Here is a 57,671-nt window from a genome sequence, read left to right as displayed (position 1 = left end):
TGATCCTGTAACTTCGGCAAGTTTTAAAGTGCAGGCGACCATTGAAAATGGGTGCAAACTCAGCAATGTCGAACAGTTACTTGATTTTGGTCGTCATCCTGTTGTGGCGCAGGGGCAGTTAAAAGGATCCGTCATCAATACTGCGCAAAGCTGGAATATCCAATGTACTGCACGGCTACCGGTAAAGGTGATGTTGAATGGTGGTGATCACTTTTCAAATAACTTTCGACGGATGAAACATGCCCAGCAGAATGAGTTTGTACCTTATCAGCTTTATCAGGACAGTAGTTTGCAAGGTGAATATGCCAGTGGCAGTACTTACTCACTGACACCAACCACTACTTTGAATACCGTATTGGGTTTTGCAGTTTACGGTGTTGCAGACTTGAATAATAACAATCAACCACGATCAGCAGGCCTTTATAAAGATACGGTCGCAATAACGATTACATGGTGATTCTATGAGCTTAAATAAAATGAAAATATGGTCGGGCAGGACTTTCTCTGCGGCCGCGATATTGATGGTCACTTCACCGGTATTCGCACAGGCCACTTTTTTAATCTGGCCAATCTATCCAAAAATTGAAGAAAACGAAAAAGCCACTGCGGTATGGCTACAAAATACTGGTAACTCTGATGCCATGGTGCAGATTCGGGTATTTAAATGGGATCAGAATAATCAGCAAGATGCTTATGTTGAACAAACCGAGGTTATTCCAAGTCCACCCGTGGCGAAGATCAAGGCAGGTGAAAAGCATATGTTGCGTTTGACCCGCTCGGCTGCTGTACCTGATGCCAAAGAACTTGCCTATCGAATTATTGTCGATGAATTACCCATCAAGGTGAATCCAGAAAATGAAAAAGAAACGTCGACAGTCAGTTTTCAAATGCGTTATTCCATTCCCTTATTTGCCTATGGCAAAGGGCTTGGCAGTGGTTTAACTGAAGTTTCACAAAAAACCAATACGAAAAACCCTTTGGCGAAGCCGATATTAAGTTGGTGGGTCAAGAATAATGAACAGGGCAAACCTGAACTTTATATTAAAAATACTGGTTCAAAATTTTCACGACTTTCGGGAATTAAATTAACCCCGACTTCAGAGCAAATGGCTTTTGGCAAAACTGCCTTTGGTTATGTGTTGGCAAACAGCACAATGAAGTTTGATCTAGACAACAAGTTACTCAACAGCCTAAGTGGTCAAACCAGTTTGTATGGGGTTGACAGTTCAGGGGTGAAACAGGAATTGGTTGAGATTAAGAAAGAAGGAGGGGGGTAAATGGGTTATTTATCAGGGTTACATACCCCTTCTTTTCTATGCAAAAGCCTGACATTGATATTAGTTGCGAATATCCCATTGCTGAGCTGTAACGTGTATGCAAATGGTTTACCCCCGCCACCACGAGATGTTTCAGAAGTGAATAGCTTATTTAAGCTTTATCTGGACTTGGTGATCAATCAATATTCGACACGACAGGTGATCCCCGTCATTGTCAAAGGAGATCATTATTTTATCCAGCAATCAAAACTGGATGAGTTACAGATTAAGCTGCCTGCGGATGCACTGCAGCAACAGTCAGAAAAAAACCTGACTGATCTGGATGTATTTACTTTAGGCTTTTCGGGCAAAGCTTTGGATTGGGTCAGCCTCAATCAGATTCCCGAATTGAAGTATGAGTACAATTCAGCGCAACAGTATTTTAGTCTAGATCTTCCTGCCAGCTGGATGCCAGTGCAGATACGCGGCTTGGATTCTTGGTATCAACCTGAAACAGCGCAGTCGGGTATCGGTTTATTAAATAACTATGACTTTTATACTTACCGCCCAGAGAATGGTGGCTATAGCAGTACACTCTTTACAGAACAACGCTTTTTCTCCCCTTATGGCGTACTGAGAAATTCAGGGGTTTATAGCAAGACTGATTTTAAATCTGAGGGGATTGCAAACGACTCAAATCAAGATAATGATGGCTACCGTCGCTATGACACCACTTGGCAATATGATGACCCAGTCAGGGTACTTTCATTTTTAGCGGGTGATGTAATTACGGGAAGTAAAAACGCATGGGGAAGTTCAGTGCGTTTAGGTGGATTACAGTTGCAACGTAATTTTGGTACCCGTCCAGATTTGATTACCTATCCTTTACCTCAGTTTAAAGGACAAGCGGCTTTACCGAGTACTGTAGATTTGTTGATTAATGGGCAGAAAGCCAATTCAACTGATGTGCAATCTGGTCCTTTTATTCTAAATAATGTTCCGTTTATCAATGGTAAAGGCGAGGCGGTGATTGTCACCACAGACAGTGTTGGTCGTCAGGTGGCAACCTCAGTGCCGTTTTATATTTCGAATACTTTGCTTAAACCGGGGTTATTGGATTATTCCGTGTCTATGGGACAAATCCGTGAAGACTATGGGATTAAGAACTTTGAATATGGCAAATTTGCCAGTTCAGCGGATGCGCGTTACGGGATTAACGATTGGCTCACGGCTGAAGGACGGGTTGAACTCTCCGATTCAATTCAGTTGGCTGGACTAGGTTCAGTGCTTAAGCTGAATCGGTTTGGGGTATTAAGTGGTTCGGCAACCCAAAGCTGGGCCGATGGAGAGCTTAATCAGTTAAATAATAACTTGAACGGAAATAAAAACCTCAAGGGAAATCAATACACGCTAGGTTATAGCTATAACCAACAACGCTTTGGATTTAGTCTCAATCATACCCAACGCGATCAGGATTATTATGATCTTTCGCGCTTGCAATATACAGATTTGATTTCAGCCAACAGTCATAAAAGTTTGGTTGCCAATACTTATTTTGCCACAGAAAAGTCGGGTACTTTTGGGGTGGCCTATATCCGAACCAAGAGCCGAGACATTGAAAATAAACTGATGAACCTGTCTTGGGCACCGGTATTACCGTCCTATCTGCGTGGTGCGACAGTGTCGTTAAGTGCCAATCGGGATTTTGTAGAAAAAGAGTGGAGTGCTGCATTTCAGTTATCGGTTCCATTTTCCAAGAGCAGATCCACAGCCAATCTAGGTTATAGCCAACAATCCAGTGGTGATTATGGTTATATCAACTATAACCGTAGTGTGCCATTGGACGGTGGCGTTGGTGTTGATTTAACTCGACGCTTTAATGAAAACAGCGATGATTTTAATCAAGCGCGCGTGAGCTACCGTAACCAATATTTTAATACCGATGTCGGCATGTCGGGTAGCCATGATTACAACTATTGGTTTGGACTTTCCGGCTCAGTGGTGTTGATGTCAGGCAATGTCTTTGCTGCCAATCGATTGGGCGAGTCGTTTGCTTTGATTGATACCAACAAAGTTGCAGATGTACCCGTACATTATGAAAACAGTTTGGTAGGGCGGAGTAACGCCAAGGGCTATGTTTTTGTACCATCGGTGACCCCGTATTACGCGGCTAAATACAGTATTAACCCGATCGATTTACCTTCCAACTTTAATGCAACCCAAGTTGAAAATCGGATTGCGGCAAAACGAGGTTCAGGTGTGGTGATTGGCTTCCCAATCAAACAGTCTTATGCGGCGAATGTGTATTTAGTGCAAAGCAATGGGCAAGCGATTCCTGTGGGTGCTGTGGTACATCGTGCGGATCAAGAATCGAGTTATGTAGGGATGGACGGGATTGCTTATCTTGAAGATCTGAGTGCAGAAAATACCATTCGGGTGCAACTGCCAGATCAAAGCATATGTGAAGCAAACTTTTCGTTGGATTTAAAACAAGCGCAACAACAGATTGCTGTGATTAAGTCAGTTGTTTGTCGTGAGGTGGCTAAACCATGATTACTTTAAAAAAAATAATACCCGCAGGTCTATTATTCTCTGGATTAATATTGATTACTGCTCAGAGCTATGCGGATTGTAGTGTTAACTCAAGTGGCAATGTGTCCATTGGTAAGGTTCCTTCCATTACTCTGGCAGAAAATGGAGTTCAATCTTCACAATTCAGTGCAGGTTTATCCTGCGGTGGATTTAGTTTGGCTTTAGCGAATATGACTTATTTGAAATATCGAGTCGATCAGATGCCGGCAAACTATATCAATAGTGTCACTGGTGAACGTCTTACTGTGAATTATTTGGATACCAATAGTAATCCAATTAATGTGGGGCAAGAAAGGGATTTGAGTAGCTTTACAATTATCAATTTCTTTACAGGACCTAATGGTTCATTACCATTTTATGCCAAAATTAATCCTGGACAAACGGTATCACCTGGGATCTACCGATCTGAAACACCATTTAAAGTCAAATGGTATTATTCTGTACCTGCAATTGCTGTGATTGGGATTGGATTCTTTTTTGAAAGTCCAGGTTTTAAACGTCCGGGGATATTTTCAGATCTCAATTGGGGCAGTGGTAGTGACGCTTCATTAAATTTAAGTATTGAAGTTTTACCCGATTGCCGGATTGCGACCAATGATGTGAATTTTGGAACAGCTGCTTTTGCATCGGAATTTCAACCAGTGAAAACCTCGATGGGAATACGTTGTTCTGTTAAGACACCTTATAAAGTGAGCTTGAATGATGGTCTCTACCCACAAAATGGCAATCAACGTGCAATGAAGTCAGAAACAGGTAATAACTATATGAGTTATGAAATTTATAAAAACTCAACCACAGAACGCTGGGGAAGAAATAACGAGCAGTGGTTGAGTGATGTTGCGACTACAAATCCTGGTATTTATGATGGCAATACTCAGCAGGGTTATGCCTTCACAACAAAAATTCTGGATACAAATTCACTGAGTCTGCCTGCTGGTAAATATAGTGATACTGTAACTGTACAGGTCGAATTTTAAGAGATACTCACAATAACATCATGATTTTTTATCATGATGTTAATTATAAAAAAGAATACATATAATTAAATTATTAATTTACACTATTAAAAATACCTAAGCTATATTCTTTTATTTATTTAAGTGGTTTTTTATATTAAATTCCAGTGAAGTAAATAATTATTTTTTTGAAAAAATTTCTTACATCATATTATTTATTTTGTCGCTAATTTCTTGTATTTGTTTGTTAAATAATTTTTTTGTATTTCGTGTGCTTAAATTAATCATGCTATTTTTTTATAATGATTCTGATTTTATGTTTTTAAATCATTAATAGTGTTTAAAACACTAATATAATTTTCAACAGATGTTTTTTTTATTAGTATAAGATTATAATAATTGTTTTAATTATAAGAGGGTTATTTGTTGTGCGAGTCTATGCATATTTTAGAGTGGATGATTTGTCTATAAAAGACAGTAATTATGTCTCCTATATTTCAAACGCTGGTTATGAAATACCAAATAAGCGTGTGATTTTTGAAGAGGTTGAAGCAGGTATATCATTAAAATATAGAAATAAATTTATTAATTTAGTGAATTATGCGATGGAAAGTGGTGATTTATTGTTAATCAATGGCATTGATTCATTAGGTGGTAACTTTAACGAAGTAGCTTCAAGTGTAAACTTGATTTTTAAAAAAAAAATTCGATTAATCTGTTTAGATTTTTCTAAAAATGAAATTGTGGGAGATCTTAAAAAATTATTTATGCATTTTTTAAAGTTATGTTCTGATTTTGAAGAGAAATCCAGTTTTTCTAAAAAGAGCATTATGAATAAAGCAAAAAAGCGTGTTGGTCGTCCCGAGATTTTAACTGATAAGCAAAAGAAAGAAGCTTTGGATAAGTTTAAAAAAGGCCATACTGTTTATTCAATTGCTAAGCATTACTCAGTTACTCGAACAGTCATTCAACGCTTAATTTTAAAATCTTCTGACGTCATCAATAGTGATGAAAAGTAAATGAGGAGTATAAAACTTCAAAAAAATCATATAAATAGATTTGCGATTGCGCAGAAAAGATCTGATTTCAACAAAACAATTATTGTCCAATTGGTTTATGTGTTGCGACAAGTAAATCCCAAAAAAGCAAAAAATTTGATGAGTCATTATAGTATTGAAATAAAGTCGATAAATGGTTTGATCAACTATAGGATTCAAGGGATTAAACATGAGGGAAAAACGATTATCTTTTTATATGGTTCTGATTTATATTTTTTGGATCTAAATAAGTCATTATTTGAACGTGAATATTGATTTATTTGTAGTGCGATAAAGTATATGGTTATAGTTGATTTGTTTGTTGCCTAAAAATAAAATTTAAGATGTTTTTTTGATATCATATTTGTTTGTTTATTATTAATGTGTTTTAAATTTTATTTTAAATAAATCAATTTTTAATTATTTTTTATAATGTGAGGGTTTGATTTTATAAATATTTAAATATTTAAATATTATTGTTGAGTTGTTGTATGTTTTGTTTTTTAAAATTAAATATTTCTTATTTAATGGTGCATAGGAGGAGGGTGGGTTATTTGTATTTTGAATTTGATGAATTGTATTTAAAGGATTGAAATATTTATTGGATTTAAAATATTTTTATTAAAATAATATTTGTATGTGATTTAGAAAGTTACAAACTCAATTTAAAATTTAAATGTCAAAACATTTGGGAAGTATCCAAAATAGGGTTGAATACTTCCCAACATAGTCAGCCGTTTTATCAATAAACAGTCTAAATTTGAACCATCTTAATTTGAATAGTCCTAATTTAAAGTTGGCATTGAAAATTGTTTGTTTTCTCGGATGTTGGCAGAAGGCCAGCGTTGAGTAATGGTTTTTCGACGTGTATAAAAACGTACACCATCTGGACCATACGCATACAAATCACCAAAGAGTGAACGTTTCCAACCACCAAAACTATGATAAGCGACAGGTACAGGCAAAGGAACATTGATACCCACCATACCTACTTTAATATGATCAGAAAAATAACGTGCTGCTTCTCCATCACGGGTATAGATGCATGTTCCATTACCATACTCGTGGTTATCAATCAGATCCATGGCTTGTTGCATGGTCTCTACCCGCATAATTTGTAAGACTGGGCCAAAAATTTCCTGTTGGTAGCTGTGCATATTCGGGGTAACTTGATCAATTAAAGTGGGTCCCACAAAAAAGCCATTTTGAAAATCGTCAACGCTTGCTTGTCTGCCATCCACAACGATTTTTGCACCTTGTTGCTCTGCACTGTCAATAAAACCAATCACTTTGGCTTTATGTTCAGCCGTAATCACAGGCCCAAAATCATTATTTTTATCGGCAAAATGTCCGAATTTTAATTTACTGATTTCATTTTGAAGTTTAGCAATGACGGTATCCGCAATTTCGTCACCGACTGCAACCGCAACCGAAAGCGCCATACACCGTTCACCTGAGGAACCAAAAGCAGCACCAAGGAGGGAATTCACTACATTATCAACATCTGCATCGGGCATGATAATAGCGTGATTTTTTGCCCCACCTAAAGCTTGACAACGTTTGCCCGCAGCTGTTGCCGTTTTATAAATATATTCAGCAATTGGGGTTGAGCCTACAAAACTAACCGCTTGGATGCGTTGATCATTTAAAAGTGTATCTACTGCAACTTTATCGCCATTCACCAGATTAAAGACACCATCGGGAAGTCCAGCTTCTTTAAGTAATTGAGCAATATATAATGTTGAAGATGGATCACGCTCAGAAGGTTTTAGAATAAAGCAGTTGCCACAGACAATTGCCATTGGGAACATCCAAAGTGGCACCATCACAGGGAAGTTAAATGGGGTAATCCCTGCAACGACACCTAAAGGTTGAAATTCACTCCAAGAGTCAATATTCGGCCCAACATTTTTGGAGAATTCACCTTTTAAAAATTCAGGTGCACCGCAAGCATATTCAACATTTTCAATCCCGCGCTGTAATTCCCCAGCTGCATCATGGCAAATCTTGCCATGCTCTAAACCAATCAGCTCACAGATTTTATCGGCATTTTTTTCAAGCAACTCTTTAAACTTAAACATGACTCGCGCACGTTTGATCACTGGGGTATCACGCCATGCAGGAAAGGCATTTTCTGCTGCTGCTATTGCATCAAGTACGGTTTTTTTGCTGGCAATAGCCACTGCAGAATTTGATTCACCTGTTGCTGGATTAAATACTTTTTGGCTACGACTTGCTTCCGTTGAAAGCTGTCCATTAATAAAATGTCCGATTGTATTCATTGAGATCTCCTGATTTATTTTGGTTAAAAAATTAACACCATAATTGCTGATAAAGTTTTACGATTTCTTCTTTGGTTGGAAGACGAGGGTTATTACTTGGTGAGCCTGAAGCAAGTGCTTGTTCTGCCATAGTATTTACAACTTCGTCAAAATATTGCTTATCTGCTCCAAAAGCTTCTAAAGTTGGCACTTGAAGGGATGTATTAATGTCTTTTAATGCTTCAATTAACTTGGCATTGGCAGATTCAATAGAATCATTTTGCTGCGCTGCCCCCATGGCCTTGGCACAGTTCGCATATTTTTCAGGTTCAGCTGGAATTGAATATTCAATAATCATGGGCAATAACATGGCATTCGATAAACCATGCGGGACATGGAAAAACGCGCCAATAGGCCGACTCATGCCATGAACTAAGGCAACAGATGCATTATTAAAAGCCACACCAGCCAATGTTGAACCCAGCATCAATGCTTCTCGGGCAGCTTCATCATTTGGATCAAAATAGACTTTTTTAAGGTTTGGGCCAATTAAGCGCATGGCTTCCAATGCTTGAGTATCGCTATATAGATTGGCTTTTTTGCTGGTATAGGCTTCAATCGCATGGGTTAAAGCATCTATACCCGTATCTGCTGTGGTACGGGCAGGTAAACTCAACGTTAGTTCATAATCCACAATCGCAGCAATGGGCATAAAGCCAGCACCGACACAGAGCATTTTTTCATTACTTTCATCATCAGTAATGATCGTGAATTTGGTTGCTTCAGAACCTGTGCCTGCTGTTGTTGGAACGGCAATAATTGGTAAGCCCTGTTCATTGACTTGTCTAGGGAACTTATAATCTCGGATTTTTCCACCATAGCGACCTAAGATGCCAATGGCTTTTGCACTGTCAATTGGACTGCCACCACCCACAGCGATAATTGAATCATATCGATGTGCTTGAATAAACTGAACCCCAGCTTCAATAGAACTTGAGGTGGGTTCTGGAATGGTTTGGTCAAAAAAGTCTGCTTCAATATTTTCATGTTTAAGAATCTTTTGAATATCGGCGATATAGCCTAACTTGACCATCATTTGATCAGTGATGATCAGTGGTTTATTACAGCCTAAGCTTTTTAAAATGTGCGGAATTTTCTGTCGGGCATTTTTTCCGACTTCAAGAAATCTGGGCAACAAAATCGTATGTGACATAAGCGAACTCCATTTTAGTTTCATTCCATTTACATGCATTTTGTATTTAAAAAAAGACCAAGTTGCATGCTGTAAATTAGCTTTATAATATTTGTATATTGATATGTATCGTATCAATATAAAATTATATGTAAACAGGTTTTTTATGAATTTTATTTAAATAAAATTATTTAGTGATAAATAACAGTATTTTAGTCTATTTTTCAAAGTGAAAAAGAATTTTGTCTAGATTCATCATTAAAAATTAGCTATACATATATAACGATACATTATGTATCAATATAATTAAATAAATGGAGTTTAGAATGATAGGACTATTTGGAATAGTAGTGTCCTTGGTATTGCTCATGTATTTAGCTTACAAAGGTTTTAGTGTCATTATTTTGGCGCCTGTACTCGCATTGTTTGCGGTCATTTGGAGTGGAATGACGCATGAATTATTAGGATTTTATTCGCAAGTATTTATGAGTGGTCTGGGTGGGTACATCATTAAATATTTTCCACTTTTTCTTTTAGGCGCTGTCTTTGGCAAACTCATGGATGACAGTGGATCAGCTCGAACAATCGCAATTTTTTTTGTTGAACGCTTAGGGCATCATCGCGCGATGTTATCGATTGTGATTTCCTGTGCAATCTTAACCTATGGTGGTGTTTCGCTTTTTGTGGTGGGCTTTGCTGTATTTCCAATTGCTTCGGCATTATTTAAAGAACTGGGTATTCCTAAACGACTCATTCCTGCGGCAATCATGCTGGGTGCATTAACCTTTACAATGACCGCATTGCCTGGTACGCCTGCGATTCAAAACGCAATTCCAATGCCATATTTTAAAACAGACCTATATGCTGCGCCTGTGCTTGGCATCATTGCCTCGATTTTTATGTTAATCACGGGGATGTGGTGGCTGAATAGAAGAGTTGAACATTCGATAAAACAAGGTGAAGGTTATGGCAATCATATTGAACATCATAAAGAAATTTTAACCCACTCAGATCCTAGTTTACTGATTGCAATGATCCCGATTGTATTGGTGATTTTATCGAATTTAATATTATCTAAAGTGATTTTTCCAAATATGGATACTTCATATTTGGCCACGGCTCAATTTGGTCACACCAGTCTAAATTCTGTGATTGGTTTATGGTCGATCATTACAGCATTGGTGATCGCATGTATTGCCATTATTGTGCTCAATTGGAAACGGATTAACGATATTCGAGACAGTATTCAAAATGGTGTTTCTTCTTCATTTTTACCTATTTTTAATACTGCCTCAGAAGTCGGATATGGGTCAGTTATTGCATCTTTAGCTGGTTTTGTTATTTTAAAAGATTTTTTAGTTGGCTTAGCGCCGAGTAATCCGCTAGTTTCAGAAGCAATTTTGGTTAATGTACTGGCTGGGATTACAGGTTCTGCGTCTGGAGGTTTGAGTATTGCATTGAATACGATGGGTGAAACCTATATGAATCTAGCACATGAATTTGGCATTTCACCTGAATTAATGCACAGAGTAGCCTCTATGGCTTCAGGTTCTTTAGATTCTCTTCCACATAACGGCGCTGTAATTACCATTATTGCACTTTGTGGTCTCACGCATAAACAGTCTTATTACGATATGTTTGTGGTTGCAGTTATTTTTCCACTACTTGCGTTGATTGGAGTGATTACACTTGGAACATATTTTGGATCATTTTAAGACTTGAGTTTTTAAAGCTAGAGACTTGGGTATTCTAAGTCGCTAGCTTTTATTATTTAATCGATTGAATTTTTTATATAGATGTTTAAATCATTGGCTGCATCTCTTAATGCATCTTGATAGCTGATTAAGTCATCTAAGGATTTTCGAATACTTGGCGCATGGGTATATAAGCAGGCAATGATTTCACCATTGGGGTGGAGTATAGGCACTGAACAGGCCACCATCCCTGCGATAAACTCTTCATTATCGGTGCCTAAATTTGTCACGCCAATACGCTGAATTTCAGATTCCAGCAAATTAAGATCTGTAATGGTGTTTTTGGTGTACTGGGTGATTGGAATATTTTTTAGAATATTTTTCCTTTTTTCTGCGGATAAATGGCTTAAAAAAAGTTTGCCACTTGATGTACACCAGACAGGCACTGTTGAACCGACGGGTAAATATACCTGTAATGGCCAGTTCGTCTGTATACGATCCACATACAGCATATGATTATCTTGTAGGATTGCTATACCACAGGTTTCGCCAATCTTATTTGACAGTTTTTCTAAAATAGAAAACCGTTCAATTCTAAATTTTTCATTTTCCCAAACATTAAATAGTAATTGTTTGACTCTTCCACCCACCAACAAGCCACCATGTAAATCTACTTTGACATAACCTTCTTTTTCTAATAGTTGGATGAGTCGATGAATACTGGGTTTTGGGATATCAAGTGCTAAAGAGAGATCAAGTGGGGAAGGGGGATGTTTTGCTTCACCAATGGCTTCTAAAATTTCAAGTACTCGTGTGATTGATGAACCTTTATTTCGTTTTGTATCTTGTGTCATAAAATTTTCCAAAAGACCCTGCTTCATTCATACCCACTTGAGCTTATGGATATTATCATTTGAATGTTATAGATATGAAATTTTTATCTGCCATACTTTACCCTAATCATGGTTTTATCAGTATGCGAAATTTTATACCTATCATGAATGAGAAGAGAACAATCAGCAATAATCAACTATCTATCGAGCTAAAAAATTGTGGTATTAAAGGCTTATTTGATTCAATAAGCCTTTAAAATACTAACGTGATTTATTCCAACTCAAAATTTTAAATAATCCAAACATCACAATAATCCAGATTGGAATCAAAATGACCGATTCTTTAAAGTTTTGCACCCACATGATATATAGGATCATACTGATAAAAACTAAAACAATATAATTACTTACGGGTGAAAACAATGAGGGGAATTTTACCCTTGTCCCTTCCAGCTTTTTAGCACGTTTAAATTTTAAATGGGTAAAACTAATCAGTGCCCAGTTTAAAACCAAAGCAGCAACGGCCAAATACATCAGATGACTTAGAGCTTCTTCAGGCACAAAATAATTCAGTAACACGCATCCAAAAATCAGGATAGAAGAGAAGATCACCGCAGTGATTGGTACACCTTGTTTGCTGACTTTTGCAAACATCTTCGGTGCATTGCCTTGTACTGCAAGCCCATACAGCATACGACTATTGGCATACATACCACTGTTATATACCGAAAGTGCGGCAGTTAGAATAATAAAATTGAGTAAATGTGCTGCCCAACCTAAGCCCAGTTGGCTGAAAATCATTACAAAGGGACTTTTATCTAAACCGCCAAGATCAAGTTGATTCCATGGAATTAAGGACATGATGATGGCAAGAGAAGCCACATAAAAAACCAAAATACGGAAAATCACGCGATTGACTGCTTGTGGTATGCTTTTTTCAGGGTTTTCTGCTTCGGCAGCCGTCATCCCAATCAATTCAATGCCGCCAAATGCAAACATTAAAAAGGCCAGCATATAAAATAACCCTGAAAAACCATGTGGGAAAAATCCGCCATGTTGCCAGAGGTTTGCTACAGTTGCAGTTGAATCAGCACCTGCTGTGAGTAAAAGATATAAACCAAATACAATCATCGAAATCACAGCAACAACTTTGATAATGGCTAACCAAAATTCTGATTCACCATAAAACTTAACATTGCCCAGATTAAAACCAGTCACGATGACAAAGAAAAATAAAGCGGAGACCCAAGCGGGGATATGCGGCCACCAATAATGCACATATTTAGCCACCGCTGTAAGTTCAGTCATGGCGACTAAAATATACATTACCCAGTAATTCCAGCCTGATAAAAAACCAGGAAATTTTCCCCAATATTTTTGTGAAAAATAACTGAATGAACCTGCAACAGGTTCTTCTACAATCATTTCACCCATTTGGCGCATGATTAAAAAGGCAATCAAACCGACAATGGCATAGCCTAAAATAATCGAAGGGCCAGCAGATTGGATGACTTGTGCAGAACCTAAAAATAATCCTGTACCCACAGCGCCACCCATAGCGATCAATTGGATATGACGATTTTTAAGTCCACGTTTTAATTGGGAAGATGAGCGATTCAAAATATGCTGTGCTGAATAAAAGAAGCCATTGTAATAGATTGGCTATAGATAACCTAGTTTGAAAACGATGTTGTTGAGGCAATTTTATAAGATATTGAACACTGGAATATTAGAACGCTTCCATCTATTAAAATATGGTCATGTTGAGTGAATCATATTGTTATTGAAAGAGCCTTCTCCCAGTGGGAGAAGGGACTTTCAATAGCAAAATGATTCACGCCATATAATCATATTTTGCTTTATGAAAGATCTATTGATTTTATGGAATGTGATGTGATGAGCATATAGTTTGATGATGAGTCGCTATACTCAACAACCTTATTAAGACATTACAAGAGTGAGACATTCGACTTCTTTCTTCAGTCCTTTTTAAGATTATAAATCAACATAAAAGCCCCTCATCCTAACCTTCTCCCAGCGGGAGAAGGGACTTTCAATACCCATATGATTTACGCCATATAATCATATTTTGCTTTATGAAAGGTCTATTGATTTTATGGAATATGATGAGCATATAGTTTGATGATGAATCGCTATACTCAACAACCTTATTAAGACATTACAAGAGTGAGGCATTCGGCTTCTTTCATCAATCCTTTTTAAGACTATAAATCAACATAAAAGCCCCTCATCCTAGCCTTCTCCCAGCGAGAGAAGGGACTTTCAATAGCAAAATGATTTACGCCACATCATCATTTTTTGATTTATGGAAGATCTATTGTTTACGCAAATTAAATTTAAACTTTTCACTGTAATAAGTGGCTGTGCAAACTCCTATTATCAGATGAAGTAACTTATCTGCAATAGAATTACTTAAGCTGATCTAAATTGATTAAAGCATTGCCAAAATAATTAAATGCATCCAGTGCACCTTGAATAACCTCATCTTTCTGGCTAGGGCTGAGTTCGGCTTGATCTAAAGCTTGCACAAATCGTTTCCAAACCTTTGCTCGACCTTCAGGGTAAGCTGCCAAATTGCGCGCACCATTTTCAGCGCTTAAGCCTAAGCGTTGCTGCGCTTGTTTAAATAAAAATGCCGCGCCTAAAGTTGATCCTTCTGAAACGTAAATCCAGCCTAAAGCAGCAGGGAACGTTACATTTAAACTTTCTAAGGTTTGACCTTGAGGTTGAATGCCTAAATCTTGTAGATCTAACAGTGCCTGTGCAGAACGACCACGGATATCAAGGTCAGTAATATGTAAAGCCACTTGATCCTGTTGAAATAAATGTTCGATTTCGAGTTGAAAATAATACTGTGACAGGGCGAATAAGGCATATTTTTCTACACTAGAAAATACGTCTGCCTTTGCCATCAGTGTATGCATTCTTTCATGCTCATCTGCGGTCTGTAATTTGAGACGCATGGCTAAACTAAGTTCTTGTTGCGCATTGGCATTGGGTTCAGTGATCAGTGCTTGATTCATGTAATTCTCTGATTAAAAAAGTCTATGAAAAAATGGGTTATATGAGAGATGACGAATGAACTGGATAAAAACCGCAACAGCACCTACAAAAAAGTTCTTTAGGAATAGCATTTACAAATCACAAAATGTAAACGATAATTATTATTGTTTAGAAATTTTAATTTAATTCTATGATCCCAATTCTCCCCACACCATCGCGGCAACAAATACTGCAAGAGATGTATTTGGATCACCATGATTGGCTGAAACAATGGCTCAACTCGCGTGTTAGATATCCTTTTACTGCCGCAGATCTGGTTCAAGACACTTTTGTTAAATTGCTGCAAACTAAACAGCTTTTTTCAATTCAGGAACCGCGTGCATATCTGGTTAATGTCGCAAAACATGTGCTGATTGATAAGCATCGTCGCTATATTTTAGAGCAGAATTATTTAGAAACACTCAAACAGCATGCAGATGATCAAGATCTTTTAATCACTTCAAATCAAATTGAAGAGGCTGTAGTTATTTTAGATTTTCTCACCATCGCTTTACAGGATACAACAGCACTGACTCGAAAAGCATTTATCATGTATTACTTTGAAGGCTATAGTCAGAGTGAAATTGCCACTGAGATTGGTAAATCATTACGCACGACTCAGCTCTATTTAGCTGAATGTTTACAGTTATGTTATGAGGCGAAAAACAATTTGCTTGAGCTAGGGCTAGATGGACGCTAAACAGTTACAGAAAGAGATGGCTTTATGGATTGTTCGTTTAAATACCGATGATTTGCATGAGCGTCAACAAGCGCAAATTGAGTTTGAAGCGTGGCGAAGCAAGTATCCTGAACATCATGATCAACTCGATCAAATGCTTAATTTTTCTGAAACAATGCAGCAGTTTTCGACAACGCATGGCATATCCAGCCAAAACGTTCGCAACTCAATGAAAGTCAGCCAGCAAAGTAAAAAACATATTTTACAACTGTTTAGCAAAGTCTTGCTGTTTTGTGTGAGTATCGGCGGTGTTGTTTATTTCGCTGCGAATTCAACAATGATGTCTTACTACACGGCTGATTATAAAACTGAGATTGGGCAAATGCATTCGATCACCTTGGAAGATGGTTCCAAAGTGACTTTAGCTGCAAAATCTGCCATTAAACTTGATTTTACTGCTGAAAAAAGACAAATCAATTTAGTCCAAGGGGATATTTATATTGATGTTGCCAAAGACCCACAACGACCTCTGATCGTTCATACAGCCCAAGCGGATTTTAAAGCGCTCGGTACACGATTTATAGTTTATCAATACGCCAATAGCAGTGTGTTGAATATGTTGCATTCAAAGGTTGAAACCCGTTCATTGGCTCAAAATTCTCAAGTAAAAGTAGTCAAGCAAGGCGAAAAAATTAGCGCTGATTCACTTGGTTTAAGTCCGATTTCTGAGTTAGATATTGCATCGACCGAGTTTGCTTGGGATAAACATCAGATCTTGGCAGATCAACTTCCTTTAGCTGATTTACTGACCAACTTAGGGCGTTATCATCATCAATATTTAATATTTAATCATTCGACCTTAAAAGATTATAAAGTCAGTGGTGTGATTAATGCCAAGCAGGATTTAGATCAAACGCTACGATTGTTGGTCACTCAATATCCAATTAAAATAACCAAGCTTGGCGATCATGTGATTTATATTACTTCAAAATAACAAAAATGTTATTTTGGTTGAGTTTAATATCTTATTAAATGTAGTTTATTTATGTTTGGTCACATTTTTATATGCTGAAAATACTGTTTAAAACTAAAATAATGACTTAAAATTTACCATTTGATTAATTTATGATATTGAATTTTAATAATAAAAATTATGCATGATTTTATGTAATGTACTTGTATGATAAAAAGTCAACTTAGAAACTATTGTGGTGTAGATGTATTTTTGTCAGCATAAGGTTTTATTTTAAATTAACTGAAATTTAAAATAAATAGTGAGTGGTTAAATTTTTAAATCAGCATAGGCTTAAAATAAGCAGAAACATAGTTTAACTATATTTAATTGCGTTTATTTATATTGAGATTTTCGTCCCTATAATGTGAATAAGATTATATTTATCGCATGTTTTGATTCAAACTTTATAAAGGGGTAATTCAATGCAGAAACTGAGTTTAGCGACATTGAGTACTTTGGCTTTCACTTTGGCAAGCACAAATGTATTTGCAGTAGATGGAACCATTACGGTTAATGGTGTGGTAACGGATCAAACATGTACCTTACAAGCTAGTGGTAATGGTAGTGAATATGCAACGGGCTTGAAGGATATAACAGTTGACATGGGCGCTTGGCCTAAATCATGGTTTACGCCTACAAATCAAAGTTCATGGTGGTTTATCATTAATTTGTACATAAAAAATGCTGACGGTACTGCTAACTGTGATGCAGCAACAATTGGAGCCCTTAAAGGGATACATCTCAGTGCGATTTCGCCAGATCACTTGGATACAGCCGATAAAACTTTATTAGTGAATCAAGCCAGTGGTGCCTCTAGTACAAATCCTATTTTTATTCGATTTCGAACGATGGCTTATGAACACGTGGATTTTTCTGAACCTTGGGGGAGGCAGGCGAAAAGTGGAAGAGTTTTTATGGTTGGAACTGATGCAATGTATCTAGAATACTATGTAGCATTTGTTTCCAAAACTGGAGTTGTCGATGCTCAAAATGTAAATGCGAAGATCAATTATACGATCCACTATAATTAATTTTTTGTGTTGGTTTTAGTAGAGAAACATAGGTTAGCTGATGATTGAGCAATTGAAAAATAATTAAAACTTTATGAAAGGGTAATTCAATGAAGAAACTGACTTTAGCAACATTGAGTACTTTGGCTTTAACTGTAGCGTCTACCAACGTATTTGCTGTAGATGGAACTATTACAGTGAAGGGCGCTGTGACGGATCAAACCTGTACATTACAAGGTGATGGTCGTTTTGGAAGTAGTGGCTTGAAAGATATAACAATTAATATTCGTGCTCTGCCTAAATCTTGGTTTCTTTCAAATCAAGGGCAATGGATCCAAGTCTTTAATCTGTTTTTAAAAAATGCTGAGGGTACAGCTAACTGTGATGCTGCAACAGGTAAAGCCTTTAAAGGGATTCATCTCAGTGTAACTTCACCAGCAACTAATCTAGATGCAACCGATAAAACTTTATTGGTGAATCAAGCCGAAGGTGCTTCTGCAACAAATCCTATTTTTATTCAACTTTTAACTGTATCTAGTAGTGGTTTTGTGCCAGTAGATCTTTCTGCACCTTGGGGGGACCAGGCGACGAGTCCAATCCTTGGTGATGGTACGGATGAGAATATTATATACGTATATTATCAGGCAAAGATGTTTTCTAAGACTGGAATTGTCGATGCTCAAACTGTGCAGGCAACTGTCAATTATACCATGCACTATAATTAATTTTTTGTGTTGGTTTTAGTAGAGAAACATAGCTTAGCTGATGATTCAGCAAGTTAAAAATAATTAAAACTTTATGGGTGTAATCCAATGAAGAAACTGACTTTAGCAACATTGAGTACTTTGGCTTTCACTTTGCCATGCACAAATGTATTTGCTGTAGATGGAACCCTTACGGTTAATGGTGTGGTGACGGATCAGACCTGTGTATTGTTAGCAAAAGGTTTTGGGGGTGGTCAGGCCAGTGGTGTTAAAGATATAACAATTAATTTTCCTGCTATGCCTAAATCTTGGTTTGTTATTCCAAATCAATGGCAAGGGATCGAAAACTTTAAGCTGTATTTAAGAAATGCTACGGATACAGGTCCTTGTGATGCTGCAACAACTAAAGCCTTTAAAGGGATCCATCTCAGTGTAACCTCACCAGATCACTTGGATGCAACCGATAAAACTTTATTGGTGAATCAAGCCGAAGGTGCTTCTGCGACAAATCCTGTTTTTATGCAAATTATAGCTGTACCTGGTGGTACTATAGTGCCAGTAGATTTTTCTGCACCTTGGGGGGGGCAGGCAAAAAGTTCCATCGTTGATGAGGGTGGTAATAATATATCCCTACACTATTTTGCAACGGTTCTTACTAAGACTGGGGTTGTAGATGCTCAGAATTACACTGCAAAGATAAATTATACCATCCACTATAATTAAATTTTTGTGTTGGTTTTAGTAGAGAAACATAGGTTAGCTGATAATTCCGCAACTGAAAAATAATTAAAACTTTATGGAGTTAATCCAATGAAGAAACTGACTTTAGCAACATTGAGTACTTTGGCTTTCACTTTGGCGTCTACCAACGTATTTGCTGTAGATGGAACCATTACCGTTAATGGTGTGGTGACGGATCAAACCTGTACATTACAAAGTGATGGTCGTTTTGAAAGTAGTGGCTTGAAAGATATAACGGTTAATTTACGTGCTTTGCCTAAATCGATCTTTAAGCCTGAAGTTACAATGACTTGGGGCGTGGATTTATACTTAAAAAATGCTACGGGTACAGGTCCTTGTGATGCTGCAACAACTCAAGCCTTTAAAGGGATCCATCTCAGTGTAACCTCACCAGATCACTTGGATGCAACCGATAAAACCATATTGGTGAATCAAGCCACTGGCGCAGGTGGTGCTTCTGCAGCAAATCCTGTTTTTATGCGATTTATAACTGATGATTTTAGGCCTGTAGATTTTTCTGCATCTTGGGAATCTCAGGCGAAAAGTTTACCTCGTAATAATGGTGGTAATATATTCGTACAATATTTGGCAGCGGTTTTCTCCAAGACTGGGGTTGTAGATGCTCAAAATTACACGGCAAAGATAAATTATACCATCCACTATAATTAAATTTTTGTGTTGGTTTTAGTAGAGAAACATAGGTTAGCTGATAATTCCGCAACTGAAAAATAATTAAAACTTTATGGGTGTAATCCAATGAAGAAACTGACTTTAGCAACATTGAGTACTTTGGCTTTCACTTTGCCATGCACAAATGTATTTGCTGTAGATGGAACCCTTACGGTTAATGGTGTGGTGACGGATCAAACATGTACCTTACGAGCAGAAGAAAATAGCATTCTAAGTGGTTTAAAAAATCTAACCGTTAGCTTACCCACGCTACCTAAATCAACCTTTACACCGTCAAATCGAGAGCCATTTATTATGGGCTTTAATATCTATTTAAGAGATGCGACGGGTTCAGACTTCTGCGACATAGCAACAAGAAGAGCATTTAGAGGTATACATCTTAGTGCGATTTCGCCAGATCACTTGGATGCAGAGGATAAAACTTTATTGGTCAACACCTCGGGCGCTTCTGTTGCAAATCCTGTTTTTATTCAATTTTATACGGTGGATTCAGTGCCTGTGGATTTTTCTGCGTCTTGGGCAGATCAGGCAAAAAGTACAGTTCAGCATCTTAGTAATCATACATTTGTATATTACCGTGTACAATATGCTTCCAAAACAGGAATTGTAGATGCTCAAAATGTAAATGCGAAGATCAATTATACATTGCACTATAATTAAATTTTTTGGTGTTGGTTTTAGTTGTGAAGCATAGGATAAGTTTACTGATGCTTCAGTAATGTAAAAATAATTAAAACTTTATAAAAGGTATATTCAATGCAGAAACTGACTTTAGCAACATTGAGTATTTTGGCTTTAGCTTTGGCATGTACAAACGCATTTGCGCTAGATGGAACCATTACGGTTAATGGTGTTATCACTGATGGGACATGTACATTAGGTGGTTTTGCAACTGGCGTAAAAGATATCACAGTAAACTTGGGTGCTATAAGTCAATCGGAGTTTACGCCTACACATCCAAAGCCAGAGAGGTATATCGGCGTTACTTTATCTTTAGTGAATGCTACGGGTACTGCTGACTGTGATGCAGTAACAAGTAAAGCGTTTAAAGGGATCCATCTCAGTGCGATTTCGCCAGATCACTTGGATACAGCCGATAAGACTTTATTAGTGAATCAAGCCAGTGGTGCTTCTGCGAAAAATCCTGTTTTTACTCAAATGTTCGCTGTTAATTTTGATGGTACTAACATAGTGGATTTTTCTGCCCCTTGGGGAACTCAAGCGAAAAGCCAAATTTATACTCAGGGTCCCGTCGGAGCATCCATAGCTTATGATGTGAAGTACGCTTCAAAGACTGGAATTGTCGATGCTCAGAATTACACTGCAAAGATCAATTATACATTGCACTATAATTAACTTTGGGTATGTAGATTTTAGCTGTTAAGCATAGGTTTGTTGAAGTGCTCTTTTTATATTTTACTGAGATTTAAATGAATAATTCTTTCAAGCGGTCGAGTATTTCCGTTATTAAACTCAATACAAGCATTTGCCATAGAATCAGGACTTATTGTGTTCCAGTCTATTTTGTAGCCGAGGTGATGCAATAAATTATGGATAAAAACCCTTTGAGTTCTCCCATTACCTTCACGGAAAGGGTGAATATTGTTTAACTGACCAAGTATAAAGCCAATATAAACTGCCAAATTAGAATCAGACATAGAACTCAGTGATTCATATTGAGTATTTAGTTCAGTGAACAGGTCTTGGAGCTGATCATAAATGTCGTCATGGTGACAAAATTGAGTTTGTCCCTTACAGATGTCAACTTTACGAACTTCACCAGCCCATGGATAAATTTCACTGAAAATACAACGATGGATAGAGGTATAGTAAGTTAGGTCCACAGGGAAAACAAAATAAGCATCATCAATGAGTTTTTTAATGGTTATGACAGTGAATTTATTTTCAATTAAATTTAGTTCCGACGTCGATTGAATACCATATGAATTTATGAGAACCCCATTTTCATATACATATGGATCACAACTGGCATCATAACCTACGGCATAATAATGATCGTCTAGTTTACTGCGATCACTCATTTATACTTACTTTCGAAGACCGATTTTGTATCGCAAATGCTAGTTGAGAGACTTCTTGAATAGCTTGTTCATATGAAATTAAGCCAGACTCTATACGCTGTAATCTATTTAGATCATCGCTATCAACATGAAGATTATCGACAGCCATAATTCCAATCACACTTTGACTATTGTTACTAAGAGCAACGACTTGGGAATGTTCTACACACTGATCAGCGACATCAGTGGATGTTGCGCTACGTGAATCTTGATTACGCACAAATGACATAATTGGCATTCTCAAAGCTCTCCGTCCAAATGTTGTATAAAATATATGCAGCATTATATCACGCACTGTATTTTTCGGTCAATTATTTAGAAATGCAAGGATTTTATAACTTTTTGTTTTTTATTGAGTATTTTGGGTTTTTTACTATTTAAAGTCAGGAGGTGTATGTTGAATATAAAAGGTATTGTTATATTGTATATCAAATATACTATCATATTTAGCATATAGTATGAGGTCTTAGATATGAGTGTACTCACTTTTATTCATGGTGCGACTGTTTCTGCGACCGATGTTCGTAAGTCATGGAGCAAAATTGTTCAAAGTGTCAAAGAAAACCATAAACCTGTTTTCGTTTGCACGAACAATAAGCCCGAAGCCGTTGTACTGAGTTTTGAAGAATTTCAAAACATGCAGGAAATCGTTGAAGCAGCTCGACGTGAAATGCTTGGACAACAGATGGTTGGTGATCTTTTGGATATTGCTGAGCTAACAGGTCGTCCTATCAAACATATGCGTTTAAATGCAAGCGGTGTGTTTGAGGAAGCAGAAGGGCAATAAACATGGCTGTTGGTGATATCTATCGGATTTTCGCTAGATTTGACTTAGATTCGCTTGAAGGGAAAGAACGATATACGGTTGAAATTGGTAAAACTCATTTCACTGTTGTAGTTTTGGATTCGATTACACGTCAGTACGAGGGCAAATCAGATTTTATTAAGTTGCACTACTATCCGATTCGAGATTGGAGACAGGCGGGTTTAAAAAAGGCATCTTATATTGATATTAGTAGCACAATCAGCTTTGATCTTCGGGAAATATTAAAAAGTGGAAAATATACGGGTCAGTTAAGTTTCACTGATATTGAAGAGTTGGCTAAGTTCATTCAAACCTACAAAAAACGCTTGGAAGCGTATAATAAAGCTAACGCTAAAGAAAACCCTTAGCAATAAAAAGCGTACTATTACGGTTTTTTTGTTTTGTCACTTGGCTTGTTGTATAAGTCTTTTTTAAAAGCATAGATCAATATAAAAATCCCTTTCATCTTCACTTTCTTGCAAATAGAGATAGCACTTTGAATAGCAATATGATTTTCGCCACACGATCATTTTTTGATTGATGAAAGAAATCGATTGAATATCATTTTATAAAAATCATAAGTGCTTTAATGAATATTCAGTCAATGATGTTGATGGGTAACACTTTGGATGGGTATAGAAGATCTTAATAAGGAAGCTGGATGATGAGGTCATTTATATGATTGCAAAATCATAAAACATATTATTTCAGTCAGGTTAAATCTATAATGAGAAAAATGCTTTTATTGATGTTTAGTCATATTTTGATATGTTGTAAATGGTGTTTAAAATTCAAATAAAAATAAATTTTTGATCATTTGTTTTATTTATGGTTATGAATTATAAAAATAAAATTTATACATGATTTTTTGTAATGAATTTGCATGATAAAAAGTAAACTTAAAAATATTGTGATATGGGGATATTTTTGTCAGCATGAAGTTTTATTTTAAATTGTTGGAAATTTAAAATAAAAATAAATATTAAAATAAGCTCTGGTTTGAAATAAGCGGAGTTTTAAAGTGAACAGCAACAGCGTTTATATATTTAGATCTATCTATTTTCGTTGAAATTACCATGTCTCCTAATGTGAATCACAGCAGCGTTAAATTATCGCATTTATTAAAGCTTTATAAGGCTGATTCAATGAATAAACTGACTTTACCTACATTCAGCACTTTGCTTTTAACGTTGGTATGTACAAACGTATTTGCTGTAGATGGCACCATTAGAGTCAATGGTGTTATCACTGATGGAACATGTATATTACAAGGTAGTAGCGGTGTAAGTGGTAATAAAGATCTAACGGTTACTTTGCCCACTGTACCTAAATCAAAGTTTAATACAATGTCAGTGTACTTTATGATGGAATTAAGAAATGCTGATGATACTGGTGTCTGTGATGCCGCAACAAGTTATGCCTTAAAAGGGATACATCTGAGTGCAATTTCACCAACTGACTTGGATGTAGATGATAAGACTTTATTGGTCAATAAAGCTGCAGATGTATCCATTAAAAATCCTATTTTTATTCAAATAAATACCGATACTGGTGTTGGTTCTGCTAGACAGGTAGATTTTTCTGCACCTTGGGGAACACAGGCAAAAAGCATTGTTTTTCATTTTGGTCTTCGTACATCCGTTACTTACTATGTAAATTACGCTGCTAAGAATTGGATTGTCGATGCTCAAAATGTGCAAGCAAAGATAAATTATACATTGCACTATAATTAAATTTGCTTCTGTTGTTTTTAGCTGAGAAGCATGCGTTTACTGAAGATTGAGCAATTTTAAATGATTAAAGCATTATAAAAGGGGGGATTCAATGAAGAAACTGACTTTACCCACATTCAGCACTTTGATTTTAACTTTGGCATGTACAAAGGTACTTGCTGTAGATGGCACCATTACAGTCAATGGTGTTATCACTGATGGAACATGCACTTTACAAGCTGGTAGTGGTGGAGTAAGTGGCGTAAAAGATCTAACGGTTAATATGCCAACGATCCCTAAATCAAGGTTTACTCCTTTATATCCAACATCAGTGGGTATCAAATTTAGTATGCAATTAACAAATGCTACAGGTAACGATGCTTGTGATGCAGCAACAACGAATGCCTTTAAAGGGATACACCTCAGCGCAATTTCACCAACTGACTTGAATGAAACCTATCAGAACTTATTGGTCAATAAAGCCATGGGTGCAGGTGGTGCTTCTGCTAAAAATCCTATTTTTATTGGAATAACCACAGAAAACTTTGAATATGTAAATTTTTCTGCACCCTGGGGGAGGCAGGCGAAAAGTGTAGTTTCTAGTGATGGGCGTGTAACGTACTATGTAGTACTTATTTCCGAGACTGGAGTTGTCGATGCTCAAAATGTGCAAGCAAAGATAAATTATACATTGCACTATAATTAAATTTGCCTCTGTTGTTTTGGGTTGGGAAGCACTTTTACTGAAGATTGAGCAATTTAAAATGATTAAAAATTTATAAAGGGGGATTCAATGAAGGAACTGATTTTACCCACATTGAGTACTTTGGCTTTAAGTTTGACATGTAGTAGCGTGTTTGCTGTAGATGGAACAATTACCGTCAATGGTGTTATCACGGATCAAACTTGTACATTGCAAGGTGATGGTGGTTATGCAACTGGTTCGAAAGATATCGTTCTTCCATTAGGTATTGTACCTAAATCGTGGTTTACGCCTACACTTCCAGTGCCAATGCGTTATGGATTTACGCTACAGTTAACCAATGCAGCAGGTACAGGTCACTGTGATGTGGCAACAAGCAAAGCCTTTAAAGGGATACATCTGAGTACAATTTCACCAGATGATTTGGATACAGAGGATAAAACTTTATTGGTGAATCAAGCCACAGGTGCAGGTGGTGTTTCTAAGGCACATCCTATTTTTCTTAAAATGCTGACTGAAAACAGTAGACCTGTAGATTTTTCTGCGGCTTGGGGAACTCAGGAGAAAAGCTTAGTGCGTATCAGTGCTGATGGTGAAACATTTGTACATTACATAGTCGCGGTTGCTTCCAAAACGGGGATTGTCGATGCACAAAATTTCACGGCAAAGATAAATTATACATTGCACTATAATTAAATTTTGTGTGTTGGCTTAAGCGAGGGGAAGTTTAGGTTTGTTGATGATTGAGAAAATTAAAACTTATTCAAATCTTATGAGATTTATTCAATGCAGAAACTGACTTTAGCTACATTGAGTGCTTTAGCTTTAGGTTTGACATGTAGTCGCGTGTTTGCTGTAGATGGAACTATTACAGTCAATGGTGTCGTGACTGACGGAACATGTATATTACATAGTGCTGGCGGTGATGCAAGCGGTACTAAAGATCTAACGCTTAACTTGCCCACTGTACCTAAATCAGGGTTTTATCCAAATGTACCGTTAAGTAAAAAACTCATTTATATGGAGTTACTAAATGCTACAGGTACGGGTGTTTGTGATGTAGCAACATCTAGAGCCTTTAAAGGGATTCATTTGAGTGTAAGTTCACCACCTACTGACTTGGATACAGAGGATAAAACTTTATTGGTCAACAAAGCCTTAGATGCTTCCACTAAAAATCCTATTTTTTTTCAAATTACGACTAGAGATGGGATAGCTGTAGATATTTCGGAACCTTGGGGAACTCAGGCGAAAAGTCCTGTTTTTGAGGGGGCTTATGCAGTGGCATATTTAAGTTATTATGTAGCATATATTTCTAAGACAGCAATTGTCGATGCTCAAAATGTGCATGCGGTCGTCAACTATACAATGCACTATAATTAAATTTTGTATGTTGATTTTATTGGAGAAGTTTAGGTTTATTGAAGATTGAGTAACTTAAAAATAATTAAAACTTCAAGAGGTAATTCAATGAAGAAACTGACTTTAGCCACATTGAGTACTTTGGCTTTAAGCTTGCTATGTACCAGCGTATTTGCTGTAGATGGAAAAATAACAGTCAATGGTGTGGTGACGGATCAAACTTGTACATTACAAGGCTATCAAGGTCCAGTAACTGGTGTTAAAGATCTAACAGTTAGCATGCCTGCTGTGCTTAAATCAGAGTTTAATTCTTCAATTCTAACAGCAAAGCCCAAATACATTCAGATGAGGATAACAAATGCTACGGGTACAGGGTGGTGTAATGCAGCAACAACTGCAGCTTTTAAAGGGATTCATTTGAGTGTAAGTTCACCACCTAATGACTTGGATACAACGGATAAGAGCTTATTGGTCAATAAAGCCGAAGGTGCACCCACTATAAATCCTGTTTTTATTCAAATACGTACTGGGAAGAATAGAATTATCGATTTTTCTGCGCCTTGGGGGACTCAAGCGGCAAGTGAAATTTTAATCAGTACTTTTTTTTCAGTCGTAGACTACTATGTAATGTATGCATCTAAGACTGGAATTGTCGCTCCTCAAAATGTGCATGCTGTTGTCAACTATACAATGCACTATAATTAATTTTTGTGTGTTGGTTTAGTGAGGAAGCTTAGGTTAGTTGATGATTGAACAACTTAAAAAATAATTAAAACTTCAAGAGGTAATTCAATGAAGAAACTGACTTTAGCTACATTGAGTACTTTGGCTTTAACTTTGACTTGTAGCAGCGTATTTGCTGTAGATGGAACAATAACAGTGAATGGTGTGGTGATTGATGGAACATGTGTATTAAAAGGTAGTGATTATAGCCAAATAACTGGCTTGAAGAATTTAACGCTTAAGATGCCTACTATACCTAAATCAAAATTTAAGCCTACAGATCCACCAGCTGAGGCCTTTACTGTGTTTTTAGCAAATGCGATAGGCGGAGCTTGTGACCTGGTAACAAGTAACGCCTTGAAAGGTATACATTTGAGCGCAATTTCACCAACTGATTTGGATGAGACAGATAAGACTTTATTGGTCAACAAAGCCATAGGTGCTTCTACTAAAAATCCTGTTTTTATTCGAATTTTAACTGCTTATAGTGCTGAAATTGTAGATCTTTCGGCACCTTGGGGAGTTCAAGCTAAAAGCCCAGTTTCTTATAATATTGGCTATGCTATATATTATCGTGCTCAGTATGTTTCCAAAACGGGAATCGTTGATCCTCAAACTGTGCAAGCAAAGATAAATTATACCTTGCACTATAATTAATTTTTGTCTGTTGGCTAAGTAGATAATCATGCATTTGCTGATGCTTTAGAAAATTAAAACTTAAAAAAACTGCAATTGATTGCGGTTTTTTCGTTTCTGCTTCGTCATATAACTTAGAACACATGAAAACACAGATTATTTTAACTGAGTGAAGTTAATGATTATCATTTAACCTTGGGTGGGTAGAGAATGTCTCAATCTTTATATCAGAATGCAATAAAGCCAGTTGCAATGGCTGTTGCAATCGCACTGTCTATGAGTGCAATCAGTATACAAACACATGCAAATAACGCTTCGCCTGTTGGCTTTTATCAAGTGCAAAGCGGTTCATTGACTAAAGCTTTAAACAGCTTGGCACAGCAAGCCAATGTATCGTTGTTACTCGATCCAGCAAAAACCAATCGTTATCGGGTAAAGACGATGAAGGGTAAATATACCCTAGATCAGGCTTTTGCATTATTGGTGCAGAATACCCCATTCCAGATTCAAAAAACTTCAGCAGGTTATCTACTTATTGAAAAGCCTACCGCGGCACAAACGTCTGTAGTCAATACAGCGAACATTGCAACAGGAAAAGCAGCAACAGGAAAAACAGCAACTTCAACCACAAATGCTGAAAACCAAATTTATCAGATGACTCCGATTGTGGTCGAGGCGGTAAAAAAAGACACCATACAATTTGGTCAGAGCGTGCTCAATCAAAAAGCGATTGATCGTTATCAGGCCAATAATGTTGCACAATTACTTGATCATATGCCCAGTGTTGGTTCAGCAGGATCGCCACGTCCGGGAGGGCAAACGATTAATATCTTGGGTATGGGCGGTGTAGCTGATGTACCCATTACCTTGGATGATTCTGTTAAAACCTTTGATAAATATCGACAAGGTTCAGTCTTTATTGAACCTGAGATTTTAAAGAAAATTACCGTGGATAAAGGACCACATAACGTTGAAGTCGGAAATGGTGGTTTTGGTGGTAAGGTTACACTGGAAACTAAAGATGCCACTGACTTACTGGATGATGGTAAAAATATTGGCGCATTTTTAAAATATTCTCGTTTTTCCAATAACAGCCAAAATACCTATACTGGCGCTGTATATGGTAAAGCCGACAATGGGCTGGTCGATGGTTTGTTTTACTATACCAACCGAGACAGCGGCAATGTAAAGCGACCTGATGGAACTGAGTTTTTATATTCTGGGCAAGAGCAAGAAACCTATTTAGCCAAACTGAATTTTTATCCTGCCGATGGTCACAAGATTTCTTTAAATGCCATGCGCAGTGGGCATGAAGGTTGGGAACCTTTTGCTGCCATGCGTGATCAAGATGCCGTACCAACTGAGGCAGATATCGCTAAATATGGTTATGATGAGGCTTGGAAACGTCGTTTGGTCGACCGTGATCAGGAAGATACCAGCTATTCTGCAAGTTATGAATTCAATCCAGATGCTAACCCATATCTAAATTTAAAAGCTGTCGCATCCTACTCCAAAACCTATCAGCATGATCTACGCTTGCCAAGTGTAACGGGTTCAGCGGCACTGTTAGGCAATGAAAGCTGGGTAACCTATACCAATACAGCATTAAAAATGAGTAATATCAGTGATATTGAAACAAAACTGGGCACGCATAAATTAAAGGTTGGCGCGCAATACCAGAAAATGGAACAAAACTCGCTGATTTATGATAAAAACAATGCCAAAAAGCCAGATTATAATTTTGGTTATTATGAACCGAATTATATGCCTGCTGGCGATCAGCAAATGCTGAGTGCATTTATTGAAGATCAATATCAGATTAACAATTTCGTGATTACCCCATCACTCCGTTATGATCATATTGAAAATAACGGCAAGCCAAATCGTGCATCACGATTTAATGATCCAGCAGCAGGGCATGATTATTCCAGTAAAACCTATACGGGCTGGTCGCCACGTTTGGCAATGTCTTGGAAACAGGCCGACTATATGACATGGTTTGCGAATGTGAGTAAAACATGGCGTGCGCCTCGCGTTGATGAACAATATTATGTGCAATCCGCAGCAACCACTGTTCCATCCACCAGTCGTTATTTAGTTCCTGAAAAAATGTTGGCGATTCGTGTCGGCAATGAGATGAATTTTGATGATGTGTTTAGTGATGAAGATCATCTGCAAGTGCGTTTAACCTATCATCATAATCGCGGGGGCGATGAGATATTCCGCAATCGCTCAACATTTTGTCAAGCACAGGCAGAAAATAATGCAAACACAGGAAAAGGTAGCGTAGCAGACTGTAAAGGCAATTATGATCATGGTTTTTATCGTAATGTGACCGATTACACCATCAAAGCCTATGAAGCCGAAGCTTTCTATAATCAGCCGACTTGGTTTGCTGGTTTAACCTATTCCTATATTCGCGGGCAACGTGATAATTCTCCTGTAAATCCATGGTTTGATCAAAAAACATGGATGACCAATATCCCACCGAAAAAAGCCACTGCGACTTTAGGGGTGAATGTGCCTGAACATCACTTAACTATGGGGTGGAGAGGGATCTTTGTTGCTGCACAAGACCGAAGCCTTTCAGATAATGATAAGTCGATCGCGGCATCTTCATTTTCATTACCTAAAACCAAGGGTTATTCACTACATAGCGTTTATGCCGATTGGCAGCCAATTGGTGCAAAAGGCCCGACGCTGAATTTCTCGATTGATAATTTATTTAATCGTGATTACAAAATGTATTTGGGTGAGTATATGACAGGTACAGGTCGAGATTATAAGGTGAGTATTTCGCAGAAATTCTAATGCGTTTATATTCAAAATTTGACATAGCGAGAAGTAAATTTGATTTAAGGATTAAATTTTACTTCTCGCTTTTTTATAGATTAGTTTTCTTATAAAAGTATATTTTTTAGATGATTTCTAAATGAGGTGAAGTCTTATAAATCATGAAATTCATAGCATTTGATAAAAGATAATTCATAAGACTGAAGAATTTGCACTGCCACATCTTATATTCAAAATTTAAATAGGTTTGTGTAGGCGATGCCTAACTTTTCGTAGGGGATGCAAAACCTTGCGCTGCAAACAAAGCAGTGCTTTGTTTTTGCTCATGGGCGAGGGGTACGTCCTGTACCCCCGCATTCCCGGACATAAGGGGCGACATCCATGTCGCCACACGGTAGGACAACTATCTAGGATTCAAGAATACAAAAACTTATTCATAGACAATAACTTCTAAAAGTTTATAAAAAAATAAGCTTCATTTCTGATCAATGACTTAATAGAAGTCGCTTGTATGAATAATTAGGTGGTTTGACTATAGATGATTTTTAAATGAGGTGAAGTCTTATAAATCATGGAATTTATAGCATTTTATAAAAGATAATTCATAAGACTGAGGAATTTGCACTGCCACATCTTATATTTAAAATTCAAATAGATTTGTGTAGGCGATGCCACACGATAGAACCACTATGTATGATTTAACAATGCAAAAACGCAGGTTAATTTATATAGTAGTCATGACATGGATTGATATTCACTGCTCATTTTTTCATTAACGCAAGGTTTAACAAATCACCATACATTCAAGTGACTAAAATAATAATTTTTTATCAGTAGACTTCTTTCATAAGTCCTTTTTAAATCAATAAATCAACATAAAAGTACCCTCATCCTAGCCTTCCCATAGGGAGAAGGAACTTTTAATACCAATATAATTCACTCCACATGATCATTTTTTGATTGATGAAAGATCTTTAGTGATTTACCGATCTCGATGCAATATATATCTATTCGGTTATGAATTCTCATTGAAAGATGATTGGACTTTGACCTCTATTCATTCAAAAAATACCTTCAGGCTAAACAGATAAATCACTGTTTATAAATGATCACCAGAGGATTGGTGTATTAGGATCTGTATAAAAGGGACGATGATGAATACAAATAAAAATAGTTCACAGAACGTAAATCAGGCTGGATCCACCATCGCACAAGCTGTTGAGGATCATGCATTGGTCAGTGTGCCCATGGCAGAGCGTCAGAGTGGGTTTAAACTGGCGATGAGTCCAATGGGCGTTGCAACAGCGCTGGTCATTTTTGCCGTTGGTGGATTTACAGTATTACTTTCAGGCTTTTGGATTGGGCTACTGGCAGGATTTATCGCAACCATTGTTGGTTATAGCATGGGTTATTACCTTGGAAAAATGACTTTTCAGACAGGTATGTCGAGTACGGTCACATCGCGGTTTTTCGGATTTGGTGTCAAAGGCTCATCACTGGGCGCAGCTATTTTTGCCTTTATGATTCTTGGTTTTCTGGCATTGGAAAGCGCCTTGCTGTATGAAGGAACGCTGTTGATGTTTAACTTGCAGGACACCATACTGGTCAAAATATCCCTGTATGGTGTACTGACCCTTGCATGGATTTTATTGGCGATATTTGGTCTGCAACTTGCGTTAAGAGTTTCAAAATACATGATCGTGATTACACTGGTGGTCACATTCTATATGATTTATCACCTTTATGCTGTGCGTGGTATGGACCCAATGCTGGTTTTTAATTCTACGGGTTCAGTTGCTGGTGGGTTCTGGCCAAAACTCAGTACGGCACTGGTTTTAATGGGGGCAACTGCGGGCACAATTGCACTGGTCACAATCGATTTTGCTAGATATTGCCGCAATACTCAGGATGTTAAAGTTCTGGCGATGGCTGGGCCGATTATGCAAAACCTGATCATGATTGTATTGGGTGGACTGGTGGTGATTGGTGGCATACCCGAAGTGGCTGAATATCTGATGCATCGTCAAGCGGGTCTGTCACCACAACAGGCGTCTGAAGCCGCTGCTGGTTTTGCCATGACCAATACCGGGGCATTTTTTGTGGTGCTTGCAGGCTGGGTTGGATTTGTCACCATTTATGCTGCACAGGCCAAAGCACAAGCGATTAATGCTTATTCTGGTTCACTTGCATTGGTTAATTTGTTGGATGCGCTGACTGGAAAAAAACCGGGGCGCGCCTTTATGGTGGTGCTTGGTAATATTTTTGCTTTGATGATGATCGGGGCAGGGATTCTAGGTCAGTTTGTCGCTTGGCTCTCCTATTTGGGTTGTATGACCATGGGCTTGTGTGGCGTGATGCTTATTGACTATTACTATGTGAGGAAAGGGCAGTTTTCATTGCAGACGGCAAAGGTTGAAAGCTGTAATTGGGCAGGCGTGATTACTTTGATTATTGCTTCGGGTATTGGGATCGCGTTGATCGCAAGCAAAATGTTTGAACTGGGTTTCTTTGTGACATTGGGCTTAACTTTCTTGATGTATCCTATACTCAGAAAATTGATGCCAGAAGGAACTGCAACTCATTTTGTCGAGGCTGATGTTGCACTGGATGCAGCGGATTGACACTCAAATTTTGTGCTTTTGAATTCTAGATGGTTATCCTATCGTGGGGCGACAGGGATGTCGCCCCTTATGTGTGGGAGTGCGGGGGTATAGGACGTACCCCTCGCCAAACGAAAGATTTTTGTAACTTTTCATCTCTGAAAAGTTAGGCATCGCCTACGCAAAGGTATTTAAACTTTCAAAGTAAAATGTGGCAATGAAAGCTTTAACAAAGCTCATCCTGATTCATTTTGGATTTTTAAATCCTTCCATTGCTTACATTCATTGTATTTCAAGTCGCTCAGCTACTTTCTCAAAGTAAGTGATCTATAGTTGTCGTGGTGTAAGTGGAGATTTTCGAATATTGAGCCAAAAATTTTATTCAACTAACGGGTATTCGCACTCAAAAGCCATGTTGTTATGAACGTGGCTTTTTTAATGCTTAAGCAATTTTTATTCATAATAAAAAGGTTATATATGAAGACTAAATACATGATTGGACGCATATAAACAACCTTGTTAACCTCATTTTATGCTTAAAGATTAAGCAATTATAAATAAAGTGAATATAAGGATATGGGACATGAATAGTAAATTAGATACTGAAAGTGTTGCAGTGAACAAGGACTATATTCCATTTACAGGACAGGAGTATTTAGACAGTCTCAATGATGGGCGTGAAGTATGGATTTATGGTGAGCGGGTAGAAAATATTACCGAGCATCCCGCATTTCGTAATTCAGCACGGATGATTGCCAGAATGTATGATGCCTTACATGCACCTGAAACCAAGGATATTTTAACCACACCGACAGAATGGGGTGGTTTTACTCATCGTTTTTTTCGTGTTGCCCATAATGTTGAAGAGCAAGTGGCTGCACGTGATGCGATCGCGGCATGGCAACGTATTTCATGGGGATGGATGGGGAGGTCGCCTGATTATAAAGGCTGTTTTATTGGAACACTGGGGGTAAATGCAGATTTTTATAAAGGTTTTGAAGAAAATGCACGCCGTTGGTATCGAAAAGCACAAGAAAAAACTTGGTTTATTAACCATGCATTGATGAACCCACCTGTTGACCGTGGTCTTGGCGCAGACGCTGGTAAAGATATCTTTATTCGTGTCGTTAAGGAAGATGAGCAAGGCATTTATGTGTCTGGCGCTAAAGTTGTTGCCACAGGCTCGGCTTTAACCCATTTCACATTTATTGCACATGTCGGGCAAGTGATGTTTCAAGATCCAGCATTCGCCCCAGTATTTATCGTACCGACCAATGCACCCGGAGTGAAATTACTTTGCCGCACCTCAAATGAGTATCGTGCAGCAGTGCTTGGCAGTCCATTTGATTACCCACTATCAAGCCGTCTTGATGAAAATGATGCCATTTTGGTATTGGATAATGTCTTTATCCCATGGGAAGACGTTTTTATTTATAACAATTTACAACAAGCAAATGCTTATAACACTGAAGCTGGTTATTTAGAGCGAGCCTCTTTACATGGCTGTACACGCTTTGCGGTCAAACTTGATTTTTTAGTCGGTACTTTAGCAAAAGCACTCGAAATTACAGGCGCAGACAAATTTCATGGTGTGATGTCTCAGATGGGCGAAGTGATTGCATGGCGCAATACCTTTTGGGCACTGTCAGATGCAATGGCGAAAAGTGCTGAAGCTTGGAATGGCATGATTCGTCCAGATCCACATCATGCAGGTGCTTACAGAGTCATCAGCCAATTGGCGATGCCAAAAATCAAAAATATCATTGAACAGATCGTGGCAAGCGGCTTGATCTATCTCAATTCCCATGCCGATGATTTTAAAAATCCCCACATTCAAGGTTATCTCGCCACCTATCTTCGTGGATCAAATGGTAAAGATGCGATTGAGCGTGTCAAAGTCATGAAAATGCTCTGGGATGCGATTGGTACTGAATTTGGCGCTCGGCATGAGTTATATGAAATTAACTATCTTGGCAGTAATGATGTGACCCGCCAGACCAATCTGTTTGCGGCACAGTCTAGAGGGATGCTCGATTATTGTAAGGACTTTGCTCAAAAAGCCATGGATGAATATGACATTTATGGCTGGACAGTTCCCGACCTGATCAACCCTGATGATGTGAGTATTTTAAATAAAAATTAATTCAGCAGCATGCGTCAATAGAAGGACCAAGAAAATGACAGTTGCGAACTTACAGCGAACAACACTGGGTGAAATGGTGAAGATCATGCAAGCAAACCAGACCGATGTGGATTTTACACCACTTGAATTTCGCAAGGCGATGGGGAAATTTGCAACAGGTGTGGTGGTGATTTCTTCTTGTCATGATGGACAAACCCATGCCATGACAGCAAATGCCTTTATGTCAGGTTCATTGGAACCCGCCATGGTGCTGGTTTCAGTTGGCAATAGCGCAGCATCACATGAAAAAATCAGTTTGGGTGAGTATTTTGGTATCAGCATTTTGCATGAAGATCAGATACAGGTCAGTAACCATTTTGCTGGAAAGCACGCTGAACATTTTAAGCCCGAATTTGAATATATCGCGGATTTTCCTGTGATCAAAAATGCTGCTGTTCAGGTGGTGACCAAACTACAGTTTAGCTATCCATGCGGTGATCATACCTTATTTGTTGGACTGGTCACGCATTTACAGCAACAAGACGGGGTAAAACCACTGGTGTTTCACAGTGGGAAATACGCTCAGATTGCAGGCTAACAGGAAAAGGAATTGAAATATGGTGAAACCCATTGAAATTGCTCAGGTGACGTATGCCGCGCCAGATTTGGCGGTCATGGAAAAGTTTATGACGGATTTTGGTCTGAGCTGTGTCAATAAAACTGATGAGGTGTTGTATATGCGGGGCAGTGGCGAACAACACCATATACATGTGACCTATCGTGCGGAAAAGCAGCATTTTATTGGTGCTTCAATCGAGGTGTCTTGTCTGCAAGATCTGACTGAACTGGCCAAACTTGAGGGGTCTTCAGCGGTACAGCTTTCATCTGAACTAGGCGGTGGCTATGAAGTGGTCATGCACATGCCAGACGGTTTTGAAATCAAAGCCATTTGGGGACGAGACAAACATGTTGATATCACAGAGCGTAAGGCTTTTGACTTAAACAATGCCACCTGTAAACCACGCTTGAATGAATCTATACGGGTAACGTGCAAACCTTGTCAGGCGATCAAACTTGGGCATTTTGTACTGCATGTCAGTCATCATGATGCATCGGTGCAATGGCTTCAGCAACGTTTTGATTTGCTTCCCTCAGATTACTTTGTCCCACCCGGTAAAGACGGGCCGATTGTCGGAACGTTCCTGCGCTTTAACCAAGGTGCAGAAAAAGTAGATCATCACTCGATTTTAATTTTGCAGTCAGACTGGGTGGGTGTACACCACTGTTCGTTTGAAGTGATTGATTTGGATGCTGTGATGACCGCACATGATTATCTTGTCACTCAGGGTTATCAACTGGATTGTGGGGTTGGACGGCATATGCTCGGTAGCCAGATTTTTGACTACTGGAAAGATCCCTTTGGTTTTAGGGTCGAGCACTATACCGATGGTGACATGCTTGATCAGCATGCACAGCCGATGAAATTCAACGGTACTGCAACGGAAACCACACAATGGGGCATGGCACCAGAACTGGAGTTTTTCCAGTAGGAGATCTTATGACATACGTATTAAAGGCTCCGACCCGTGAAAAACTGATGCGGGTGGGTACGGCGAATATTGCCAACGTTTTACTCAAACATGGTTTTAGTAACGTGATTATGCAGGGTATTTTTCCGATTAGTACGACTCAGCAACAATTGGTGGGACCTGCTTATACCTTGCGCTTTATCCCTGCACGTGAAGATTTGAGCAGGATGAGCAATTACAGTCGTGATGACAATCTGCATCGCCGTGCCATTGAGGAATGTCCTGAAGGGGCTGTACTGGTCATGGATGCTTTTGGCTGTACTCGTGGCTCCAGTATGGGAGACATGATGGCAGCCCGACTTAAATATCGAGGTGTTGCTGGGGTGGTCACCGATGGTGGCTATCGTGATTCTCCCGCAATTTATGCGGTGGGTTTGCCTTGCTTTCAGAAACACAATGCACCACCAGCAACGCCGATTGCATTGCATCCGATCTCTTTGAATGAACCAATTGGATGTGGTGGTGTTGCGATCTATCCCGGTGATGTTGTGGTGGGGGACGGGGATGGTGTGGTGGTCATTCCACAAGCATTGGTGGATCAGGTTGCGGATGCAGCATTGGACGCTTGCGAATATGAAGCTTTTGCTGCGATGCATATTCGGCAGGGAAGATCTATTTTTGGGCTTTTTCCAGCCACAGCAGAAAGTCGCTTGGAATACAACAGATGGAAAGCTGAGCAAAAACAGGAGCAACAAGAATGAATATCAATACAGGAACATTTAAAAGTTTGGAAGTGCTAGTCAATACCACTGAACTCAATGATGATGAATGGATTAATTTTCCTGAGTATGGATTTCGTCAGTATTTCCTTTGGAAGAATGTAGACACTGGTGGAACGATTGCACTGCTTGAATTTCAAAAAGGTGGCTGTATCCCGATCAAGCATATCCATGCGTCCAATCAGTTTATGTTCTGCCTAGAAGGTGAATACGAATATATCGATGTGGGTTTTATTCTGAAATCTGGCTGCTTTTATATGAACCCGAAAGACCATCCGCATGGCCCTACGCTGGCACATCAGTTTAGTCGACTGATCGAGATTTATGATGGTCCACATTATTACGAAAAGCCTGCATATCACACAGATGAAAGTATTGGTGATTTTGTAAAGAAAGAAAATCAAGAGAATAGGTTAAAACAATGATGAATATTGCACAAAAAAAATATCCAGAAGATGCACTGTTTGATACACAACAGGTGTTAAAAACTTTTGGTTTGGATCAACTGCATGCAGGTTCCTTTGGTGTAAAACAAGGCTGGTCTAGGCTTGAAGGGCGTGAACTTATTCATGCAGTTTGTCCGGCTGATAATGAAATAGTCGGGCAAATTGCAGCATCTAACGCAGAAGATTATGAGGAAATTATACAGGCTGCAGTGGCGTATCAGAAAACATGGCGCATGGTTCCAGCCCCACGCCGTGGTGAATTGGTGCAGCGTATTGGTCAGTTGGTACAGGAAAACATGCAGGCCTTGGCGGGTATCATTGCGCTAGATACAGGTAAATCTGTGATGGAAGCCAAAGGTGAGCTCAAAGAAGTGGTCGAGATGGCAACTCTTGCGACAGGGCAATCCCGCATGATGTTCGGTTTCACTTTACAGTCGCAACGGGTGAAACACCGAATGTATGATCAATGGTTACCACTGGGTGTGGTGGGGGTGATCAGTGCCTATAATTTCCCCGCAGCAGTTTGGGCGCAGAATGCTTTCCTCTCAGCCATTGGTGGCAATACGGTGATATGGAAACCCAGCCCTAAAGTCCCACTGACCGCAATTGCCTTACAGAAACTGGCCAATCAAGCCATGCTGGAAATGAATTTGGAAGGGGTTTTTTCTTTGTTTATTCCTGCGGATAGCGCTGTGGCTGAACTGATGATCCGTGATCGACGTATCAACATGGTCTCATTTACAGGTTCTACGGGTGTGGGTAAAAAAGTCGCAAGTATCGTAAGCGAGACATTGGGGCGTAAATATATGCTCGAATGTTCAGGCAATAATGGTTGTATTGTCGATGAAACTGCCGATTTACAACTTGCAGCGCGTGCCATTACTTTTGGAGCGATGGGTACCACAGGCCAGCGTTGTACCAGTACTCGTCGTCTGATTGTGCATCGCAGTGTCATGTATGAACTGATTGAATTGCTTAAACAGGCGTTTGATCAGATCCGTATTGGTGACCCACGTGAACAAGAGACCATCATCGGTCCACTGATTGACGCAGCTGCGGTAGCGCAATATCAGGCAACGATTCAGCGTGCTCAGGAACTTGGCGCTAAAGTGGTTTATGGTGGTCAGCGCATTGACCGCCCGGGGCTTTATGTCGAGGCATGTTTGATTACAGATGTTGAACCAGAATGGGATTGCGTACAGCACGAAACTTTTGCACCGATTGTATTTGTGATGCCATATGACGACCTTGAACAAGCCATTGCTATTCATAACAACGTTGCGCAGGGGCTTGCTTCAGGTATTCACAGTTCAAACCTAAGCAATATCGAACTGTTCTTGTCTGCGGCAGGAAGTGATTGCGGTATTGTTCGGGTCAATATGGGAACAACCGGGGCAGATGTTGGCGCGGCATTTGGTGGTGAAAAGGAAACGGGTGGTGGACGTACCGCAGGATCAGACTCATGGAAAGGCTATGTGCGTCGCCAAAGCGTATGCATTAACTGGAGTCGTGAAAGTGCTTGGGATTCACACATTCATCTTTCATCAGAAAAAGTGGGCTAGGAATATTGAGTTAAAAATATCGGGTTAGAAGTATTGAGTTAGAAATATTGAGTTATAAATATAAGGAAAACAACATGTTAAAAGAACGGATTATTTCTCCAACAGTCAAAGAACCCGCACCGGGCTTGTGGTCAAACTGCCTGAAAGTGGGCAATCAGGTATTTATATCTGGTATGACCGCACGGCAGCCAGATGGTGAAACCGTGCTGGGTGATGAATATGAACAGTCGCAAGTGATTTTTCAGAAAATTAAGGATTTAATTGAAGCCGCTGGAGGCACGATGAGCAATATTGTCAAAATGACCATCTTTGTCACCAATATCGCCAATAACACCGCCGTCTGGAAAGCCCGCAAGGAATTCTTTGAAGGCGATTTTCCAGCTTGTACGCTTGTGGAAGTAAAGGCACTGGCCAAAGCAGAAATCCTACTGGAAATTGAAGCGACTGCAATTCTGGGTTAATCCCTTGATTGGGGCAGTAACTGCTGCCCCGATGGTTTTTATAAATTAAAAAAATGAGGAATATCAGAATGTCAGTAGAAACACTTTTCCCAGTTAAAGCACCTGTCCTTATACCGATCGTCAATCAAACCAAAAAATTTCCAGTCAACCGTATCTTTTGTATGGGACGCAACTATATGGCGCATGCTGCGGAAATGGGGGTGAGTGTAGATAAATCGACACAATCACCTTTTTATTTTTTAAAAGATGCGGCAGCTTATGTTCCATCGGGCAGTGAGATTCCCTATCCACTCAAAACTAAAAATTATCACCATGAAATTGAACTGGTAATTGCAATTGGTAAATCTGGGGTAAATATTCGCGCAGATCAAGCTTTTGATCATATATACGGTTATGCCTGTGGTCTGGATATGACACGTCGTGATGTACAGCTTATTGCACGTGATCAGGGCAAACCATGGGATTTGGGGAAAAATTTTGAACAGTCCGCAGTGTTATCCGATATTGTTCCAGCGTCGGAGGTAACAGTGGATGTAAATGCGGTAAATATTGAATTAAGGGTAAATGGTCAAACGACTCAGCGTTCAAATACCCAGCATTTGATTTGGAATATTGCTGAGATGATTGAAGATCTTTCCACTTATTATGAGTTGCAAGCAGGAGATTTAATTTTTACTGGTACGCCAGAAGGTGTCGGGCCTGTGGTGGTGGGAGATCTACTAGAAGGTTCTGTTGAGGGCGTCGCAGAGATTAAATTGCAAATTCGCTAAGATAAAAGAATCGTTAAGATAAAAATCCAGAATTTAGACAATGGATTTTGGTTTTTATTTGATTTGAATGGGTTAAAACAATCAAGCCATCACCAATGGAATGACTTGATTATCGACTTAGAAAACGTAACGAGCGGCAATAAATGGAGCACTATGTAATGCATTTCTATAAGGGTCTTTTCGGTTATCAATCTGATACTTGTTACGGAAATATTCATAACCGAAACCAAGTTTAAGGCCGTCTTTAGCGCCAACATCGTACATATAATTCATCTGAAAAAGGGTGGCCGGTTTGGCATCCTCGTTAAAATAGCCTGGACCCGTACTGCCAATAAAGTCGACAAAACCATCAACAAAGCCTTTGTCATGTAAGGGAAAACCAAAGTTGGCCCACAGTGCATAGGTTGGATCGAAATTGAACCGACCACCAGTGAAATTGTTGTTTACACTTTCATAGTACCAGTCTGCGCCGACTTCAAAATAACCTTTGGGAACATTGAAATCCATGCTTAAACCCGCACGAGCTTTAGTTGGGTTAGGTTCCATTGCTGAGTTTTTCAACCCCTTATCTACCCTTAAAGTCAGGTTGATATCACGGATCAGTTTGTTTTCAATTTTATTGTCAAAAATTGAATTATAGGAAAAGTAACGACGATAGAACGCATAGTATTCAGTCGCGCCACCATCACCATTTGCTTTAGGGTCTTTGTCATTGGATAGAAAAATGTTAGCAACCAATACATTACGTCCATACGGATCACCACTTAAATGGGTGAAATTTAGAATGGTTTTGGATACCTGATCGGGGTTGGCAGGCTCTCGGTATTGGTTACTCCATGAAACACTTGCCTGATTGCTTTGCCAGAACTCTGCATGGGTGGTTAAACTGAAACAGCTTAGGGTCACGCCATATAAAATATGTTTGGCGATATTATGCTTTAAAGATTTAAAATACATAGATGCGTCCTTGATCTTTATATTCGAATTTTAATTTTGACTGAATCTATTTATGCGTCTATTTATATTTAAAGATTGATTTATAATAAAAGGGTTATGGATTTAATTGGCTTGTGAATGGTAATTATATATAGTGGAATTTATCTAAAATAAATGGATTTTATATTGGGGGTGATATTATGGCGAAGATTGATCATTATTTACGTTCAAACCTGAAATTAAGACATTTACAATTATTGGTGACGCTGGATGAGATGCGACATATTGGAAAGGTCGCAAATTATTTAAATGTTACTCAGCCCGCAATTTCAAAAACGTTGGCAGACTTTGAAGAAGGGTTAAATATCAAACTCTTTGATCGCACCACAAGAGGAATGTTACCCACAGAAGCAGGTGTATGTTTGGTGAAATATGCTAAAAAAATTCTAAATGAAATCGCTTCTGCACGAGATGATTTGGTGGCAATCAGTGAAGGGCGGGCTACCCGTATTGCCATAGGGTTGTTGCCCGCAGTTTCACTGTCCATTCTTCCAAATTTTATCGCAAGAGTGGAAAATGAAATGGTTTCCACAAGTATTAACGCACGAGAGGGCAGCTCAGACGTCTTGATTTCATTGCTTCGTACAGGTGAGTTAGATGTGATGATCGGAAATCTAGCTGCAAAGCCACTGGGCATAGAATTTAGAACCAAGCATTTGTATAAAGATCCGATTGTGGTAGTGGTGAAAAAAGGGCATCCACTGGTGACCAAGCAGGATCTCACTTGGACAGATCTGTCAGAATTCCCAATGGTACTTCCACCTGAATTTGCCACCACTCGAATTGTGATCGAAGAATTCTTACTGTGTCAGCAAGTCAATTTATCCAAACGTTATGTGGAGTCTTTATCCACACTGACCAATATCGGGGTGCTACTGGCAACAGAATCGATTGGTTTTTTATCTTTTCAACTTGCCGATTATTTTAAAAAAGCCAATCTTGTAGATATTTTACCTTTGACGATGAAAAATATTTATATTGATATAGGCTTAGTTTGGTATACGGAAAGAACATTAACTCCATCGCAATTGAATATTATTTCAATGCTTGAAGATACGGTTTGTATTAGTAACTTAAAATAATAAAAATGCTCCATTTAATGAATTAATTTAAATTATAATTCACATTATTTTTTTAGTGTTTAATCACCCTATTATTCCTGAAAATATTTTCTTGATGATGACCTATTTAGATTCAGCACAAAATAATAGGATGGCGTACAAGTTTCTTCGGTATCATCAGATTAAAATTTTATCTGACGGCTTTTTTATAACCTATTTCCGTGCAATCAGCACATCAACTGGGGCAACCGGAAATCGCACATTCTCTATGGTTTCAATGTGCTGACAACCCAGTTGTTTTAAGCTGCGATAAATATCGTCCTTTTGTGGAACGTAATTGCCTTGCATACGCATATTGAGATAATAGCTTTGAATACCTGCATCATATTGAGATGGGTCAATTTCTGCATGACAACAAATCAATACACCATTGGGTGATAGAGCTGTAAGCAGTCTTTCTAAAATTAAAGCATAGTCATCAACAAAATGTAGTACAGAAGAGCACCAAATAATGTCGTATTGAGGTTGAGGTTGAGGTTGAGGTTGAGGTTTTAAAGTTTGAAAGTCCAGAGTTTGAAAGTCTAAGCTTTGCAAGTCCGCAGCTAAACAATGTAAGCGTTGGTGTGCTGGATGGTTTGCTAAAGTGGGACGAATTGCCTCGATGACATGCGGAAGTTCTAAAAGGGTACATTCAAGTTGAGTAAACTTTTCAGCCAAATGCATCGCAACCCGTCCAGCGCCAGCACCAACATCAAGAAAATGCTTTGCTGTTTTAAATTCACGGACTACGTCAGAAAGCACATCTGCAATGTGAACTGTAACAGCGTTTTGTTCTTGGGCAATTTGTATTTGAGCCGCTTGTGCCCATGCAGATCCGATTGTTTCTGGTGTTCGAGATTGGGTTTGGAAATCACGAGAAAAAGACACAGAAAGTTGACCAGCAACAGACTGAATCACTTGTTGGCGATATAACAACGCATCAGCACAATACTGATCTGATATTGGATCAAAGTAGTCTTTAAGTGCTGGTTTAATACGATAAAGCATAGCTTGTCTGGTTGGGTCAAACTGGGTGTCTAACAGTTGTAAACTGGCCAAGAGCTGTAATAGATAATCGGTATTTTGCGGATGCAAAGCATGTTTCTTTGCTAAGACTGTGGCATCTTCAAATTGAAATAATGATGCAAAGAGTTTCTTTTCAATTGAAAAATCTAAGGCTTGCGCCTGTATTTGTGACAGGTAAATTTGCCAAATGAAATGTAAAGGATGAGGTTGAGTTAGTATTTGTACGGCTTGATTTAGAGAAAGATTCATTAAAAGCACCTTTTAAAATTACATAGGCAATGCCGAGAACATTCAGTCTAGACATTCGATCCAAAGATACGATATGATGACTCAATAAATGAGAATGATTATTATTTATTATATGCGGATTATAGAAAATACTATGCGGAATGAAGTTTCCAGCTAGATGGAGGATTGAGTGATGACACAATTACATCATCGTCTGCGGGTTGATGTAGCGCGTTCGGTTCAAGAGATCTCTTCACGGCAACAATGTATTGGCTTGCCTGAAGATTTTGGTTATTGCTATGCAGACACTTTACAGATTGAAGATGGATTGTTGATTAACCAATTACACTATTGTCCTCAATATGCATTAGAAGAAGAAACCCAAGCAACACACCCAAACCCCGTGATGGTATTGACGGTTGGATTACAAGGGTGCTCAAAATATCAGAGTAAGAATGCAGAGCAGCTCAGTTTTAAAGCGGACCATATCAGTATCAACACTTTTCCATCCATTGAAGGAATACGTCACTATCAAAAACAACAGACGGTTTCTCAACTTCGCTTGATTATGACTTCGGAATTTTTGAGTAAATATCTAAGCTCACAACAGCTCAAGGCATTATTTCTCCCAAACCATATCAACCCAATCGCTTTTCAGCCTGTTTCAAGGACCAGTAAAGTCCATGCTTGCGCATTGGCACATTCACTGGTACAGCGCGACAACCAACCACAACATAGCTTACAACAACATATTCATGCACTGAGTTTGTTATCAGAACAGTTGCCGTTCATTGCGCCTGATGAATCAGCAGTCTCATCTGCAAACTTGAGTATGCAGGATGTGCAAAATTTGGAAAAAGCCAAAGCTTTAATGATCAATCAATTAGATCAAGCATTGACGATGCAGTATATCGCCGGTGTGATCGGTATGAATGTATATAAATTCAAAGCCTGTTTTATCAAGCTGTATGGGGTCAATCCGACTGAATATTTATTGCAATTGAGGATGCAACAAGCCCACAGCCTCCTTGAGTCAGGTTTGCACGTGGCTCAAGTGGCGTGGCAGGTGGGCTATCAATATCCCAATAATTTTACAGTTGCGTTTACTCGTTTTTATGGAAAATCACCCAAAGCATTATTTGCAAAAATAAATCTAAATGACATGAGGAATGCGTAATGAAAAAAATATCGCTTAACTTGCAAGATGAGATTGCAGACACGCTACTGATTACCTTATATGCCAAATCCGTTGAAACGCAGAAAAAAAATCCCTTAATCAATGATCAAACAGCCTGTGAGTTGGTGGAAAAAATTGATTATGATTTTTCAAAATATAAAAACAAGAAGGCCACGTCGGTTGGTGTTGCATTGCGTTCAACACATTTTGATCAGAAGGTTAAAGACTTTATTCAGCTTCATCATTATCTTAATCATCAGCCGATTATTGTATTTGTAGGCTGTGGTTTAGATAGCCGTATACAACGTATCGGTAACAGTGCTGAACATGCTGAGTTTTATCAATTGGATATTGCTGAAGTCATTGAGCAACGTCAGCAACTGATATCCGCGCATAAAAATGAACACTTTATTGCAAGTTCAATGTTATCGACCACGTGGATGGATCAATTAAAAGAAACGCATCCCAATGGTCATTTTATGTTTGTGATCGAAGGGGTATTGATGTACTTCAATCAAGCCCAAAATCAACAGGTGTTAACTGCTTTAGCCGAGCGGTTTTCAGGTGCTGAAATTCATTTTGACATGCTCAATGCTTGGATGAGTACTAAGTCTGCTTTACACGATACTGTAAGTAAAACCAAAGCCACATTTAAGTTTGGTTTGGATGATGAAAAAGACATTGAAACATGGCATCCCAAACTTAAGCATGTGCGGACCTATTTGTTTAATCAATTTAAAGGTTGGCATCGAATGGGATTGATGCTCACGACACTAATGTCAATTGTGCCAAAACTCAAAACTTCTTCACGTATTGTCATATTTAAAATTAGCTAGTGTATTTTAATTTTACTTGATCGAGCCATAGATCAAATTTAAAAGTATTAACGTTAAATGATATATGGCTTGGTTTTTAGTTGGATTGTTAACAGATAATCTCCAAGTCTGTAAGCCACAGTCTCCCTTATTGAAATAAAATACTGATTAAAACCAGCGTGAGTAACAGGATATAACCTCGCTCATGCATTTGATTAGATAATTTTCCGGTCCATTGTATTGCCAATTTCATGCCTAAAAAGCCGCCTATAATCAACGCAATTAAAGCAGGGTAGTAAAAATAGCCAATAAAATGCGTGCCTAGATGTTGTGGTTGGATAATTTGCCCAATGATCAAGGTGATACAACCTGCAATCGCAACCGGCATACTCAAAGGATTGGCTAGGGCAACCGATGAAGACATATCCAAACCACAGCGACGGAACAGCGGAACAGTCATTACACTGCCTCCGACACCCAACGCGGATGCAATCCCGCCGATAAAGATTCCGCCTAGACCTTGTTCTGTTTTGGTAAGTACTCTTATTGCTTGTGGATTTGAGTGGGGCTGTTTAAATTGACGAAGCAGACAATCAAAAATTGTAATACACAAATAGAGCGCAAAAGCCCATTTTAACAGGTGTGATGAAATATTCAGGGTAAGTAAAGTGCCTAAAATTGCGCCAGCAGCAATCCAATATGCGATTGGAAAAAGATATTGTTTGTGTATTTTTCGCTGTTTATATTGCTGATAAGTTGCCAATCCAGAGTTGATCACCATCAACAATAATGAGGTGGCAACTGCACTTTTAAAAGCTAAATCATAAGCGGTAGAATGAATTGGATATTGCATACGAATTGTCGAATAAACCAAAGGAACAACAACAAAGCCACCGGCAAAACCAAATAATATGGTGAGTATGCCACTGAAAAATCCTGCAACCAATAAAATAAGATAGAGTTCCATACACAGAGATCTTTGAAAATAAATACCAGTTTAAGGATTTCTCGATTGGTAAAATTTGTTATATTCCGCATTTAATTACTCAAATCAGACAGGGATATGAAACAAATCTCGATTCATAGTGTTGAGCATTTAAAACATAAAATGATTGCGATAGAAACGCAGTATGCTGAGTATTATGTGTTGAAGATGCACAGCCATAAACGAGCACAATTACTTTATGCTGCTCAGGGTGTGATGCATGTAGAAACACCACAAGGAAACTGGATCATTCCTCCTGAAAGGGCGGTGTGGATTCCACCGCAAGTTCCGCATCAACTGACTTTGTTTAATGTTAAAACCTGTAGTTTGTATATCCTTCCTGAAGATGTCCCTAGGCAGATTGAATGTTGCGAAGTGCTGTCAATTTCACCTTTGCTTCGACAATTACTTTTAAAAGCACCCGCGTTAAATGAACCGCTTTCAAGACATGATGAGCTGATTCAAGAATTGATTTTAACTGAGCTGGCTATTTCCGAAAAAATTGAACTGCATTTACCTTTGCCAGAAAATAAAGCCATTTTAGAAATTTGCCAAAAGTTCTTAAAGCAGCCCAATATTCATTTATCACCCGAAGAAATTTCGACACAACTTTATATCAGCGAGCGGCATTTTAGTCGGTTGTTTAAAAGTGAAGTTGGGATGTCTTTTTCAAAATGGCGACAACATGCTTGTGTATTGTTAAGTCTGGAAAAATTAATTCAAAATCAGCCGATACAGCACATTGCTTATGATTTTGGCTTTAAAAATCCTGCTGCATTCACCACCATGTTTCATCGCGTTTTGGGTTTAAGCCCGACTCAATATATGAGTCATCTGCAAAATAAAACATCCAAATAAAATACATTATTGTTTTTGACCAATCGTTATAAAAAATAAGCCTAACTTATCAGTGATGTGATTGATACAGTCGAATTATTAGAAAAAGCATGTTTTATTTAAAGGGTTATTCCTTTCATACATAGGTCACTAAAAGGAAAGCGTAAAAAAATAGTGATAAATATAAATGAAAATGATTATAATTAAGCTTCAAGTTTTTAGGTCATTGTTTAATGCAGTTTAATAAATCCTCCCTCGCATTTTCAGTTTTTGCCATCATGTTATCCACCGCTCATGCTGAGTCAGAATCAGATATAACGCAAAATGCTGTAAGCAATAAATTGCCAACGATTATCGTACAAGCAGACAGTGATAAAAAAGCTTATGCAGCAAAAACAGCAAGTGCGGTATTGCGATCTAAAGCGCCTTTATTTGAAACAGCTCAGTCGATTAGTGCGATCACCAATCAGCAAATTGAACAAAAGCAAGCAAAAACAGTAGCAGAAGCCTTAGAAGGTGTAGCAGGCGTGACCTCTGGTCAATATGGACGAAGAGGCTGGGATGACTTTATTATTCGTGGACAAATATCCAGTTCACAAACTTATATTGATGGGTTACGTATCCAAGCATCGGATAATGTTTTACGAGCGGAAGATATTTCAGGCTTAGAGTCTATTGAAGTGGTCAAAGGTCCCACCTCAGTTGGTTTCGGTTTGGCGCTGCCAGGCGGTTTAGTCAATTTAACCACCAAACGCCCACAAGCAGAAACCGCTTACAAAGGCACATTAAGTTATGGAAGCTATGGTTTAAAAGAAGGTACATTTGACCTAAATTATGCCCCTGATAATCGTGCAAAAGGCGCTTTTCGTATTGTAGGACGGGTCTCTGATCAAGATGACCCGACTGACCATGTTTATTTTAAAAATCAATATATTGCTCCATCTTACAATTTTGATTTAGGCGATAAAGATGATTTATCCGTCATTGCCAGCTATCAATACCGTGAATACATCCGTCAACAGGGCATTCCTTATAGCAAAGGCGATTATAAAAAATACCCTTCAAGCCTATTCTTTGGTGAACCTGATCATGGTTATGACGTCGATGTTTATCGTCTTGGTGCAAATTATGCGCACTACTTTGACAATGCTTGGGTGTTTAAACAAAATTTTGCGGTTACCAAAACTGATACCCAAGGCAATCCGATATTGGCATCAGGTAACAGTCCTTTACCAGACATTAAACGTTCTGTAAATAATCAAGATAAGCAAGATACCAACTATACTTTAGACAGCAACCTGCAACGTAATTTTGATTTTGGAAAGATCAATTACGATGTGATGGTGGGTGTCGATATGATGCGAGAGCGTAGTGATTACTATCGTAGAAACGATACCATCAACTCTTTTAATGCTAACCATCCAGTCTATGGAATCACCAGTACCAAACTGGGCGCGCCAACACAGCAATTGACCTATAGCCAATTTACGGGTCTTTATCTACGCAATACAATTAAAGTAGATGATCACTGGATTATTGGATTGTCTGGTCGACACGATTGGACTCAGGTTGAAATTGACGATGTATTAAAAAATAGCAACAGCAAAAACTCTGACAATGCATTTACGGGCAGTGGATCGGTGATGTATCGTATCAATGATATGTTTGCACCATATATCAGTTATTCAACCTCATTTATGCCTGTAACAGATGCTGGTGAAAATGGTCAATTGTTGAATCCTGAAGAGGGTAAACAGGCCGAAGTCGGGGTTAAGTTACAAGCACTGGATCAGCGTCTACAAGGCTATATTGCCTATTATGATCTGACCCGTAAAAATGTGACTGAAACAGATATCTCTCAGAAATTCTCAATCCAAACAGGTGAACAAGTCACCAAAGGTTTTGAAGCAGAAATAGCGGCGGCACTCACTGATCAATGGAATGCCACAGCAACCTATAGCTATATCCCAACAGCAAAAGTCACTGAAAGTGTGATTGCCAGTGATATTGGCAAACGGACCAATCATGTACCTAAAAATGCCAGTTCATTATCCACCCAGTACTATTTTAGCCCAGATAAATTAGGTTGGAATATTGGCGCAGGGATTCGTTATCAAGGTTCTCGAACAGCACAACGTAGTACAGATTTTGTCTACTTACCAAGTTATGCCTTATTTGATGTAAATGCGGGTTATGAAGCCAAGAATTGGGGCGCAGGTTTAACGATTAAAAACTTATTTGATAGAGAGTATCTGGCAGGGACCACACCAAATGCACAATTGGTCAATTGGGGAGATCCTATGATGGTTCGTCTGAATGTGAAATTTAAATATTAACAGTAGCTTAGTTTAGATGCTATTTTCACTATTTGAATTTAATGCTAAGACATAAGCTTTATGGGTATTGGAGACAATACCCATTTTTTTCAGTATAAAAAGTTGGAATTAAAGATACTCGGATTTATTAGAATAATGGCTAATCGAGTAAAAACCTTAAGATATTCAATTTAGAACAACACTATGTCTAATTTCTACCATCGTAATAAAAACCATTGCTCCTATTGAGAAGTGATTAAAAAGCTTAAATTAAGATGCAGTGAATGATGTCGATTATGCAGAGATCTGCTTGAAAAGCATTTTATGATTACAGCAATTCGATTTAAAACATTCTATAATTCAGGCCTATTTATTTTGCTGTATTTATCTAAATTTTTTTATGTCTCAGCTTTCCCAATACTTTGCGCAAAACCAATTTTGTTGTTTGGTGGAATATTTGCCTTCGATGCAAGAGCTATTGCCTGTAGCAACACAGCTGGCGGGCTTTCCTGTATGTATGACTTTGTCAGATCGAGTACGTTCAGATGACGATATTGCACTATTAATTGCTGCACAATCTTATCCGCAGCAGATTGAAAAAGTATTGCACTATGCAGGTAAAGGTCGAGATATACATGATTTTAATCTGTTTCTAGCGCAAGCTAAACAACACGGACAGCAAAATTTATTGTTACTGACTGGCGATAAGTTAAAACATCATCATGATGGGCAAGGTAGCCATGCTCGAACACGCTATTTAGAATCGGTGAATGCGGTCATCGCTGCCAAACAACAGGGCGGCTTTCATATTGGCGTTGCTTTGAATCCGTTTAAATATAGCCAAGCAGAAAAACAAGCGCAGTATTTAAAATTACATAAAAAACTACAAGCCGGCGCTGATTATATTATTACCCAGTTGGGCTTTGACCTCGTGGCACTTAAACAAGCGCATGAGTTTTTAATTGAAGAAAACTATACACAAAAAATTCTTGCTTGTGTGATGCCGCTGACTTTAGCACGAGCGAAATTTATGCTGAAACATAACGTTGCAGGTATTGTGATTACACCACATATGCTTGAAGTGTTGGCTCAAGAACATGATTCTGATCAAACTGAAAATACTTATTTACGTTGTGCTTTACAAATTTTGATTTGTCAGCATATTGGTTATGCTGGTGTGCATCTTTCTGCGTGCCATAAAGCCGATGAGCAAGCGATTTTAACTAGTTATATTGAACAGTATCAACATCTTGATCTTAAACAATGTGAACAATTATGGACTCAATTATGGCAGCTTAAAACGGGCAATGAATTACGCCCAGCTGCTGTAGAAAAGTCTAAGCTGAGTAATTTGCATCAGAAAGTGAAATATCAATTTTTAGATACCATTCACAGTACCATGTTTAATTCCAGTTTGGTCAAAGGGCTGGGTGCTTATATTTTTAGTGCGAATTTTTGGAATAAAGCCCTTGCAGCAAAAATACTATTACAAGCGGAATATTTGAGTAAGCACTTTATTGTCGGGTGTGAGAGCTGTGGTCAGTGTCGGCTGGCTGAAACCTTATATATTTGCCCTGAAACTTGCCCTAAAGGTCTGGCAAATGGTCCATGCGGTGGCACACATTTAGACCGTTGTGAATTTGGGGATCGAGAGTGTATACACTCTATCAAAGCTCGATTGGCTGAAGAGGTCGATCAAATTCAGGTATTAAAAAAACAGCTGATTCCAACTGTACCGATAGAAGTACGTGGAACCAGCTCTTGGAAAAACTGGTATGTGAAGCAGTGATAAAGGGACGAGTTTGAATAAATTAATTTTCCTCGTCCATCGCATTGGTATAAAACTTTTCACCTAATTTGATTCGGTCACGACCGTTTTTCATACGCCAGCGATTGGTATCTCGCAGTGAATAAACACAGCCACAGTATTCTTGTTGGTAAAATTCTTCACGTTTGCTGATTTCGATCATACGATGTGCACCGCCGCTTTTGCGCCAGTTATAATCCCAATATTCAATTTGTGGGTAATGTGCGGCAGCTCGAATTCCACAGCCGTTAATTTGTTGCATATCTTTCCAACGCGATATGCCCAATGAACTGCTGATTAAACTAAATCCATGTTCGTGTGCGTAGAGTGCGGTTCTCTCAAAACGCATATCGAAACACATGGTACAACGGATGCCTTTTTCAGGCTCATTTTCCATACCTTTGGCACGTTCAAACCAATTGTCTGTATCGTAGTCACAGTCAATAAATGGAATATTATGCTTCTCAGCAAAGCGAATATTTTCTTCTTTGCGAATTAAATATTCTTTGACTGGATGAATATTTGGATTATAGAAAAAAATTGAAAAGTCGATGCCTGATTCAATTAAGGTTTCCATGACTTCACCTGAGCACGGCGCGCAACATGAATGCAGCAACAATTTGTCGTGGCCTTGGGGGAGTGTGAGCTTTTGGCGTTCCAGAGTCATGCTAAACAATATAAAAAATGAATAATCTTCTATTGTAAAAGTTTTAAAGTCTTGTGGTGCTTGAATTCACTGAAATGTTTTCAGTCTATGCTGAAAGTTTTTAAGGATGATATTTTAAATCGCCAGATTTCGTTCATTCAAAAATGGAGTGATTTAATTGTATGGATGAGTAGAAGTATCCTCAATGTTTTACGTATTATTTAAAAATGAATAAAAATAACAAATTTTAAATTTAAGTGAAAATAATTAAACATAAACGCCATCAATCCGTTATGCTATAGCCAGATCACCTTTAACATATTAATTTGGTAATGACGGAATGTTAGAACTTCGACATCTAAAAACACTCACTGCTTTACGTGAACATGGTTCATTGGTTGCGGCAGCAGGAGATTTGTGTTTAACACCTTCTGCTTTATCACACCAGCTTCGAGAGTTAGATCAATGGTTTGGTGTCGAAGTGGTGAATCGTCGCTCACGTCCAGTGAGTTTTTCTAATGTTGGTCAACGATTACTGAAACTTGCTGATGATATTTTGCCACAAGTGCAAATTGCCCAGTCTGATATTACCCGTATTGTACATGGGCAAACGGGACGAATCGTTTTCTCTTCTGAATGCCACAGTTGTTTTGATTGGCTTATGCCATTGCTGAATCAGTATCGTCAACAATACCCAGATGTAGATTTAGATTTTGCCTCAGGATTTGAAGCCAATCCGCATGAGTTATTACAAACTGGTGAGTTTGATTTATTAATTACAGCAGATCCAATTGCGCTAAAAGGGGTAGAGTATTTTCCAATTTTTGAATATGAATCGCGATTGGTGCTCTCAATCACGCATCCTTTGGCGCGAATGAAAGAAATTACGGTGCAAGAGTTGGCGGAAGAAACTTTGGTGACCTATCCAGTGGATAAACATCGACTGGATATCATGTCGAGATTATTTATTCCTGCCAATATTCAGCCAAAACATATTCGCACCACAGACTTAACTCAAATGTTGATTCAACTTGTGGCAAGTGGTCATGGTATCGCAGCACTGCCTGATTGGGTGGTCAATGAATATGAGCAAAAGGGCTGGGTGGTTTCTCGCCGTTTAGATTGTGTCGCGCCTGAAGGTTTACGTCGAACCTTATATGCAGGTTATCGTGTAGAAGAAAAAGAAAAAGATTATTTTGATGGCTTTCTCAAGCAATTGGATAAATTCTCGAAAAAAAGAGCAACGTATTACTAAAATGTATTATTAATGAGTCATCGTGTAGTACCTACTTGCTAAGTACCATGAATCATTTTAGCACGCGCTGACTCAGGTTGGTTTTGGCCTGAATGAGCGCGTGTTTTTTATCGTGTGTTTCCGCTATATTCCTGAATTATCTTCTTAAGCAGAATATGAGCAAAAACAAAGCTTGGCTTTGTTTGCAGCGCAAGGTTTGCCATGCCCTACGCCAACCTATCGACGAACTTAAATATTTTTGCGCTGTGTTGTTTCTTTGACAGGTTTCTTTTAGAAAAGGAATTTATTAGAGATGGCTTTCAATTAGAGACCGTTTATTTAGAGCGGATTTTTATTTAACACCTTTGCCATTTTTTAGCTCATTAATAACTCATTTTTGCTTTCGATGTCCTGAAATGCACTCTTATCGCACAAAATTAGTATTACTAAAGCCTAAAAACGTAATACTCAATTGGCACATCCTTTGCATCAAATAAAATTATAAAAAGTGATCTAGGGTTCCGATACTTGTCTAAAAGAGTATGTCTGGACCGAGAGTTCGCGGTTCGAAAGAACTACACGGAGGGATAAAAGCCCGGGAGGAAGTCAATAAACTATCCGAACAGGAGTGGCTATGCATACGACAAATTATCATGATCAACAGGTCATTTGGTCTGAAAAATTACCCGGTGGACATCACTGGTCAGGTCGCATTCCCAAAGGAAGCGTACTTCAATTTAAAGCTTTATCTGCCGATGCCAACGTCTCTTTATTTTGTGTGAATGCCCATGACAGACTTGAGCGTTTTAATATGCCAGATAGTTTAAAAGGGCAACATACTGCTTTTTTAACTCAAGGTCATGTGTTGTATTCCGATTTGGGGCGGGTTATGGCCTCAATTATTCATGATGATCATGGCTGGAATGACGCTTTGTGTGGTCCAAGTCGTCCAGAACAAATCCAAGCTACTTTTGGAGTAAAGACATTCCAAGATGCCCGAAATCAAATGATTCAAAATGGTCTAGATGGTTTGCTGATTGAAATGAGCAAATATTCACTTGGGCAAATCGACCTTAGCGCAACAGTGAATTTATTTTCAAAAGTGACCCCAGATGATGCCGGTGCATTGTCTTATATTGGCTCAGACAATACTGGGCAAATCATTGAACTGCGTTTTGAAATGGATTGTTTTGTATTCTTATCGGCTGCACCGCATGGTTTAGATCATTCAGCGCAATATGCCCCCGCTGATATAGAAATGGGTCTTTTTACCGCATTGCCCTTAACAGAAAACGATATTTGTCGAGACTCATGTCCGCAAAATCAACGTGTATTTGACAATAACCAGCGTTATTACGCGCTGAGTTCATCTCACAACACACGCATTTAAGGACAATCAGCATGAGCATTTTAACTTCAATCGAAAAACCTATTTTAGATCAAGCCTTGTTAAATGAAGTGTGTCCTGCGGGTGAAGCATGGATGGGCGAAGTAAAAAAAGGCCAATATTTCCGTATTGTTGATTTAGAAGGCAATCAAGCCGTCGATACCTTATTTATTTCAGCAGAAAACCCAGCAGAACGTTATAGCGCAACAGATACTCTGGCCATTAATCAGCATGTTTACCTTGAAAAAGGGACAACCTTATACAGTAATTTAGGCCGTGCAATTGCGGTGATTGTCGATGATAACTGCGGTCGTCATGACACCTTAGGCGGTGCCTGTTCATGTGAAAGTAATACGGTTCGCTATGCGCATGACACTTATCCTATGCACAGTTGCCGTAATAATTTTATGTATGCATTAGCCAAACATCCAATTGCACAAAAACATCAGTTAAACGTTCGGCACATCGGCCCCAATATTAATTTCTTTATGAATGTGCCTGTCAGCTCGGACGGCCATTTAACCTTTGCTGATGGTATTTCTGCCGCTGGAAAATATGTGGAAATTCAAGCAGAGATGGATTTGATCGTACTGATTTCAAATTGCCCGCAATTAAATAACCCATGTAATGGCTATAACCCAACGAAAATTCAATTGCTGGTACACAATGGTATGGGAGCATAAATATGTTTAATAAAGTTCTTATTGCCAATCGTGGTGCAATCGCTTGTCGTGTGATTCGTACACTTAAAAAACTTGGCATTGCTTCCGTCGCTGTTTACTCAGAAGCTGACCAAGATTCTTTACATGTGACTTTAGCCGACGAGGCATTTTGTATTGGTGCTGCACCAGCACAACAAAGTTATTTAAATATTGAAAAAATTCTAGAAATTGCCAAGCAAACTGGCGCTGAAGCAATCCATCCGGGTTATGGTTTTTTGTCTGAAAACGCGGAGTTTTGTGACCTATGTGAAAGTCAGGGTATTGCCTTTATAGGGCCAACCTCAAGCCAAATGCTGGATTTTGGTCTAAAACATACGGCGCGCGAACTGGCGATTAAAAGCCAAGTGCCACTGTTGCCGGGGAGTTCTTTGCTTTCTGGTGAATCAGAAGCAGTCACCGAAGCAGCACGTATTGGCTATCCTGTGATGTTAAAAAGTACTGCAGGTGGTGGTGGTATCGGTATGCGTTTGGTTTGGGATGAAGCTGAACTCAAAGACGCTTATCAAACCGTTTCGTATTTGGCCCAAGCCAACTTTAAAGATGCAGGTTTGTACTTAGAAAAATTTGTGCAGCATGCTCGACATATTGAAGTGCAAATTTTTGGTGATGGAAAAGGGCAGGTGTTGGCTTTAGGAGAACGCGACTGTTCTGTACAACGTCGTAATCAAAAAGTCATAGAGGAAACACCCGCACCGCATTTAACCGATGAGCAACGTGACTATATTCAAACTGTCGCAATTCAACTTATGCAATCTGTGAATTATCGTTCAGCAGGTACGGTTGAGTTTGTGATGGATACTGAAACCGAGCAGTTCTATTTCTTAGAGGTGAATACCCGTCTACAAGTTGAGCATGGCGTGACGGAACAAGTCTATGCTGTAGATCTGGTTGAATGGATGGTGACTTTGGCCAGTGGTGATTGGACAGCACCCACTGAAAAATTAGCGTCAAAAGGACATTCGATTCAAGTTCGGTTATATGCGGAAGATCCGATTAAACAATTTCAACCCAGCGCAGGCTTGCTGACCTATGTGCAATTTGATCAGAATGCACGGGTCGAAACATGGGTCGAAACTGGTTCAACTGTATCTTCATTTTATGATCCTATGCTTGCCAAAATCATTGTGACGGCGTCAGATCGAGATGCAGCGATCCAAGCCATGCAATCTAGTTTGGCAGATACACAGATTGCAGGAATTGAAACCAATCTGGAATACCTACAAAATATTATTGCGGGTGAGGTGTTTAATTCAGGGACACAAACCACACGCTTCTTAAATAACTTTGTATGGAAAACCCAAAAAATTGAGGTTTTACAATCCGGTATTCAAACCGCAATTCAGGATATTACTGGTCGTTTAGGGTATTGGGATGTGGGTGTCCCACCATCCGGTGCAATTGATCCTTTAAGTTTAAATGTCGCCAACCAACTTTTAGGCAATCCATATAATACTTCTGGATTGGAATGTACCTTACAAGGGCCAAGTTTAAAGTTTCATTGTGATAGTCAAATTGTGATTACTGGTGGCGACATGCCATCTAAACTGGATGGCGTACTGGTTCCAATGTGGCAAACCGTAAATGTTAAA

The 57,671-nt window shown here is 38.7% G+C and carries 52 protein-coding genes and 1 riboswitch (2 of these 53 cut by a window edge); of the genes, 42 read left to right on the top strand and 10 right to left on the bottom strand.

From position 1 onward, the window contains the following. The 5 genes from MTO68_RS15925 to MTO68_RS15905 all read left to right on the top strand — a co-directional run. Window positions 1–457 carry the 3' portion of a spore coat U domain-containing protein gene (locus tag MTO68_RS15925; protein ID WP_096734691.1) on the top strand. 59 nt of this gene lie to the left of the window's left edge, so only the last 457 of its 516 coding nucleotides appear in the window; its start codon lies off the left edge, out of view; the stop codon is at window positions 455–457. A 19-nt stretch (window positions 458–476) separates the two neighbouring features. Further along, window positions 477–1,277, top strand: a complete 801-nt coding sequence (locus MTO68_RS15920) for a fimbria/pilus periplasmic chaperone (protein WP_279578610.1) — start codon at window positions 477–479, stop codon at window positions 1,275–1,277. Continuing rightward, on the top strand, window positions 1,278–3,809 hold the full coding sequence (locus MTO68_RS15915) for a fimbria/pilus outer membrane usher protein (protein WP_244013409.1): 2,532 nt from the start codon (window positions 1,278–1,280) through the stop codon (window positions 3,807–3,809). Further along, entirely contained in the window at window positions 3,806–4,825 is a 1,020-nt protein-coding gene (locus MTO68_RS15910; RefSeq protein ID WP_244013407.1) for a spore coat U domain-containing protein, read from the top strand. The genes MTO68_RS15915 and MTO68_RS15910 overlap by 4 nt, the downstream gene beginning before the upstream one ends. A gap of 407 nt (window positions 4,826–5,232) precedes the next feature. Beyond that, on the top strand, window positions 5,233–5,823 hold the full coding sequence (locus tag MTO68_RS15905) for a recombinase family protein (protein WP_004822918.1): 591 nt from the start codon (window positions 5,233–5,235) through the stop codon (window positions 5,821–5,823). A gap of 803 nt (window positions 5,824–6,626) precedes the next feature. Here the strand turns inward: MTO68_RS15905 and MTO68_RS15900 are convergent. Both MTO68_RS15900 and MTO68_RS15895 read right to left on the bottom strand, forming a co-directional pair. Continuing rightward, entirely contained in the window at window positions 6,627–8,123 is a 1,497-nt protein-coding gene (locus tag MTO68_RS15900; protein WP_244013406.1) for a CoA-acylating methylmalonate-semialdehyde dehydrogenase, read from the bottom strand. A gap of 31 nt (window positions 8,124–8,154) precedes the next feature. After that, window positions 8,155–9,315: an iron-containing alcohol dehydrogenase gene (locus tag MTO68_RS15895; protein WP_244013404.1), complete on the bottom strand. Its 1,161-nt coding sequence runs from the start codon at window positions 9,313–9,315 to the stop codon at window positions 8,155–8,157. Between the two features lie 305 nt (window positions 9,316–9,620). Between MTO68_RS15895 and MTO68_RS15890 the strand changes: the two genes are divergently transcribed. Continuing rightward, window positions 9,621–11,009, top strand: a complete 1,389-nt coding sequence (locus MTO68_RS15890) for a GntP family permease (protein ID WP_244013402.1) — start codon at window positions 9,621–9,623, stop codon at window positions 11,007–11,009. A gap of 56 nt (window positions 11,010–11,065) precedes the next feature. Here MTO68_RS15890 and MTO68_RS15885 read toward each other — a convergent pair whose 3' ends face one another. The 3 genes from MTO68_RS15885 to MTO68_RS15875 form a co-directional block, all read right to left on the bottom strand. Next, the gene (locus tag MTO68_RS15885; protein WP_004724755.1) at window positions 11,066–11,842 is read right to left on the bottom strand and encodes an IclR family transcriptional regulator; all 777 of its coding nucleotides are present in this window, start codon (window positions 11,840–11,842) and stop codon (window positions 11,066–11,068) included. Between the two features lie 240 nt (window positions 11,843–12,082). Further along, window positions 12,083–13,441: an amino acid permease gene (locus MTO68_RS15880; RefSeq protein WP_081407405.1), complete on the bottom strand. Its 1,359-nt coding sequence runs from the start codon at window positions 13,439–13,441 to the stop codon at window positions 12,083–12,085. Window positions 13,442–14,250: 809 nt separating this feature from the next. Beyond that, window positions 14,251–14,865 (bottom strand): biliverdin-producing heme oxygenase, encoded by a 615-nt coding sequence (locus MTO68_RS15875; protein ID WP_244013400.1) that lies wholly within the window; start codon window positions 14,863–14,865, stop codon window positions 14,251–14,253. Window positions 14,866–15,035: 170 nt separating this feature from the next. On the opposite strand from MTO68_RS15875, the gene MTO68_RS15870 reads away from it, so the two are divergent. The 8 genes from MTO68_RS15870 to MTO68_RS15835 all read left to right on the top strand — a co-directional run bounded on the left by MTO68_RS15870 (window position 15,036) and on the right by MTO68_RS15835 (window position 21,079). After that, the gene (locus MTO68_RS15870) at window positions 15,036–15,584 is read left to right on the top strand and encodes a sigma-70 family RNA polymerase sigma factor (RefSeq protein ID WP_244013399.1); all 549 of its coding nucleotides are present in this window, start codon (window positions 15,036–15,038) and stop codon (window positions 15,582–15,584) included. Then, the gene (locus MTO68_RS15865) at window positions 15,574–16,557 is read left to right on the top strand and encodes a FecR domain-containing protein (protein WP_244013397.1); all 984 of its coding nucleotides are present in this window, start codon (window positions 15,574–15,576) and stop codon (window positions 16,555–16,557) included. The genes MTO68_RS15870 and MTO68_RS15865 overlap by 11 nt, the downstream gene beginning before the upstream one ends. 443 nt (window positions 16,558–17,000) lie before the next feature. Continuing rightward, window positions 17,001–17,609 (top strand): type 1 fimbrial protein, encoded by a 609-nt coding sequence (locus tag MTO68_RS15860; protein WP_244013395.1) that lies wholly within the window; start codon window positions 17,001–17,003, stop codon window positions 17,607–17,609. An 89-nt stretch (window positions 17,610–17,698) separates the two neighbouring features. Next, a complete protein-coding gene (locus tag MTO68_RS15855) occupies window positions 17,699–18,313 on the top strand; it encodes a type 1 fimbrial protein (RefSeq protein ID WP_244013393.1) in 615 nt (204 codons plus the stop codon). Between the two features lie 87 nt (window positions 18,314–18,400). Next, on the top strand, window positions 18,401–19,015 hold the full coding sequence (locus MTO68_RS15850; protein ID WP_244013391.1) for a fimbrial protein: 615 nt from the start codon (window positions 18,401–18,403) through the stop codon (window positions 19,013–19,015). Between the two features lie 87 nt (window positions 19,016–19,102). Next, entirely contained in the window at window positions 19,103–19,702 is a 600-nt protein-coding gene (locus tag MTO68_RS15845; RefSeq protein ID WP_244013389.1) for a type 1 fimbrial protein, read from the top strand. An 87-nt stretch (window positions 19,703–19,789) separates the two neighbouring features. Further along, complete coding sequence (locus tag MTO68_RS15840) at window positions 19,790–20,383, top strand: fimbrial protein (RefSeq protein WP_244013388.1); 594 nt, start codon at window positions 19,790–19,792, stop codon at window positions 20,381–20,383. A gap of 96 nt (window positions 20,384–20,479) precedes the next feature. Further along, the gene (locus MTO68_RS15835) at window positions 20,480–21,079 is read left to right on the top strand and encodes a type 1 fimbrial protein (RefSeq protein WP_244013386.1); all 600 of its coding nucleotides are present in this window, start codon (window positions 20,480–20,482) and stop codon (window positions 21,077–21,079) included. Between the two features lie 53 nt (window positions 21,080–21,132). Here the strand turns inward: MTO68_RS15835 and MTO68_RS15830 are convergent, their stop codons facing one another. Next, on the bottom strand, window positions 21,133–21,765 hold the full coding sequence (locus tag MTO68_RS15830) for a Fic family protein (protein WP_244013384.1): 633 nt from the start codon (window positions 21,763–21,765) through the stop codon (window positions 21,133–21,135). Between the two features lie 511 nt (window positions 21,766–22,276). On the opposite strand from MTO68_RS15830, the gene MTO68_RS15825 reads away from it, so the two are divergent. The 18 genes from MTO68_RS15825 to MTO68_RS15740 all read left to right on the top strand — a co-directional run bounded on the left by MTO68_RS15825 (window position 22,277) and on the right by MTO68_RS15740 (window position 40,807). Further along, the gene (locus MTO68_RS15825; protein ID WP_244013382.1) at window positions 22,277–22,591 is read left to right on the top strand and encodes a type II toxin-antitoxin system Phd/YefM family antitoxin; all 315 of its coding nucleotides are present in this window, start codon (window positions 22,277–22,279) and stop codon (window positions 22,589–22,591) included. Between the two features lie 2 nt (window positions 22,592–22,593). Next, window positions 22,594–22,977, top strand: coding sequence for a hypothetical protein (locus tag MTO68_RS15820; RefSeq protein WP_244013380.1), 384 nt, complete (start codon window positions 22,594–22,596; stop codon window positions 22,975–22,977). 777 nt (window positions 22,978–23,754) lie between these two features. Then, entirely contained in the window at window positions 23,755–24,342 is a 588-nt protein-coding gene (locus tag MTO68_RS15815) for a type 1 fimbrial protein (RefSeq protein WP_244015985.1), read from the top strand. A gap of 91 nt (window positions 24,343–24,433) precedes the next feature. Further along, on the top strand, window positions 24,434–25,027 hold the full coding sequence (locus MTO68_RS15810; protein ID WP_244013378.1) for a type 1 fimbrial protein: 594 nt from the start codon (window positions 24,434–24,436) through the stop codon (window positions 25,025–25,027). 87 nt (window positions 25,028–25,114) lie between these two features. After that, window positions 25,115–25,720: a fimbrial protein gene (locus MTO68_RS15805; protein WP_244013376.1), complete on the top strand. Its 606-nt coding sequence runs from the start codon at window positions 25,115–25,117 to the stop codon at window positions 25,718–25,720. A 90-nt stretch (window positions 25,721–25,810) separates the two neighbouring features. Continuing rightward, the gene (locus tag MTO68_RS15800) at window positions 25,811–26,407 is read left to right on the top strand and encodes a type 1 fimbrial protein (protein WP_244013374.1); all 597 of its coding nucleotides are present in this window, start codon (window positions 25,811–25,813) and stop codon (window positions 26,405–26,407) included. 87 nt (window positions 26,408–26,494) lie between these two features. Further along, window positions 26,495–27,091: a type 1 fimbrial protein gene (locus tag MTO68_RS15795; RefSeq protein ID WP_244013372.1), complete on the top strand. Its 597-nt coding sequence runs from the start codon at window positions 26,495–26,497 to the stop codon at window positions 27,089–27,091. Window positions 27,092–27,178: 87 nt separating this feature from the next. Continuing rightward, window positions 27,179–27,766 (top strand): type 1 fimbrial protein, encoded by a 588-nt coding sequence (locus MTO68_RS15790; protein ID WP_244013370.1) that lies wholly within the window; start codon window positions 27,179–27,181, stop codon window positions 27,764–27,766. Between the two features lie 189 nt (window positions 27,767–27,955). Continuing rightward, entirely contained in the window at window positions 27,956–30,556 is a 2,601-nt protein-coding gene (locus tag MTO68_RS15785) for a TonB-dependent hemoglobin/transferrin/lactoferrin family receptor (protein ID WP_244013368.1), read from the top strand. A 1,136-nt stretch (window positions 30,557–31,692) separates the two neighbouring features. Beyond that, complete coding sequence (locus MTO68_RS15780) at window positions 31,693–33,159, top strand: hypothetical protein (RefSeq protein ID WP_239045282.1); 1,467 nt, start codon at window positions 31,693–31,695, stop codon at window positions 33,157–33,159. 562 nt (window positions 33,160–33,721) lie between these two features. Further along, window positions 33,722–35,281 (top strand): 4-hydroxyphenylacetate 3-hydroxylase family protein, encoded by a 1,560-nt coding sequence (locus tag MTO68_RS15775; RefSeq protein ID WP_244013367.1) that lies wholly within the window; start codon window positions 33,722–33,724, stop codon window positions 35,279–35,281. Between the two features lie 34 nt (window positions 35,282–35,315). Next, window positions 35,316–35,858 (top strand): flavin reductase family protein, encoded by a 543-nt coding sequence (locus MTO68_RS15770; protein ID WP_004822799.1) that lies wholly within the window; start codon window positions 35,316–35,318, stop codon window positions 35,856–35,858. 19 nt (window positions 35,859–35,877) lie between these two features. Continuing rightward, window positions 35,878–36,810, top strand: a complete 933-nt coding sequence (locus MTO68_RS15765) for a VOC family protein (protein WP_244013365.1) — start codon at window positions 35,878–35,880, stop codon at window positions 36,808–36,810. Between the two features lie 8 nt (window positions 36,811–36,818). Next, window positions 36,819–37,550 (top strand): dimethylmenaquinone methyltransferase, encoded by a 732-nt coding sequence (locus tag MTO68_RS15760; protein WP_244013363.1) that lies wholly within the window; start codon window positions 36,819–36,821, stop codon window positions 37,548–37,550. Next, window positions 37,547–37,993 carry a cupin domain-containing protein gene (locus MTO68_RS15755; RefSeq protein WP_244013361.1) on the top strand — a complete coding sequence of 149 codons (447 nt, stop codon included), beginning with the start codon at window positions 37,547–37,549 and terminating at the stop codon, window positions 37,991–37,993. Before MTO68_RS15760 ends, MTO68_RS15755 begins: the two co-directional genes overlap by 4 nt. Further along, entirely contained in the window at window positions 37,990–39,576 is a 1,587-nt protein-coding gene (locus tag MTO68_RS15750) for an aldehyde dehydrogenase family protein (RefSeq protein ID WP_244013359.1), read from the top strand. Before MTO68_RS15755 ends, MTO68_RS15750 begins: the two co-directional genes overlap by 4 nt. 74 nt (window positions 39,577–39,650) lie before the next feature. Then, entirely contained in the window at window positions 39,651–40,037 is a 387-nt protein-coding gene (locus tag MTO68_RS15745) for a RidA family protein (RefSeq protein ID WP_105714078.1), read from the top strand. A gap of 68 nt (window positions 40,038–40,105) precedes the next feature. Further along, window positions 40,106–40,807, top strand: coding sequence for a fumarylacetoacetate hydrolase family protein (locus tag MTO68_RS15740; RefSeq protein WP_244013358.1), 702 nt, complete (start codon window positions 40,106–40,108; stop codon window positions 40,805–40,807). Between the two features lie 117 nt (window positions 40,808–40,924). Here the strand turns inward: MTO68_RS15740 and MTO68_RS15735 are convergent, their stop codons facing one another. Then, a complete protein-coding gene (locus MTO68_RS15735) occupies window positions 40,925–41,764 on the bottom strand; it encodes a hypothetical protein (RefSeq protein ID WP_244013356.1) in 840 nt (279 codons plus the stop codon). Between the two features lie 179 nt (window positions 41,765–41,943). Between MTO68_RS15735 and MTO68_RS15730 the strand changes: the two genes are divergently transcribed. Further along, the gene (locus tag MTO68_RS15730; RefSeq protein WP_244013354.1) at window positions 41,944–42,885 is read left to right on the top strand and encodes a LysR substrate-binding domain-containing protein; all 942 of its coding nucleotides are present in this window, start codon (window positions 41,944–41,946) and stop codon (window positions 42,883–42,885) included. Window positions 42,886–43,077: 192 nt separating this feature from the next. Here the strand turns inward: MTO68_RS15730 and MTO68_RS15725 are convergent, their stop codons facing one another. Continuing rightward, window positions 43,078–44,178: a class I SAM-dependent methyltransferase gene (locus MTO68_RS15725; RefSeq protein WP_244013352.1), complete on the bottom strand. Its 1,101-nt coding sequence runs from the start codon at window positions 44,176–44,178 to the stop codon at window positions 43,078–43,080. Window positions 44,179–44,350: 172 nt separating this feature from the next. On the opposite strand from MTO68_RS15725, the gene MTO68_RS15720 reads away from it, so the two are divergent. Together MTO68_RS15720 and MTO68_RS15715 are read left to right on the top strand one after the other, a co-directional pair. Next, window positions 44,351–45,334 carry an AraC family transcriptional regulator gene (locus MTO68_RS15720; RefSeq protein WP_244013350.1) on the top strand — a complete coding sequence of 328 codons (984 nt, stop codon included), beginning with the start codon at window positions 44,351–44,353 and terminating at the stop codon, window positions 45,332–45,334. Continuing rightward, window positions 45,334–46,170 carry a class I SAM-dependent methyltransferase gene (locus MTO68_RS15715; RefSeq protein WP_034618319.1) on the top strand — a complete coding sequence of 279 codons (837 nt, stop codon included), beginning with the start codon at window positions 45,334–45,336 and terminating at the stop codon, window positions 46,168–46,170. The genes MTO68_RS15720 and MTO68_RS15715 overlap by 1 nt, the downstream gene beginning before the upstream one ends. A 127-nt stretch (window positions 46,171–46,297) precedes the next feature. Here MTO68_RS15715 and MTO68_RS15710 read toward each other — a convergent pair whose 3' ends face one another. Continuing rightward, window positions 46,298–47,116 (bottom strand): sulfite exporter TauE/SafE family protein, encoded by an 819-nt coding sequence (locus MTO68_RS15710; protein WP_244013348.1) that lies wholly within the window; start codon window positions 47,114–47,116, stop codon window positions 46,298–46,300. Between the two features lie 96 nt (window positions 47,117–47,212). Here MTO68_RS15710 and MTO68_RS15705 point away from each other — a divergent pair, with 96 nt between their 5' ends. The 3 genes from MTO68_RS15705 to MTO68_RS15695 all read left to right on the top strand — a co-directional run bounded on the left by MTO68_RS15705 (window position 47,213) and on the right by MTO68_RS15695 (window position 52,075). Further along, window positions 47,213–47,992: a helix-turn-helix transcriptional regulator gene (locus tag MTO68_RS15705; RefSeq protein ID WP_034611840.1), complete on the top strand. Its 780-nt coding sequence runs from the start codon at window positions 47,213–47,215 to the stop codon at window positions 47,990–47,992. 212 nt (window positions 47,993–48,204) lie between these two features. Further along, window positions 48,205–50,307, top strand: coding sequence for a TonB-dependent siderophore receptor (locus tag MTO68_RS15700; RefSeq protein WP_244013346.1), 2,103 nt, complete (start codon window positions 48,205–48,207; stop codon window positions 50,305–50,307). Window positions 50,308–50,686: 379 nt separating this feature from the next. Next, complete coding sequence (locus MTO68_RS15695; protein WP_244013344.1) at window positions 50,687–52,075, top strand: methylenetetrahydrofolate reductase C-terminal domain-containing protein; 1,389 nt, start codon at window positions 50,687–50,689, stop codon at window positions 52,073–52,075. A gap of 22 nt (window positions 52,076–52,097) precedes the next feature. On the opposite strand, the gene MTO68_RS15690 is transcribed toward MTO68_RS15695, so the two are convergent. Next, a complete protein-coding gene (locus MTO68_RS15690; protein ID WP_081401080.1) occupies window positions 52,098–52,760 on the bottom strand; it encodes an epoxyqueuosine reductase QueH in 663 nt (220 codons plus the stop codon). 319 nt (window positions 52,761–53,079) lie between these two features. On the opposite strand from MTO68_RS15690, the gene MTO68_RS15685 reads away from it, so the two are divergent. The 4 genes from MTO68_RS15685 to uca form a co-directional block, all read left to right on the top strand. Then, complete coding sequence (locus MTO68_RS15685; protein WP_004724679.1) at window positions 53,080–53,994, top strand: LysR family transcriptional regulator; 915 nt, start codon at window positions 53,080–53,082, stop codon at window positions 53,992–53,994. A gap of 481 nt (window positions 53,995–54,475) precedes the next feature. Then, a riboswitch (guanidine-I (ykkC/yxkD leader) is annotated at window positions 54,476–54,577 on the top strand. A 30-nt stretch (window positions 54,578–54,607) separates the two neighbouring features. Further along, the gene (locus MTO68_RS15680) at window positions 54,608–55,363 is read left to right on the top strand and encodes an urea amidolyase associated protein UAAP1 (protein ID WP_244013342.1); all 756 of its coding nucleotides are present in this window, start codon (window positions 54,608–54,610) and stop codon (window positions 55,361–55,363) included. An 11-nt stretch (window positions 55,364–55,374) separates the two neighbouring features. Continuing rightward, on the top strand, window positions 55,375–56,043 hold the full coding sequence (locus MTO68_RS15675; RefSeq protein ID WP_244013340.1) for an urea amidolyase associated protein UAAP2: 669 nt from the start codon (window positions 55,375–55,377) through the stop codon (window positions 56,041–56,043). Between the two features lie 2 nt (window positions 56,044–56,045). Beyond that, window positions 56,046–57,671: the 5' end (the start) of an urea carboxylase gene (gene uca / locus MTO68_RS15670; RefSeq protein ID WP_244013338.1), read on the top strand. It continues 1,980 nt past the right edge of the window; 1,626 of the gene's 3,606 nt are visible here — the first part of the coding sequence; it begins with the start codon at window positions 56,046–56,048; its stop codon lies off the right edge, out of view.

It is taken from the genome of Acinetobacter sp. NyZ410 (genome assembly GCF_022828975.1).
Lineage (GTDB): Bacteria > Pseudomonadota > Gammaproteobacteria > Pseudomonadales > Moraxellaceae > Acinetobacter > Acinetobacter guillouiae.
This window is presented reverse-complemented; position numbering and strand designations above follow the sequence as displayed.

Excerpts from the sequence above, each read along its gene's own strand:
- MTO68_RS15875 (WP_244013400.1), bottom strand. The coding sequence starts at position 14,865 with ATGAATCAAGCACTGATCACTGAACCCAATGCCAATGCGCAACAAGAA.
- MTO68_RS15770 (WP_004822799.1), top strand. The coding sequence starts at position 35,316 with ATGACAGTTGCGAACTTACAGCGAACAACACTGGGTGAAATGGTGAAG.
- MTO68_RS15895 (WP_244013404.1), bottom strand. The coding sequence starts at position 9,315 with ATGTCACATACGATTTTGTTGCCCAGATTTCTTGAAGTCGGAAAAAAT.
- MTO68_RS15695 (WP_244013344.1), top strand. The coding sequence starts at position 50,687 with ATGTCTCAGCTTTCCCAATACTTTGCGCAAAACCAATTTTGTTGTTTG.
- MTO68_RS15740 (WP_244013358.1), top strand. The coding sequence starts at position 40,106 with ATGTCAGTAGAAACACTTTTCCCAGTTAAAGCACCTGTCCTTATACCG.
- MTO68_RS15900 (WP_244013406.1), bottom strand. The coding sequence starts at position 8,123 with ATGAATACAATCGGACATTTTATTAATGGACAGCTTTCAACGGAAGCA.
- MTO68_RS15730 (WP_244013354.1), top strand. The coding sequence starts at position 41,944 with ATGGCGAAGATTGATCATTATTTACGTTCAAACCTGAAATTAAGACAT.
- MTO68_RS15795 (WP_244013372.1), top strand. The coding sequence starts at position 26,495 with ATGAAGAAACTGACTTTAGCCACATTGAGTACTTTGGCTTTAAGCTTG.
- MTO68_RS15715 (WP_034618319.1), top strand. The coding sequence starts at position 45,334 with ATGAAAAAAATATCGCTTAACTTGCAAGATGAGATTGCAGACACGCTA.
- MTO68_RS15845 (WP_244013389.1), top strand. The coding sequence starts at position 19,103 with ATGAAGAAACTGACTTTAGCAACATTGAGTACTTTGGCTTTCACTTTG.
- MTO68_RS15815 (WP_244015985.1), top strand. The coding sequence starts at position 23,755 with ATGAATAAACTGACTTTACCTACATTCAGCACTTTGCTTTTAACGTTG.
- MTO68_RS15890 (WP_244013402.1), top strand. The coding sequence starts at position 9,621 with ATGATAGGACTATTTGGAATAGTAGTGTCCTTGGTATTGCTCATGTAT.
- MTO68_RS15855 (WP_244013393.1), top strand. The coding sequence starts at position 17,699 with ATGAAGAAACTGACTTTAGCAACATTGAGTACTTTGGCTTTAACTGTA.
- MTO68_RS15835 (WP_244013386.1), top strand. The coding sequence starts at position 20,480 with ATGCAGAAACTGACTTTAGCAACATTGAGTATTTTGGCTTTAGCTTTG.
- MTO68_RS15690 (WP_081401080.1), bottom strand. The coding sequence starts at position 52,760 with ATGACTCTGGAACGCCAAAAGCTCACACTCCCCCAAGGCCACGACAAA.
- MTO68_RS15755 (WP_244013361.1), top strand. The coding sequence starts at position 37,547 with ATGAATATCAATACAGGAACATTTAAAAGTTTGGAAGTGCTAGTCAAT.
- MTO68_RS15720 (WP_244013350.1), top strand. The coding sequence starts at position 44,351 with ATGACACAATTACATCATCGTCTGCGGGTTGATGTAGCGCGTTCGGTT.
- MTO68_RS15765 (WP_244013365.1), top strand. The coding sequence starts at position 35,878 with ATGGTGAAACCCATTGAAATTGCTCAGGTGACGTATGCCGCGCCAGAT.
- MTO68_RS15710 (WP_244013348.1), bottom strand. The coding sequence starts at position 47,116 with ATGGAACTCTATCTTATTTTATTGGTTGCAGGATTTTTCAGTGGCATA.
- MTO68_RS15870 (WP_244013399.1), top strand. The coding sequence starts at position 15,036 with ATGATCCCAATTCTCCCCACACCATCGCGGCAACAAATACTGCAAGAG.
- MTO68_RS15750 (WP_244013359.1), top strand. The coding sequence starts at position 37,990 with ATGATGAATATTGCACAAAAAAAATATCCAGAAGATGCACTGTTTGAT.
- MTO68_RS15840 (WP_244013388.1), top strand. The coding sequence starts at position 19,790 with ATGAAGAAACTGACTTTAGCAACATTGAGTACTTTGGCTTTCACTTTG.
- MTO68_RS15800 (WP_244013374.1), top strand. The coding sequence starts at position 25,811 with ATGCAGAAACTGACTTTAGCTACATTGAGTGCTTTAGCTTTAGGTTTG.
- MTO68_RS15705 (WP_034611840.1), top strand. The coding sequence starts at position 47,213 with ATGAAACAAATCTCGATTCATAGTGTTGAGCATTTAAAACATAAAATG.
- MTO68_RS15790 (WP_244013370.1), top strand. The coding sequence starts at position 27,179 with ATGAAGAAACTGACTTTAGCTACATTGAGTACTTTGGCTTTAACTTTG.
- MTO68_RS15915 (WP_244013409.1), top strand. The coding sequence starts at position 1,278 with ATGGGTTATTTATCAGGGTTACATACCCCTTCTTTTCTATGCAAAAGC.
- MTO68_RS15830 (WP_244013384.1), bottom strand. The coding sequence starts at position 21,765 with ATGAGTGATCGCAGTAAACTAGACGATCATTATTATGCCGTAGGTTAT.
- MTO68_RS15850 (WP_244013391.1), top strand. The coding sequence starts at position 18,401 with ATGAAGAAACTGACTTTAGCAACATTGAGTACTTTGGCTTTCACTTTG.
- MTO68_RS15760 (WP_244013363.1), top strand. The coding sequence starts at position 36,819 with ATGACATACGTATTAAAGGCTCCGACCCGTGAAAAACTGATGCGGGTG.
- MTO68_RS15865 (WP_244013397.1), top strand. The coding sequence starts at position 15,574 with ATGGACGCTAAACAGTTACAGAAAGAGATGGCTTTATGGATTGTTCGT.
- MTO68_RS15820 (WP_244013380.1), top strand. The coding sequence starts at position 22,594 with ATGGCTGTTGGTGATATCTATCGGATTTTCGCTAGATTTGACTTAGAT.
- MTO68_RS15780 (WP_239045282.1), top strand. The coding sequence starts at position 31,693 with ATGAATACAAATAAAAATAGTTCACAGAACGTAAATCAGGCTGGATCC.
- MTO68_RS15825 (WP_244013382.1), top strand. The coding sequence starts at position 22,277 with ATGAGTGTACTCACTTTTATTCATGGTGCGACTGTTTCTGCGACCGAT.
- MTO68_RS15675 (WP_244013340.1), top strand. The coding sequence starts at position 55,375 with ATGAGCATTTTAACTTCAATCGAAAAACCTATTTTAGATCAAGCCTTG.
- MTO68_RS15700 (WP_244013346.1), top strand. The coding sequence starts at position 48,205 with ATGCAGTTTAATAAATCCTCCCTCGCATTTTCAGTTTTTGCCATCATG.
- MTO68_RS15680 (WP_244013342.1), top strand. The coding sequence starts at position 54,608 with ATGCATACGACAAATTATCATGATCAACAGGTCATTTGGTCTGAAAAA.
- MTO68_RS15775 (WP_244013367.1), top strand. The coding sequence starts at position 33,722 with ATGAATAGTAAATTAGATACTGAAAGTGTTGCAGTGAACAAGGACTAT.
- MTO68_RS15725 (WP_244013352.1), bottom strand. The coding sequence starts at position 44,178 with ATGAATCTTTCTCTAAATCAAGCCGTACAAATACTAACTCAACCTCAT.
- MTO68_RS15735 (WP_244013356.1), bottom strand. The coding sequence starts at position 41,764 with ATGTATTTTAAATCTTTAAAGCATAATATCGCCAAACATATTTTATAT.
- MTO68_RS15685 (WP_004724679.1), top strand. The coding sequence starts at position 53,080 with ATGTTAGAACTTCGACATCTAAAAACACTCACTGCTTTACGTGAACAT.
- MTO68_RS15885 (WP_004724755.1), bottom strand. The coding sequence starts at position 11,842 with ATGACACAAGATACAAAACGAAATAAAGGTTCATCAATCACACGAGTA.
- MTO68_RS15920 (WP_279578610.1), top strand. The coding sequence starts at position 477 with ATGAAAATATGGTCGGGCAGGACTTTCTCTGCGGCCGCGATATTGATG.
- MTO68_RS15745 (WP_105714078.1), top strand. The coding sequence starts at position 39,651 with ATGTTAAAAGAACGGATTATTTCTCCAACAGTCAAAGAACCCGCACCG.
- MTO68_RS15860 (WP_244013395.1), top strand. The coding sequence starts at position 17,001 with ATGCAGAAACTGAGTTTAGCGACATTGAGTACTTTGGCTTTCACTTTG.
- MTO68_RS15805 (WP_244013376.1), top strand. The coding sequence starts at position 25,115 with ATGAAGGAACTGATTTTACCCACATTGAGTACTTTGGCTTTAAGTTTG.
- MTO68_RS15810 (WP_244013378.1), top strand. The coding sequence starts at position 24,434 with ATGAAGAAACTGACTTTACCCACATTCAGCACTTTGATTTTAACTTTG.
- MTO68_RS15910 (WP_244013407.1), top strand. The coding sequence starts at position 3,806 with ATGATTACTTTAAAAAAAATAATACCCGCAGGTCTATTATTCTCTGGA.
- MTO68_RS15785 (WP_244013368.1), top strand. The coding sequence starts at position 27,956 with ATGTCTCAATCTTTATATCAGAATGCAATAAAGCCAGTTGCAATGGCT.